General features: G+C 51.7%; 56 protein-coding genes, 3 tRNA genes, 2 rRNA genes and 1 pseudogene (1 of these 62 cut by a window edge). 29 read left to right on the top strand and 33 right to left on the bottom strand.

Annotated features, from left to right (window positions below):
* The 3 genes in view from HMPREF2756_RS02765 to HMPREF2756_RS02755 are tightly spaced (at most 36 nt apart) and all read right to left on the bottom strand, a layout consistent with a single transcriptional unit that may run on beyond the window.
* Positions 1–712, bottom strand: partial view of a nucleotidyl transferase AbiEii/AbiGii toxin family protein gene (locus HMPREF2756_RS02765; protein WP_070618056.1) — the 5' portion only. Its footprint begins 191 nt before the window's first position; only the first 712 of its 903 coding nucleotides appear in the window; its start codon is at positions 710–712; its stop codon lies beyond the left edge, outside the window.
* Positions 709–1,710, bottom strand: a complete 1,002-nt coding sequence (locus tag HMPREF2756_RS02760) for a type IV toxin-antitoxin system AbiEi family antitoxin domain-containing protein (protein WP_070618052.1) — start codon at positions 1,708–1,710, stop codon at positions 709–711. Before HMPREF2756_RS02760 ends, HMPREF2756_RS02765 begins: the two co-directional genes overlap by 4 nt.
* A gap of 36 nt (positions 1,711–1,746) precedes the next feature.
* Positions 1,747–2,451: a type IV toxin-antitoxin system AbiEi family antitoxin domain-containing protein gene (locus tag HMPREF2756_RS02755; protein ID WP_070618049.1), complete on the bottom strand. Its 705-nt coding sequence runs from the start codon at positions 2,449–2,451 to the stop codon at positions 1,747–1,749.
* Between the two features lie 342 nt (positions 2,452–2,793).
* Here HMPREF2756_RS02755 and HMPREF2756_RS02750 point away from each other — a divergent pair.
* Positions 2,794–3,541 (top strand): annotated as a pseudogene (locus tag HMPREF2756_RS02750) (LLM class flavin-dependent oxidoreductase); the annotation flags it as partial.
* A 231-nt stretch (positions 3,542–3,772) separates the two neighbouring features.
* Here HMPREF2756_RS02750 and HMPREF2756_RS02745 read toward each other — a convergent pair.
* From HMPREF2756_RS02745 to HMPREF2756_RS02730, 4 genes are all read right to left on the bottom strand, one after another.
* Positions 3,773–4,051 (bottom strand): hypothetical protein, encoded by a 279-nt coding sequence (locus tag HMPREF2756_RS02745; protein WP_246825810.1) that lies wholly within the window; start codon positions 4,049–4,051, stop codon positions 3,773–3,775.
* Positions 4,052–4,147: 96 nt separating this feature from the next.
* Complete coding sequence (locus tag HMPREF2756_RS02740) at positions 4,148–4,579, bottom strand: hypothetical protein (RefSeq protein WP_070618044.1); 432 nt, start codon at positions 4,577–4,579, stop codon at positions 4,148–4,150.
* 172 nt (positions 4,580–4,751) lie between these two features.
* The gene (locus tag HMPREF2756_RS02735) at positions 4,752–6,494 is read right to left on the bottom strand and encodes a cation:proton antiporter (protein WP_070618041.1); all 1,743 of its coding nucleotides are present in this window, start codon (positions 6,492–6,494) and stop codon (positions 4,752–4,754) included.
* A gap of 252 nt (positions 6,495–6,746) precedes the next feature.
* Positions 6,747–7,637, bottom strand: a complete 891-nt coding sequence (locus tag HMPREF2756_RS02730; RefSeq protein WP_070618038.1) for a biotin synthase — start codon at positions 7,635–7,637, stop codon at positions 6,747–6,749.
* A 160-nt stretch (positions 7,638–7,797) separates the two neighbouring features.
* On the opposite strand from HMPREF2756_RS02730, the gene HMPREF2756_RS11575 reads away from it, so the two are divergent.
* The 5 genes from HMPREF2756_RS11575 (at position 7,798) to HMPREF2756_RS02705 (ending at position 11,548) form a co-directional block, all read left to right on the top strand.
* Positions 7,798–8,391, top strand: a complete 594-nt coding sequence (locus tag HMPREF2756_RS11575) for a TetR/AcrR family transcriptional regulator (RefSeq protein ID WP_037231446.1) — start codon at positions 7,798–7,800, stop codon at positions 8,389–8,391.
* Between the two features lie 125 nt (positions 8,392–8,516).
* A complete protein-coding gene (locus HMPREF2756_RS02720) occupies positions 8,517–9,908 on the top strand; it encodes a galactokinase (protein WP_070618035.1) in 1,392 nt (463 codons plus the stop codon).
* 101 nt (positions 9,909–10,009) lie between these two features.
* Positions 10,010–10,174: a ribosome recycling factor gene (locus tag HMPREF2756_RS02715; RefSeq protein WP_070618032.1), complete on the top strand. Its 165-nt coding sequence runs from the start codon at positions 10,010–10,012 to the stop codon at positions 10,172–10,174.
* A gap of 230 nt (positions 10,175–10,404) precedes the next feature.
* Complete coding sequence (locus tag HMPREF2756_RS02710) at positions 10,405–10,710, top strand: glutaredoxin domain-containing protein (protein WP_070618029.1); 306 nt, start codon at positions 10,405–10,407, stop codon at positions 10,708–10,710.
* 19 nt (positions 10,711–10,729) lie between these two features.
* Positions 10,730–11,548, top strand: a complete 819-nt coding sequence (locus tag HMPREF2756_RS02705; RefSeq protein ID WP_070618026.1) for a shikimate 5-dehydrogenase — start codon at positions 10,730–10,732, stop codon at positions 11,546–11,548.
* Between the two features lie 363 nt (positions 11,549–11,911).
* Here HMPREF2756_RS02705 and HMPREF2756_RS02700 read toward each other — a convergent pair whose 3' ends face one another.
* Both HMPREF2756_RS02700 and HMPREF2756_RS02695 read right to left on the bottom strand, forming a co-directional pair.
* The gene (locus HMPREF2756_RS02700; protein WP_239668179.1) at positions 11,912–12,553 is read right to left on the bottom strand and encodes a rhomboid family intramembrane serine protease; all 642 of its coding nucleotides are present in this window, start codon (positions 12,551–12,553) and stop codon (positions 11,912–11,914) included.
* A 272-nt stretch (positions 12,554–12,825) separates the two neighbouring features.
* Positions 12,826–13,353, bottom strand: coding sequence for a peptidylprolyl isomerase (locus HMPREF2756_RS02695; protein WP_004005916.1), 528 nt, complete (start codon positions 13,351–13,353; stop codon positions 12,826–12,828).
* A 218-nt stretch (positions 13,354–13,571) separates the two neighbouring features.
* Between HMPREF2756_RS02695 and HMPREF2756_RS02690 the strand changes: the two genes are divergently transcribed.
* Entirely contained in the window at positions 13,572–13,913 is a 342-nt protein-coding gene (locus tag HMPREF2756_RS02690) for a hypothetical protein (RefSeq protein ID WP_070618020.1), read from the top strand.
* 143 nt (positions 13,914–14,056) lie between these two features.
* On the opposite strand, the gene HMPREF2756_RS02685 is transcribed toward HMPREF2756_RS02690, so the two are convergent.
* From HMPREF2756_RS02685 to dnaA, 18 genes are all read right to left on the bottom strand, one after another.
* Positions 14,057–14,446, bottom strand: coding sequence for a hypothetical protein (locus tag HMPREF2756_RS02685; RefSeq protein WP_070618017.1), 390 nt, complete (start codon positions 14,444–14,446; stop codon positions 14,057–14,059).
* Positions 14,447–14,766: 320 nt separating this feature from the next.
* Positions 14,767–14,883, bottom strand: a 5S ribosomal RNA gene (gene rrf / locus HMPREF2756_RS02680).
* A gap of 3 nt (positions 14,884–14,886) precedes the next feature.
* Positions 14,887–14,959 (bottom strand) — tRNA-Ala (locus tag HMPREF2756_RS02675).
* 83 nt (positions 14,960–15,042) lie between these two features.
* Complete coding sequence (locus tag HMPREF2756_RS02670; RefSeq protein ID WP_070618013.1) at positions 15,043–16,086, bottom strand: Tat (twin-arginine translocation) pathway signal sequence; 1,044 nt, start codon at positions 16,084–16,086, stop codon at positions 15,043–15,045.
* A gap of 217 nt (positions 16,087–16,303) precedes the next feature.
* On the bottom strand, positions 16,304–16,789 hold the full coding sequence (locus HMPREF2756_RS02665; RefSeq protein ID WP_004005920.1) for a DUF3349 domain-containing protein: 486 nt from the start codon (positions 16,787–16,789) through the stop codon (positions 16,304–16,306).
* Positions 16,790–16,836: 47 nt separating this feature from the next.
* Complete coding sequence (locus HMPREF2756_RS02660) at positions 16,837–17,139, bottom strand: hypothetical protein (RefSeq protein WP_004005921.1); 303 nt, start codon at positions 17,137–17,139, stop codon at positions 16,837–16,839.
* Positions 17,139–18,407, bottom strand: coding sequence for an inorganic phosphate transporter (locus HMPREF2756_RS02655; protein ID WP_070618012.1), 1,269 nt, complete (start codon positions 18,405–18,407; stop codon positions 17,139–17,141). The genes HMPREF2756_RS02660 and HMPREF2756_RS02655 overlap by 1 nt, the downstream gene beginning before the upstream one ends.
* 412 nt (positions 18,408–18,819) lie before the next feature.
* Positions 18,820–18,936 (bottom strand): 5S ribosomal RNA (gene rrf / locus HMPREF2756_RS02650).
* A gap of 3 nt (positions 18,937–18,939) precedes the next feature.
* Positions 18,940–19,012, bottom strand: a tRNA-Ala gene (locus HMPREF2756_RS02645).
* A gap of 27 nt (positions 19,013–19,039) precedes the next feature.
* Positions 19,040–19,153 (bottom strand): DUF2648 domain-containing protein, encoded by a 114-nt coding sequence (locus HMPREF2756_RS11125; RefSeq protein WP_115333524.1) that lies wholly within the window; start codon positions 19,151–19,153, stop codon positions 19,040–19,042.
* A gap of 22 nt (positions 19,154–19,175) precedes the next feature.
* Positions 19,176–19,249 (bottom strand) — tRNA-Ile (locus HMPREF2756_RS02640).
* A 195-nt stretch (positions 19,250–19,444) separates the two neighbouring features.
* Positions 19,445–20,026 carry a DUF3566 domain-containing protein gene (locus tag HMPREF2756_RS02635; protein ID WP_070618009.1) on the bottom strand — a complete coding sequence of 194 codons (582 nt, stop codon included), beginning with the start codon at positions 20,024–20,026 and terminating at the stop codon, positions 19,445–19,447.
* Entirely contained in the window at positions 20,026–22,665 is a 2,640-nt protein-coding gene (gene gyrA / locus HMPREF2756_RS02630; RefSeq protein WP_070618005.1) for a DNA gyrase subunit A, read from the bottom strand. Before gyrA ends, HMPREF2756_RS02635 begins: the two co-directional genes overlap by 1 nt.
* Positions 22,666–22,744: 79 nt before the next feature.
* Positions 22,745–24,805, bottom strand: a complete 2,061-nt coding sequence (gyrB, locus tag HMPREF2756_RS02625) for a DNA topoisomerase (ATP-hydrolyzing) subunit B (protein ID WP_210393506.1) — start codon at positions 24,803–24,805, stop codon at positions 22,745–22,747.
* Between the two features lie 247 nt (positions 24,806–25,052).
* The gene (locus tag HMPREF2756_RS02620) at positions 25,053–25,718 is read right to left on the bottom strand and encodes a DciA family protein (protein WP_048778917.1); all 666 of its coding nucleotides are present in this window, start codon (positions 25,716–25,718) and stop codon (positions 25,053–25,055) included.
* Positions 25,715–26,926 (bottom strand): DNA replication/repair protein RecF, encoded by a 1,212-nt coding sequence (gene recF / locus HMPREF2756_RS02615; RefSeq protein ID WP_048778919.1) that lies wholly within the window; start codon positions 26,924–26,926, stop codon positions 25,715–25,717. The genes HMPREF2756_RS02620 and recF overlap by 4 nt, the downstream gene beginning before the upstream one ends.
* A gap of 65 nt (positions 26,927–26,991) precedes the next feature.
* Positions 26,992–28,119 carry a DNA polymerase III subunit beta gene (gene dnaN / locus HMPREF2756_RS02610; RefSeq protein WP_070617998.1) on the bottom strand — a complete coding sequence of 376 codons (1,128 nt, stop codon included), beginning with the start codon at positions 28,117–28,119 and terminating at the stop codon, positions 26,992–26,994.
* 615 nt (positions 28,120–28,734) lie between these two features.
* Entirely contained in the window at positions 28,735–30,396 is a 1,662-nt protein-coding gene (gene dnaA / locus HMPREF2756_RS02605) for a chromosomal replication initiator protein DnaA (protein ID WP_070617995.1), read from the bottom strand.
* Between the two features lie 445 nt (positions 30,397–30,841).
* Between dnaA and rpmH the strand changes: the two genes are divergently transcribed.
* The 8 genes from rpmH to HMPREF2756_RS02565 all read left to right on the top strand — a co-directional run bounded on the left by rpmH (position 30,842) and on the right by HMPREF2756_RS02565 (position 37,198).
* Positions 30,842–30,979 carry a 50S ribosomal protein L34 gene (gene rpmH, locus HMPREF2756_RS02600; protein WP_004005930.1) on the top strand — a complete coding sequence of 46 codons (138 nt, stop codon included), beginning with the start codon at positions 30,842–30,844 and terminating at the stop codon, positions 30,977–30,979.
* 64 nt (positions 30,980–31,043) lie between these two features.
* Positions 31,044–31,448, top strand: a complete 405-nt coding sequence (rnpA, locus tag HMPREF2756_RS02595) for a ribonuclease P protein component (protein WP_083301653.1) — start codon at positions 31,044–31,046, stop codon at positions 31,446–31,448.
* The gene (gene yidD / locus HMPREF2756_RS02590) at positions 31,429–31,875 is read left to right on the top strand and encodes a membrane protein insertion efficiency factor YidD (protein ID WP_048778925.1); all 447 of its coding nucleotides are present in this window, start codon (positions 31,429–31,431) and stop codon (positions 31,873–31,875) included. The genes rnpA and yidD overlap by 20 nt, the downstream gene beginning before the upstream one ends.
* Positions 31,876–31,929: 54 nt before the next feature.
* A complete protein-coding gene (yidC, locus tag HMPREF2756_RS02585; protein ID WP_070617986.1) occupies positions 31,930–32,958 on the top strand; it encodes a membrane protein insertase YidC in 1,029 nt (342 codons plus the stop codon).
* Between the two features lie 29 nt (positions 32,959–32,987).
* A complete protein-coding gene (locus tag HMPREF2756_RS02580; protein WP_070617984.1) occupies positions 32,988–33,542 on the top strand; it encodes a Jag family protein in 555 nt (184 codons plus the stop codon).
* The gene (gene rsmG, locus HMPREF2756_RS02575) at positions 33,543–34,175 is read left to right on the top strand and encodes a 16S rRNA (guanine(527)-N(7))-methyltransferase RsmG (RefSeq protein ID WP_004005935.1); all 633 of its coding nucleotides are present in this window, start codon (positions 33,543–33,545) and stop codon (positions 34,173–34,175) included.
* A gap of 503 nt (positions 34,176–34,678) precedes the next feature.
* Positions 34,679–35,515 carry a ParA family protein gene (locus tag HMPREF2756_RS02570; RefSeq protein ID WP_004005936.1) on the top strand — a complete coding sequence of 279 codons (837 nt, stop codon included), beginning with the start codon at positions 34,679–34,681 and terminating at the stop codon, positions 35,513–35,515.
* A 210-nt stretch (positions 35,516–35,725) separates the two neighbouring features.
* Positions 35,726–37,198: a ParB/RepB/Spo0J family partition protein gene (locus HMPREF2756_RS02565; protein ID WP_083301652.1), complete on the top strand. Its 1,473-nt coding sequence runs from the start codon at positions 35,726–35,728 to the stop codon at positions 37,196–37,198.
* A 588-nt stretch (positions 37,199–37,786) separates the two neighbouring features.
* On the opposite strand, the gene trxA is transcribed toward HMPREF2756_RS02565, so the two are convergent.
* The 5 genes from trxA to HMPREF2756_RS02540 form a co-directional block, all read right to left on the bottom strand.
* Complete coding sequence (trxA, locus tag HMPREF2756_RS02560) at positions 37,787–38,113, bottom strand: thioredoxin (RefSeq protein WP_070617981.1); 327 nt, start codon at positions 38,111–38,113, stop codon at positions 37,787–37,789.
* A 15-nt stretch (positions 38,114–38,128) separates the two neighbouring features.
* The gene (gene trxB, locus HMPREF2756_RS02555) at positions 38,129–39,172 is read right to left on the bottom strand and encodes a thioredoxin-disulfide reductase (RefSeq protein ID WP_070617979.1); all 1,044 of its coding nucleotides are present in this window, start codon (positions 39,170–39,172) and stop codon (positions 38,129–38,131) included.
* Between the two features lie 258 nt (positions 39,173–39,430).
* Positions 39,431–40,666 (bottom strand): serine/threonine protein kinase, encoded by a 1,236-nt coding sequence (locus tag HMPREF2756_RS02550; protein WP_070617976.1) that lies wholly within the window; start codon positions 40,664–40,666, stop codon positions 39,431–39,433.
* 90 nt (positions 40,667–40,756) lie between these two features.
* On the bottom strand, positions 40,757–42,442 hold the full coding sequence (gene murJ / locus HMPREF2756_RS02545) for a murein biosynthesis integral membrane protein MurJ (RefSeq protein WP_004005941.1): 1,686 nt from the start codon (positions 42,440–42,442) through the stop codon (positions 40,757–40,759).
* A gap of 21 nt (positions 42,443–42,463) precedes the next feature.
* Positions 42,464–42,964: an NUDIX hydrolase gene (locus HMPREF2756_RS02540; protein ID WP_048755438.1), complete on the bottom strand. Its 501-nt coding sequence runs from the start codon at positions 42,962–42,964 to the stop codon at positions 42,464–42,466.
* A gap of 102 nt (positions 42,965–43,066) precedes the next feature.
* Here HMPREF2756_RS02540 and HMPREF2756_RS02535 point away from each other — a divergent pair, with 102 nt between their 5' ends.
* From HMPREF2756_RS02535 to rplI, 7 genes are all read left to right on the top strand, one after another.
* Positions 43,067–44,491, top strand: coding sequence for a CCA tRNA nucleotidyltransferase (locus HMPREF2756_RS02535; RefSeq protein WP_070617973.1), 1,425 nt, complete (start codon positions 43,067–43,069; stop codon positions 44,489–44,491).
* 160 nt (positions 44,492–44,651) lie between these two features.
* Positions 44,652–45,020: a TM2 domain-containing protein gene (locus HMPREF2756_RS02530; RefSeq protein ID WP_246825809.1), complete on the top strand. Its 369-nt coding sequence runs from the start codon at positions 44,652–44,654 to the stop codon at positions 45,018–45,020.
* 222 nt (positions 45,021–45,242) lie between these two features.
* Positions 45,243–45,605: a TM2 domain-containing protein gene (locus tag HMPREF2756_RS02525; protein WP_070617970.1), complete on the top strand. Its 363-nt coding sequence runs from the start codon at positions 45,243–45,245 to the stop codon at positions 45,603–45,605.
* A gap of 225 nt (positions 45,606–45,830) precedes the next feature.
* Entirely contained in the window at positions 45,831–46,133 is a 303-nt protein-coding gene (gene rpsF, locus HMPREF2756_RS02520; protein ID WP_004005946.1) for a 30S ribosomal protein S6, read from the top strand.
* A gap of 85 nt (positions 46,134–46,218) precedes the next feature.
* Positions 46,219–46,869 (top strand): single-stranded DNA-binding protein, encoded by a 651-nt coding sequence (locus HMPREF2756_RS02515; protein ID WP_070617967.1) that lies wholly within the window; start codon positions 46,219–46,221, stop codon positions 46,867–46,869.
* An 88-nt stretch (positions 46,870–46,957) separates the two neighbouring features.
* Positions 46,958–47,194: a 30S ribosomal protein S18 gene (rpsR, locus tag HMPREF2756_RS02510; RefSeq protein ID WP_004005948.1), complete on the top strand. Its 237-nt coding sequence runs from the start codon at positions 46,958–46,960 to the stop codon at positions 47,192–47,194.
* Positions 47,195–47,217: 23 nt separating this feature from the next.
* Positions 47,218–47,670 (top strand): 50S ribosomal protein L9, encoded by a 453-nt coding sequence (rplI, locus tag HMPREF2756_RS02505; protein ID WP_004005949.1) that lies wholly within the window; start codon positions 47,218–47,220, stop codon positions 47,668–47,670.
* A 139-nt stretch (positions 47,671–47,809) separates the two neighbouring features.
* Here the strand turns inward: rplI and HMPREF2756_RS02500 are convergent, their stop codons facing one another.
* Entirely contained in the window at positions 47,810–48,652 is an 843-nt protein-coding gene (locus HMPREF2756_RS02500) for an alpha/beta fold hydrolase (protein WP_246825808.1), read from the bottom strand.
* A 478-nt stretch (positions 48,653–49,130) separates the two neighbouring features.
* Between HMPREF2756_RS02500 and HMPREF2756_RS02495 the strand changes: the two genes are divergently transcribed.
* The 7 genes from HMPREF2756_RS02495 (at position 49,131) to dnaB (ending at position 56,292) form a co-directional block, all read left to right on the top strand.
* The gene (locus HMPREF2756_RS02495) at positions 49,131–50,171 is read left to right on the top strand and encodes an ABC transporter ATP-binding protein (protein ID WP_070617961.1); all 1,041 of its coding nucleotides are present in this window, start codon (positions 49,131–49,133) and stop codon (positions 50,169–50,171) included.
* Entirely contained in the window at positions 50,172–51,059 is an 888-nt protein-coding gene (locus tag HMPREF2756_RS02490) for an ABC transporter permease subunit (protein WP_070617958.1), read from the top strand. It abuts the gene before it with no gap.
* Positions 51,060–51,178: 119 nt separating this feature from the next.
* A complete protein-coding gene (locus HMPREF2756_RS02485) occupies positions 51,179–51,496 on the top strand; it encodes a hypothetical protein (protein ID WP_004005956.1) in 318 nt (105 codons plus the stop codon).
* 742 nt (positions 51,497–52,238) lie between these two features.
* Complete coding sequence (locus HMPREF2756_RS02480; RefSeq protein WP_048778938.1) at positions 52,239–53,039, top strand: class I SAM-dependent methyltransferase; 801 nt, start codon at positions 52,239–52,241, stop codon at positions 53,037–53,039.
* 175 nt (positions 53,040–53,214) lie between these two features.
* On the top strand, positions 53,215–54,384 hold the full coding sequence (locus HMPREF2756_RS02475) for a nucleotide disphospho-sugar-binding domain-containing protein (RefSeq protein WP_246825807.1): 1,170 nt from the start codon (positions 53,215–53,217) through the stop codon (positions 54,382–54,384).
* Between the two features lie 42 nt (positions 54,385–54,426).
* Positions 54,427–54,822 (top strand): Rossmann-fold NAD(P)-binding domain-containing protein, encoded by a 396-nt coding sequence (locus HMPREF2756_RS02470; RefSeq protein WP_070617952.1) that lies wholly within the window; start codon positions 54,427–54,429, stop codon positions 54,820–54,822.
* 111 nt (positions 54,823–54,933) lie between these two features.
* Complete coding sequence (dnaB, locus tag HMPREF2756_RS02465) at positions 54,934–56,292, top strand: replicative DNA helicase (protein ID WP_013398176.1); 1,359 nt, start codon at positions 54,934–54,936, stop codon at positions 56,290–56,292.
* Positions 56,293–56,764: the final 472 nt, after the last annotated feature.

The raw sequence follows: 56,764 nt of genomic DNA, 5'->3' as shown, positions 1-56,764 counted from the left end.
TATTACGCTGCTGTCGTTCAGATTCTATCGCTTTCAGCAAATCACCAAAGGGTATATTATTATCAATTCCTTGCCTAGATAGAATAATAATATCCACAAGGTCTTTCACCCTAGAGCTTACCCGATTATTGGAGTATGATTGCATGGTCGCAGAAACTTTATCTGCAATATGATCAACGACTGGATATATATTAACCTTAGGAAGACTATTAACATCAACTTCGAGCGCATCAGCTAACGATTTATTTTCTTTTACTTCATGACTACCTGTAACACAGCATCCGACTACTAAATCAATATTTACATTCACCCGACCTCCACCATACAGAGGTTTAATTACCACCCGCAAAGATTGCGCTTCACGATTATTTTCCTGATGAGGCTCTCTGAGGGTTTCTACTTTCATTTGAACATCGAGTGGTGGTATAGACTTTGGGTTATTCTCCACAAATTCTATAAATTCTTTTATAGCTTGTTGAATATTTTGAGAATCGCGATAGTATAAATCAAGATCTTTAGTTGCACGAGCTGTTGAGTCACGCCAAATTAAGGCGTTGCCACCTTTGAGAAACCAGGATTCACTCGCACCACTAATAGCCCGCGCCATCACAATATCTCGATGGTATTGATCAACACGATACATCTTAGGGACACCAATATAAGCCTTGCTGTTTCCAGCAGACTGTTTACCAGACTCATAACCACGACTCATTTTTCAACATCCTTACTTGGTGAATTAGCATTAATAGAACTAGAAGTATATGATGCATTATTTTTAAGAGCCTCTCGTATAAGTTCTGATGCATTATATATATTCTTCTGATTTTTCATGAATATTTCTTTAAATGGAATCTGACGTGTAAGATTCTTAGAAATACCATCAATTAATTTTTGTGATTTGGTAATAGCGGATACATCCACATTAACTTTAGGTATCTGCATTTGAAGAATTGGTTTTATGGACTCGCTAAGAGACCTATTAATCTCCTGCATCTGTCGACTCCAGTATTCTGTAATATATTTATTCACTTCCGCAGGAAGGTATCGTTCATTCTTGGGATCAGTGGATTTTATCGCAGAAGAAATCTCAAGAGCGGGGGTGAATAGTTGCTCAAATATTTCTTCTGCCGAAATACCGTATCCATCTGATACTTTCTGTGCAGTCTCTTCTACACGATTCCAATTAATTTTTCGTTGAGCATCCACTAGGTCTCGCACCAGAGTCGTAATGTCATTGAGGTCGTAATACTCTGTGAGGAAATCACACACAAGAACAGTTGGAGACACCACCAGTATCCCATCAACCATTTCTATATCCTCATCCTCCAGATGACGGAGCCTCACGCGAATCAACTCATCACGGCTCTGTTTTCGTGTTGAGGAATAGAAATCGTAGCGATCAGTATAAAAAACCCCTGCCCCATAAACCTCAGCCGCAGCAGTATCACAAAGAATCGGACCTTCATGATTCTTGATACGCTCAACAGCCGTTTGTGCAGGTTCAAGAGACAGCCATGCAGCACGTATTTCTTGATAAGGATCACTGGGTGCGGAGGCTAGAGCATACACTCCATGCCTTAGTTGCTCTATGGCTCCCTGCTGTTTTTTACGGGTTATCATGGCACGATTCACTCCACGGGCGACCGCTTGAGCTGATGTAAAAAGCCCATGCTGTTCACCTGCAAGTTTCTCAACATCAATCCATGCCATGCTTCATATATTACATATATGTAATAAATGAAGCAACTACTGCGAGGTTTTCGGTATAAGTTTTTCGCCAGATTCCAGGTAGGAGTCCCATGCTGGGTGAGCAGAAGTCTGCGTTTGAATCCGGGTTTTAAGAAGCTCGCCTATCACCCAGGATGCGGGTGCCGAGTAGATCCTGGAAGAGTACGTGCGAACCGCATCCGCAATATCGGTCCAGTAAATCTCATAGCCCTTCTGAAGCAGCTCTTGAAGAGCGAGCGAAACCTTTTCTAAGTCACGGCCTTCCCGCAAAAAATCACAGATAAGCCGAGTTGGAGGAACCACAGGGAGGCCTTCAACAATAGTAGCTTCATGAGGCATATCTTGGCGGCGTGATAGACGGATATCCTCAAACGATATTTGTTTACGCTCCCGCGTATAAAACTCATAATGCTGCGCGTAAAAATCTCCGACCCCATAAACCTCAGCAGCAGAAGCAGAAGCGACCATAAAGTGGGGAGAACCCCACAACCTCTCCCCCGCCTTCTTCTGAGGTTCCAACGAAAGCCACGCCGCGCGAAGGTCACGGTGAATGTCCCAGCGTGCAGACGCCAAAACATAAACGCCACGACGCACCTGCTGCACAAACCCTTGGCGTACCCTACGGTGAAGGGTTGCGCGGCTAACCCCGTGGGCATCAACTTGTGCCGAGGTGAACAGCCCATACTGCTCACCCGCAAGAACCTCTACATCTAGCCATTCCATACTGAAATTATTTCATATTTGAAACAAAAACAGTATTTTATGAAGGTTTTTCCTTATCTAGAAATCACTATCTACGTCTTCAAGAAGCGCACTCGTGCACACACCCAGCAGATCAAGCACTCGATGACCGGTGCATGTTAAACCCGCTGCCCGACACCCCTCACTCCGCAAACCCCGAACAACACCCCGTAGCAACACACTCAACACACCCTAAAAATGGCCTTGACTAGGTCAAACACTCCGAGAAGACACACCGTGTCACAAATGTTTTATTTGTAAACTATTCAAGAGTAGACTGGTTGCCATACACGATGAAAACAACGTCTAGAAAGGACAAATATCATGCAGTTCGGTATCTTTAGCGTCGGCGATATCACCACCAACCCGGTCACGGGCAAGACCGTCAACGAGTACGAGCGCCAGAAGAATATCATCGAAATTGGCAAGAAGGCAGAAGAGATCGGTCTGGATGTGTTCGCCGTCGGACAGCATCACAACCCGCCGTTCATTGCCTCCTCCCCCACGACCACCCTGGCGTATCTTGCCGCGCAGACGAAGAACATCATTCTCTCCACCTCAACCACGCTCATCACCACGACCGACCCGGTGCGCATCGCCGAAGATTACGGAACCCTGCAGCACCTTGCCGACGGTCGCACAGACCTGATGCTCGGGCGCGGCAATACCGGACCGGTCTACCCCTGGTTCGGCAAGGATATTCGTGAGGGCGTGAGTGAACCTGGCGATCGAGAATTACGCCCTGCTGCACAAGCTCTGGCGCGAAGAGCGTGTGAACTGGTCGGGGCGCTTCCGCACGCCGCTCAACGGATTTACCTCAACCCCGCGCCCGCTCAACGGTGTTGCCCCGTTCGTATGGCACGGCAGCATCCGTACTACCGAAACTGCGGAGCAGGCGGCATACTACGGCGACGGCTTCTTCCACAACAACATCTTCTGGCCTAAGGAACAAACGCAGCGCATGATTGAGCTGTACCGGGAACGCTACGAATATTACGGTCACGGCAGTGCCGATCAGGCTATCGTAGGTCTGGGTGGGCAGATCTTTATGCGCAAGAATTCGCAGGATGCTCAAACGGGTAACGATTATCTCGCGTGCGGTGAGATATAGGGGTGGGCGGACTATCAAGATGCACTCACCCTTATATTCTTATTTCGGAATATATGCATGCTGACCTGGCAATATTCCATCATTGATATAAGAAAATGTAGGGGAGATTCAGTACAACAGTGCACCGAATCTCCCCTTGCTATCAGGTTTTCCGTGAGGGCGAATATACGCCACGCTTATTTTCTGAAGGTCTTATGTTCTTTTCACAGAAGCAGTATCTTTTGCCCCATTCTCCACAACCTCTGAACCATCAGGAAGATCCTCCGGCAGAGGTTCCGCGTTCATATCAGCCGACTCGGCAACTTCTTCATCAAGACGCTGCACCACCGGTTCGCCGATCTCTAGTTCTGATTCATCGGGACGTTTGAGCTGAGCGCCAAAATGAGTCAGTTGATCGCGGTTAACCAAGACAACTAATACCAAAGCGTTCAAAAAAAGACCGACGATAAAGAAAATCCAGCCGATCAGCATAAACCTTCCTCCACTGAGCACAGCACCTACTATCAGCAGTGCCGCCGAGCATAGATATGCGGGTGAGAGAAGGAATTTTGTGTTCATAACAGACCTTTAGCGAATGTTTGAGCGTGGGTAAGAGCCTCGTGAACCGTTGGGTTTTGAGGGAAGAACTCCAAGTTTACCGGCGTCAGACTCGCGGGTCGAAGACTGCGCGGCTTCATCCGATGCGGAGTTTTCTTCTTCACCATCATAAGCCCCGTCATCACCCTCAGGACTGTCATGACGCTCCGCATTTTTATCGCGCATAGCGCCCACAAGGTTATTTTCCATCTCACTTAAGCTTGTCACTAAAGCGGGCGTAGGCTCTCCTTGAGCCTTGGAAATAGTGACCATGTGTGCAAGAACATTCAATCCCAGGGCGGCAAGAACTAGAATCCATCCGAGCCACAGCAGCCATGTCTGTGAGAGGCTAATCAGCAAAGCACCGACCACGATAAGAAGTAGGGAGGTGAGATAGGCGGGCGAAAGTTTTTTAGAGTTCATGGGTTTTCACAGCTTTTCAATTATGAAGAAACGCATAAAATATTCGTACACATTATACGTTTGAACGGCGTAAAATTACTCTTAATCCAATTTTAGATGATATGAGGTCTCAAAGCATTTCATACCGTGAATTCCCCTAATTTTCACAGGTTCACGGTGTGAAAATCATAGCTTAACGTTGTTCATCAAATATGGCATTGGAAACATATGGCGAAGAAGGGGCATCCTTCACGATGGAAATAGTCGAAGTTCCCAGATGACTGCGGAGCATGTTATACCTTTCAAGAGCTACGTTTCCGGCGGGCAACGAAGGCAGAATAAAGTTATTATTCGTGCGCACATTCTCAGCCTGAACCAGAATATCCAACTTACGAATTACTCGGGAAACATCGTGGGAATCGTAACGATCCTGAGCTGAAATCACCGCACGCTGTGCCGCCATCAGCGCCGCATCACGCAGGCGAATGTACTCGCTTCGCTTATCCTTGAGCTTTTCAATATGGGGTTTATATTCCTCGGGTAGGCTTTCGATAATCTCATCGCGGCGAGTAATAGCGGTATACATGTCCTTCACGCGGGCGTAGGTCTCTGGATCAACCGTTGCCTTTGCTTCTTCCTGCAGGGCTTCCAAAGCCGCATTCTGAGCCAGTTTGAGCAGTTCGGGAACGGCGGTATCTTCCTCATGGTTCACCTGAACCTTCAGGATCCTCACCACGAACGGCAGGGTCAGTCCGGGCACCACAAGGGTAAAGAACAGAACCGAAATCATCATCACGATAGCGTCTTCGCGAGCCTGTTCCATACCGTCGATCATGGGAATAGAGAGCGCAAGAATCAGGGTCACTAGGCCGCGCATCCCCGACCAGGTCATCACGATAACCTCGGCGAAGGATTCGGGAGCACCTTCATGCACCGGGCGGGCAGCCTTACCAATCAGCCAGATGACTGTGAACCACACAAGACGAATTATCATCGCGACCACAGCAATAACGGCACCATCGACGAAGAGACCGGCAATACGCTCTGAGTTGGCTTTATAGATAATTTCGCTCGCCTGTAGACCGATCAGCCCAAAAGCAATACCGGTCATGAGCAATTCAATAATCTGCCAGAAAGATGAGGTCGTCAGACGATCCTCAGCTTCTAAGGCCACCAAATACTTAGTGCTGGTGAATTGAATTGCGGCGATCACCACGGCAATAACGCCGGATGCGTGAATATTTTCTGCCACCAGGTAGGAAGCGAAGGGAATCACAAGAGTTACGGCATTTCTCGTCACCACATCGTGGGCTCGTATACGCACATAACCGCCGATCCAGCCAAACGCAAAACCAATAATAACCGCCAGAACCGATCCTAAGGCGAAGTCTCTCATAACTTCGAGTGGTTCAATGGCGTGGTGTTCCTCCATCGAATGAATAGCAGCATGAAAGAGCACAATCGATATAGCATCGTTGAAACTACCCTCAGTCTGAAGCGTTCCAATCAAACGTCGTGGAATGCCGACAGGTTCGGCAACGGCTTCAACAGCAACGGGATCCGGAGGCGAAACTGCGGCACCGAGCGCTAGAGCGACAGCGACCGCCATTCCGGGAACCCACCACAGGGCAACACCGGCAACGGCAAGCGCAGATACCGTGGTGAGCAGTACCGAATAGAGGAGGACGGATTTCCAGCGTCGCCGGAGCGTACCCCAGGAAAATTTTACGCCGATAGCCCACAACAGCGGCGGCAGGAAAATCGGCAGAATAATATCGCTATCGATTTCAATATGGGGTCGATCGGGAGGTAACAGCAGCGCGCCAACGCCCAGGACGGTCATCATCACGGGCCAGGGAAGATTAAGGCGATCGCCAACGCTTACCATAATGACTGTTGCAAGTAGAATCAGAACTATAACGGATAAGTAGAGCATTGTCTCTCGTATCAACCCCTTGTATTTTTAGATACACTCACACTCAACTTTACCGGAGAGTCACAGGTAACAGCCCTTCTCGCAGGAGAGTTCGGGTAATGTTCACCTACAAGACGAATAACCGTAAGGTAATACTATTCCAATTTTGGAATATATCGCTTTTACCCTGCAAAGACAGGGAACCCCTTCACCAAAATCAGCCTCTGCGAACTTGGTGAAGGGGCAATTATATTCCGTGAGGGAAGCTAGATACTATGCCGACCCACAGCCGCCGGAACCGCATCCGCACCCACCAGAAGCGGCGGGTTTCGGAGTCTCAACTGGCTGAGCGGACTCGTGCCCGCCGCAGCATCCACCTTCGGAATGCGCGTGTTGTTCTGTCGAGACGGAATCGGATTCGCACCCGCCCGACCCACAGCCGCATCCGCCCGAGGATGCGGCAGGCTCGCTTTCGTGTCCGCCACAGCATCCGCCGCCATCAACGGAACCGCAGGCTGAGCCGCGTGCCTCACGGTGACCCATCAAATCAACGCCGAGCTCCGAAAGATACGCCAGGTACCCGGCGAGCGCATCGCGACTGCCCGAACCGGCGATCACAATCCCGCCGTGACGCAGTGCTTTGAGGGTTTCATTCACGAGCGGCCAACGCTCAATATCATCGGTAATGGTAATAGCACTCACAATATGCATAGCCAGAGATGCCAGCGAACGCAGCGACTCTTCGTAGCCTTCGGGAAGATGAATAACCTTATCGGGGGCGGCAAGCCGCAAGACGGAGAGGATGCGCATCAGCGTCATCGGAACCGCCTGCTGAGGTAGTTTTACGGTAATGCCGGTAGATTTCCCAGCTCCTAAAGCCACCATCCGGTCAGCGAGTTCATGAGAATCAATATCTTGGCTTATATCTAAAATTTCATAAGAATCAATAGAAATTGAACGTGTACCTAATGCTTCAGCTAATTCCTCATCTTCAGTATGAATTGCTATTACATTGCGAAATTCTTGGCGGCGAAGTGCAGATGCTGCTTCAATAAGCGCAAAATCTTGACCGTCTTCAGTGCTCAGAAGCGACTGCGCTTCATCGCGGGTCAATCCCTCTCCCCCGCTAATGCGTGCCACAAGTTCGGAATATGCGTTACTCATACCATTTATTAAACACCTACGTAAGCCTCAATTTTTACAGTTATGCCACTAGCAATTTCTATAGTTTTCTACATAAATACAATTACTTCTTCATACTCTTTACGAGAATTTATAGGTGTTTTTCATGACAGCAGAGAGATTTCACCCGTAAAATAGACGTGTGGTACTTTCTCAAGCAAAAATTTTAGACACAGCATTTGATCTTCTGGTAACCAATGGTTTAGCGGATTTGTCGATGCGCCGTTTGGCAGCTGAACTTCAAGTTGCTCCCGGCGCCCTCTATTACCATGTCAAGAATAAACAGCACCTTTTGGTGCTTCTTGCGAACTATATCTTGGATAAGAAAGCTCCAAAGGAGCTTCTTATGCCCGCGGATTCTAAGGATCCAGAGGCAGTGAAAGAGTCCTTGATCGTGCGCGGACAGGTTCTTTTCGAGACTATTTATTCTATTCCAGAATTTCCTGAAGTTATTCGCCTGGCATTGGCAACTAATCCTGAGCGGCTCAAGCCCGTGGCGGCCATTGCCTATGACGCTCAAAATATGGGGTTTGAGCCTGGGGAGGCGCTGCGCCGCGCCCGCATGCTCATTCACCTTGCCTTGAGCCTGGTGGAAGAGGCACAGGCTATTCCTGTATTGACTTCGCTGACTGCGGAAGCCGAAGAGAATCCCCTGCAGGAAATTCCTAAGCCGGTGTGTGAAGCATATACGGCTGATATTTCCACCGCGATCGATGGACTCATGCTCTCCAAATAATTCCCGCATACAGATGCATATGCATCAGCCGGGGCGCTGCCGTTGTGCAGTCGTGCCCCGGTGCGCAGCCGTGCAGATGGTATGTTGAAGAGTACCGTTTTATCGCATTGCCTGAATGGAGTTCTATGACGACCACCGCAATCCCGCAGTGGGCTTCTCTGCCCGAACATCAGGATGAAATTCAGCGGGTACGCCAAGCGTTTCGACAGACCTATGGTAAAGAGCCCGATGGGGTATGGTCCGCCCCCGGTCGTTTGAACCTCTTGGGCGAATACATCGACTTTCTGGGTGGTTCGTGCATGCCCATGCCGCTACCCTACCGTACCTACATTGCGGGGTCGCTGCGCCGAGACGGGGTGCTGCGCGCATCCTCTCTGCAGATGCCCGGAGATGAACGCACAATTGTGATTCGGGATATTCAACCCGGGCATATTAAGGGCTGGTTCACCTATGTTGCCGGTGTTGCGTGGGCGATGAATCATGAGGGTGGTCGCGATATTATGCTTCCCGGTCAGTTCGGGGCTGATTTGCTCATTAACTCGCGGGTTCCCGTGGGAGGGGGGCTTTCTTCGTCCGCCGCTTTAGAATGCTCCACAGCACTGGCACTTCTTGACCTTTCCTGCCCGCTGCGCCCCGGTTGCCCGGATACAGATGCGGTTCCTTCCGACCGCTCCCCCGATAACGATGCACTCCGGGCTCGCTTAGCGCAGGTATGCATCACTGCAGAGAATAAAGTTGCGGGTGCACATACCGGCGGACTAGATCAGACGGCATCGCTGCGGTCGAAGTCAGGTCAGGCCTTGGTCGTCGATTTCCGTGATTTTTCGATAGACCCTATTCATCTGAACCTACAGAAGCACGGTCTAAGTTTTCTTGTTGTTGATACGAATACCCCGCACGCGCTGGCGCACAATTGTTTTGCCACCCGGCGTGCCGCCTCTGAATCGTGTGCGCATGCTCTTGGTCTCACCTATCTACGTGATGCTCTCCCCGAAGATCTTTCGTGTGCACATCACGATGAGCGTGAGGCTAAAGAGTGGCGTTTGGAACTGGTAGATTCTTCGGTTAATCGTTCTCTGACAGCATTAGAGGAACGTGAGGGTCCGGCAACTTTCCCGCGCGGCTGGGTTCGCCATGCGTTTCACGATATGACACTGGTGGGGCGCGCCAGCTACCTGCTCAAACATGCGGATGAGCTGGGATATCGGGCTTTTGAAGAGACCGGGCGCATCTTTACCGAGTCCTTTATTTCGATGCGCGACGAGCTTCGCGTCTCCCGCCCAGAGATCGACACCGCAGTTGAAGCCTGCCTGACGCATGGAGCCTTAGGGGCGCGCATCGTTGGAGGCGGTTTCGGCGGCGCCGTGATGGCTCTTGTTAAAACATCCCGACTTGAGGAAACAGCTCAGGCAATAGCCCAAGCATACGCCGAACACGGGTACGCCGAGCCTCGTTTTCTACCGATGGTTGCCGGTTTTCCTGCGGATTGTGATTGGCTCTCGGAGAACTTTAGATAGATTCAACATAAATCATGTCATGATATCCTGAGGGTTGTCCTATAATCTGTACAACCTCTACACTGTGTTGTAAACAGTCACCCAAAATAAAGGAGATTCTTATGGGTTTCGATCCGAAGAACATCGTCGAGCAGGGAATCGACAAGGCAAAGGACCTCGTCAACGGCAAGGCAGGTAAGGACGTCGTCAACGACGAGCACACCTCGAAGGCCGAAGAGGTCGTCAACGAGAACGTCCAGAAGATTACCGATAAGTTCGGTAAGTAAGACTCTAGTCTTCAAAAATTCCCCGCATCATGAGAATGAATGCGGGGAATTTTTCTGTATTCAAAGGCCTTTACCAGCAGATTCGTTATTCTTTCGCCTATGCTGGAATTATTGTCGCAAACGCTCTGTTTTTGTAGTGTAAGACAGCCCGCATGCAGTCTGTTGCTTTACCCGATGGGTCACAGTAGCGGCGGCGGGCTCCCTATTGTGTTATACCTTTGGAGATCAAAATGCTCAAACGTCAGCAAGCAACCCAAGAAGACGCACGCAAAGTTCAGGAAGACGGCGGAGTCGTCATCTATTGGCGCCCTGGATGCCCCTTCTGCGAGCGCCTCGATTCGTCGTTAGGCGATCTGGGTAATCATGCAACCTGGGTCAATATTTGGGAGGATCCTCAGGCGGAGGCCCATGTGAAGAGCCTCAACGACGGCAACGCGGTTGTTCCCACGATCGATACCGGCGATATGCATTTCGTGGTGGCTGACCGACAAGCCCGCGAAAAAGCCGCAAATCTCATTCGCAACACTCTTTCCTAAACCGCCGAAGGACTCCCCTATGCCGCGTCCACCGCTGAACCGCGATACGACCCTTTGCATTTCCCTGTCTGGACGACCGTCAAACCACGGTATCAAGTTCCACAATTATCTGTACGAGAAACACGGCCTTGATTACCTGTATAAGGCGATGACAACCACGGATATTGAGGGTGCTATCGCGGGTGTGCGCGCCCTGGGTATTCGCGGATGTTCCGTTTCTATGCCCTTCAAACAAGCGGTTATTCCGCTCATGGACGAGGTCGATCATTCGGCGCAGGTCATTGGGGCGGTCAATACTATCGTCAATACGGATGGGTACCTGCACGCCTACAATACCGACGTGATTGCAGTAGCTTCCTTGCTGAAATCGCATGCCGTTGATCCTAAGCTGCCGTTTCTTCTGCGCGGTTCAGGAGGCATGGCGGCGGCCGTTGCGGGTGCCTTCTACGATGCTGGATTCCGGGCAGGCACTATTATCGCTCGCAATGAGGATGCAGGCACGGTGCTCGCACACCGGTACGGGTATGCGTGGGCGCCTGAACCCGGCGATCTTACTGCCCCAGTGATTGTGAATGTTACCCCGATCGGTATGTCTGGCGGTGCCGAGAGCGAGCAGCTGGCGTACCCGCAGCCCACGATTGAGGCGGCGGCGGTGGTATTCGATGTTGTGGCGATGCCTGTGGAAACCCCGCTGATTCGTGCCGCTCGCGCTGCCGGTCGTGAGGTTATCACGGGCGGCGAGGTGATTGCTTTGCAGGCGGCAGAACAGTTCCGTTTGTATACGGGTGTTACGCTTAGTCCCGATGACATTGCTCAGGCTGAGGCGCAGGCGAACTAGTCTGTACAAGCGTTCCTCTGGGTGCAGTTCGTTGATCGAGCTGCACCCGTTTTTTTGTAATTACACATCCTGGGTTTTAAGTTTTCCACAGGTGGGGATAGACATGGGGAAAACCTTACATACCTGTAATTTCGAGATGATAAAGCCTTCTATCCACAGGTAAAAACGGAGTACTAACAAATGTGAAATTACATCACTGTAGTTATTCACAGTGTGGAAAACTCATGTGGATAATCAAAAAATACAGGTGTTTTTCTGTGTTTTAAAGCAACCGGTGAGCCGCAGTATCCCGCCTTGTTCCCACAGGGAAACTTGGGATGCTGCGGCCCACCAAAAATTAGTTATCCACAGATTTTTTGAGTATTACCTTTGGATACTTCGTGTGCGCTGAATAATCTGAGGCGCTAAAAGCACCCCCGTGGCAAGAGCACCGACCGCAAAACCGCCCGCGTGAGCCTGCCAGGAAATCCCGGGAACGAGGAATCCAAAGGCAACGTTCACGGCGATCATAATCATAAGGGCCCGTATATTATCCCGTTCACGCAGAACCACCATAATCACCAGGTAGGCACCGATCAGCCCGAAGATACCGCCGGATGCGCCCACAACCTCCGCCGTTGGATCGTCCAGAAGAAGCACGCCGAAAGAACCGCCTACGATGGAGAGCAGGTATACGAGCAGATACCGCCACCATCCCATCATCTGTTCAAGGGCAATACCAAAGATGTAGAGGGAGAGCATATTCATCACAATATGCGAGTAATCGTTCTGTGAGTGCAAGAAACCACTGGTCAGCACGCGATAGTACTCCCCCGTGAATTCGGTGTAGTCCCATTTCAGGGCAAACATGGAATACACCCAGTACTGCGGGATGATGAGCTGAAGCAGATATACCACCACGTTAATCCCGATCAGAGTGTACGTTACGTAGGGAACGAACCTGCGCGGTGTGCGCGCCTGATATTGGCGTCCATATAGCTCTCGGTAGCAGTCAGGACAAATCATCCCAACGTCCAGATTAATTTGGCATTCCCCGCAGGCGGGACGCATGCACCGTTTACACCGTGCATAGCTCACACGGTCGGAATGCCGCAGGCAGGTGGGCTCCGTCTGAGAGCTATTTTGCTGTGGATTAGATGGGTAGTCCACGTTTTTCCTTTCATACGCTCTTACTCAATCCCTCGGTTCCCGTGGTTTGGCTCATGGATACGAGAAGAACGCAGATACGGTGAAGGACCCGTCCCGGTTGCCCAGGCGGGTCCTTTCCCAGCACGAAATTAGAGTTTCTTGATGTCGATTGAAGAAATGACGACATCCTTCACCGGACGATCCTGTGCACCGGTTTCAACGCTTTCAATAGCGTCTACAACCTTCTTTGAGGCTTCATCAGCGACCTCACCGAAGATGGTGTGGCGACCGTTCAGCCAAGGAGTCTCTGCCGTGGTAATAAAGAACTGCGAGCCGTTGGTGCCGGGGCCTGCGTTCGCCATTGCGAGCAGGTAGGGCTTAGAGAAAGAAAGCTCGGGGTGAATCTCGTCCTTGAACTGGTAGCCGGGGCCGCCAATACCCATGCCGAGAGGGTCACCGCCTTGGATCATGAAGTCCTTGATAATACGGTGGAACACCACATCTTTGTAGAGCGGAGTGTTCATGACCTCGCCGCTGCGGGGGTGCTTCCACTCTTTAGAACCGTCTGCCAGACCGATAAAGTTCTCAACGGTCAGCGGTGCATGGTTACCAAAGAGATCAACGACAATATCACCGTAGTTGGTGTGAATAGTTGCTTGAGCTGTTGCATTAGTCATAGGTCTATTTTGTCACGTTGTCTCTATGGTGCGCTAGAATCCTCGCTATCACAGCATCACGTTAAATTTAGCTTACTGAGAAAATACATGCGGTTTATCAGTAGTTTTAGGTGAGGTAAGAATTTTAACAAGCATTTTTCAGGGTAATTCCTTATGCTGAGAGGTGAACGCTTACCCGCGTACATGAGGTACTGCGGTATGACTAATGGAGGTTCACGATGTTCTTTAAGAAGCGCAAGGCTCGTAAAGCTGAGAAGAATTCGGCTGTCGTCGCCGCTATGGCCATGGCAGAGAAGGTCAATGACCTGAATATCCCCGAACATGCAGATATGTTGGCTGAGAAACTCACCGGCAAGAAAAAAGCCATGAAGAAGGCTCGCAAGGCCACCTCGAAAACCGCACGCAAAGCTCAAAAAGAATTGGAACGCATCAAGCGCAACGGCGGTAAGCGTCCCCGTAAGGGTCTAGCTCTGGTAGGTCTGGTTCTGGCTCTGGGTATTGGAGGCTTTGCCGCCTACAAGGCAGCTCGTCCGGTTAAAGACCCCTGGAAGAGCGCCTAGTTACCCTCTCCCCCATATCCGAAAAGCCATTTTCTTGATTCCCTTGTTCTCACGGCGGATCGCAGAAGATGGCTTTTCTGTTTTAAGGTTCCTCTACTGAAGTCATATAAGTCTGATGCCAAACCAACGTGCGGACACCTAATTCACTGTGTACGTCCAGTGGGTTCTAGAAGCTTTAAGATGGCAATCGAGGCGAAGAGAGCAGATACCAGCCAGAGGAGATCTCCCCAGCCGAAAGGTCGAAAGAATGCGACGCCAAAGCCCGTGATCATCGCGGATGCTGCCGCCAAGATTACCGAAGTAATCAGCGGAACACGGCGCGGCAGAAAGAAGTGGGCAGTCCATAATAGGGCCATCAGGAAGAAAATGGCAGATAGTCCTCGCCACCACGGTTCCAACTTGGCGATCCCGGTATCGTCCGAGGTGGCAACTGCGGCTACCCAGCCGATGATAACCAGTGCCACAACGGCCACGGCCATAAGACCTGAAGCCACGCGGGAAATGTCGTTATCCTTTTTCTTCATATCGGTCATCAAGGTGCTCCTATCGCCCGGGCAGGAATTCTATCCTACTGTTTACACCTGTCATGACTAGAGTCCATAGGGTGGCAACTGAACGTAGCACTGACGGATATTGGGCTGAATATTCAGCGCCGCAGCAGATATAGCCTGCTGAATTATCTGGTGAAGAAGACTATTTCGACAAGGATAAGTCATATACACAGCAGAAGGCTAGTAGGTTCGGTATCGTGCAGATATGCATTCTGACCATTAGCCCGTTTATATATGCAGCAAGCAGGTAGATATAACAAAGAGGCCTCAGACATAACGTCTGAGGCCTCTTCGGAAAACTAGTCCGGCGACAACCTACTCTCCCACACCCATCAAAGTGCAGTACCATCAGCGCAAAGAGGCTTAGCTACTGGGTTCGGAATGGAACCAGGCGTTTCCCTCTCACTATAATCACCGAAACGTGGAGGCGAGGGGACTCGAACCCCTAACCCTCTGCTTGCAAAGCAGATGCGCTACCAATTGCGCCACGCCCCCGCGGTGCTCTACTACTATAAACTACTTTTTATAACGTAAGCAAATCCAGCAGAGCGTTTCTTATGAGAAGTACATCACAAGATTTACAAGCCCCTAAAAATTGTTTCCTTCACACGAATGTGCATTTCTTTGAGCCCCTCCAGCGTAACCCTCTGTTCACGCATATACGTTTGAGCCACATCGACGAGGTCTTCGGGATTTCCATCAATAACAATAATCAGACTGTCCTTCTCCCCCGACTTACGGCTGCTGCTTTTTCCTGAGGTATCGTCCATCCAGCGTGCCGTGAAGCTCTTCAAATTATTGAATTCCTGGGTCTCCATAGCATCCTGAAGCGCCATAGTTATCAGATTCAAACGCTCGGCACCCAAAACCTGAATTGAAATATCCGCGGTAGCACCCGAAGGAACCTGAAGTTTATTGCGCTGCACGATATATTGCACTCGCATTCCCTGCGAGAACTGCGCGTTTTGCAGGGTTCGCAGATTTTCCTTGATCTTGTTCCATGCGCCCTTCGTGAGGCTTGCATCGACGTCAAGGGTATTCGAATCGTTGTCTTTTTGAATGCTCAACGTATCAACGGCATAGCGAGGTACTGAAACCCCAAGAATTGTTCCCCACTCAGCTTCGGATATTCCTTGTGGGGAAGGAATGGTCATAGCTGCTTCATTATCCGAGGGTTCAAGAGTAATGGACTCGGGGTGTCCATATTCCCACAAGGCCGAAAGAGCACGTGCGGTACCGGCAGAATCTTGTCGCCCACGACTCGTTATCGAGATACGACCAACAAGTTCAAGATCATCCTCGGAGTTATCGTCCTTGTTCCGACCCTGAATCGTAAATTCTTCGACCTTGAGATAGGTTCCGTCAATATTCTCTCGAATATCATGCTCCCATTTTTCAAGCTGTTTCCTCCGCGAAACAGTCGCCGCCGCCTCATCGCCTAATATTCCAGCACGGGCAAATTGGGGCATCATCGCAACAACGTCGGCAGCCACGATGCATCCCGCCGTCAGCAAAAGCGAGCGCCTGCTCAGAGAATTCACACGCTGAGGAACATATTTCTTCCATCCGCTAGACTGAGCATCTTTGTGTGCAACATCGTTATTTTCCGCGTTCTGCGACATTACGATATTCCTTTCACCGGTGAGTGAGATTCTACGTTTTTATCTCTACTCCCAGAATACCCAATACCGTCGCAGAAGAACTCATCAGGACTGTCTCATCCGCTTCACATCACATGAGATTACGTTAAGGCAGATTAGTATGCGCACCATAAACATTTAAAGCTGTGGGGCAAGAATTACTGCAATTCTTGCCCCACAGCTTTGTCTTCGGATTATCCTAGGCAGATTCAGCTTTTTGAGTTTCTTCTTCATGCTGCCCGGCGTTGTTTTGTTCAAGTGCCTCGTTCTGGAGTGTCACATCGGCTGCCGCAAGTTCGGCAATACGGATTTCCCCGGTAGTGGGGTCATCATAGGTGACATATTCAGGATGCCCCTCGATCTCAGTACCGTCATTTACGTGAGTCTCCGATATTAAGAAACCGTGTGCACCTAAAATTTTGGCGACTCGGTCAATATCTTGAGGGGTTGGTGTATGGTCTACCACACGACGAATGTATTCGTTAATGCGTTGGTCACTTACATACGCCTCGCCGCGAGCGGCACGCGACTGCATAAGACGACGCACAACTTCTTGAAGCTGTTCGTCAGTCAAACGCATTTTCAAAATTGCCATAACCGCTGCACGGTCTTGAACAGGAACGTCCTTCGGGTAACCGACACTGAGCCAGTCAACAACACGCGAGATGATGTTTTTATCCGGCATCGGATACCTCCTCTATACGTTCATCATATCTATCTTCAAGCATGTATTTAGTGACCTCCACCGGTCACACCAAATATATTCCACCCAAAAGTATGGAAGATGAAATCTTTGGCGACCCACAGAATGCCAATAAACACAATTCCTATGATGATAGCAAATACAACGCTCGCGGCAATCTTTGAACCGCGACTAGGAGGCTGAATCTCGATAAGTTTACCGTCTGCCGTGTACTCGGTATCCCCCGCCAGCAAGCGCATTCCAAAGGCGTAGAGTGCTGGCAAACCGGCACCTAAGAAAAGCCCGGCAAGAACAACAGGGACGATCTTTTCAAACAATTCGAAAAGAGACATTACGCACCCGCCTTTTCACGTGCCGGAGAGGGTAATTCAGGAATATCTTGATCATCGCTTTGGCGGCTCTCAAGAGTTTCGTCCTGAGTCTCCTCTGCCTTGCTGTCATTCTTGCTGTCGTTCCAATCGGCGGTCACGTTCGATGCGTCCACAGCATCCTTCTGGGAATGGCTCCACATCCAGATGCTAAAGGCCAGCAGGATCAAGAAGACAACCAACTCACCCACGTAATGAGTGTTCGTCAGGTTGTTTAGTCCCGTACCAATCAGCCACGTAATAGCACCTATAGCGGATGCGGCGGGAAGGGTAATCACCCAAGCAATTACCATACGCCCGGCAACACCCCAGCGTACTTCTGCGCCTTTACGACCCAAACCGGTACCCAGAATTGATCCGGTAGCAACATGGGTGGTCGAAAGTGCCATACCAAAGTGCGAGGAGGTCAGAATAATTGCTGCGGATGCTCCGTCGGCGGCTACGCCCTGCGGGGTATCAACTTCCACAATGCCCTTACCCAGAGTGCGGATAATACGCCAGCCACCCAGGTAGGTACCCAAGGCAATGGCTATGGCACAAGATGCTTTGACCCAGAACGGGATAGCATCGTCGTTTTTTACGGTACCGGAAGCAACTAGGGCTAGGAAGATCACGCCCATAGTTTTCTGTGCATCGTTGGTGCCGTGTGCCAAGGACATAAGGGATGCGGTGCCCACCTGACCCCAACGGAATCCGTTGGTCTTCTTATCATCAGATACCGGCGAGGCGACGCGGTATACCAGCCATGTACCCACCGTAGATACAAGAGCCGCTACAACCGGGGACATCACGGCGGGAATTACGATCTTGGAAACAACGCCTTCCCACTGCACACCATTGAGCCCCATAGCGGCAAGCGCGGAACCGATCAAACCACCGAAAAGAGCGTGGGAAGAACTGGAGGGAAGCCCAAAAAGCCAGGTCAGCACATTCCAGAGAATACCGCCTACAAGGCCAGTAAAGACGATCAACATAAGATCGGAACCGTTGGTACTGATATCAATCCTGTCAAGGTTTACCAGCCCTTTACCAACGGTTTTAGCAACCTCAACGGATAGAAAGGCACCCACTAGGTTCAGCGATGCTGACAACGCCACCGCTGTCTTAGGCTTAAGCGCACCGGTAGCGATGGAGGTCGCCATCGCGTTTCCGGTATCGTGAAAGCCGTTTGTGAAGTCAAAGGCCAGTGCCGTCAACACCACAATCACGAGGATGATAAGTTCAGTAGTCACATTTTGATTATGGAATGTCTCGCGTAAAATCTAAAGTATTCTTCCCCAAAACGAAATAACACTTAAAACAACATAAACCAACACAATGCCTGTGGGCTACAATACCTCATCTTGACCTAAAAACCCGATAAATAAAGGATATACGGATAATAAATCCACCATATATCACGAGCCTTTTCCATGGTTTTCTGTGGTTTATAGCGTTTCCTAAGATTCTCCCCAACAGCAGGTCTCCTCATGTATAACACGTGTTCATCTACTGTTCATGTAGATGTGAGGATTTTGACGCAGCGCGATTATAAGGTTTGTAGTTCCATCTAGGAAAACTAAATATTTGAGAGAATTTAGCGGAATTTTGGTAATGAAACAAAGGACCCCGAGTTCTATACTCGGGGTCCTTTTTCTAAAACTAGTCCGGCGACAACCTACTCTCCCACACCCATCAAAGTGCAGTACCATCAGCGCAAAGAGGCTTAGCTACTGGGTTCGGAATGGAACCAGGCGTTTCCCTCTCACTATAATCACCGAAACGTGGAGGCGAGGGGACTCGAACCCCTAACCCTCTGCTTGCAAAGCAGATGCGCTACCAATTGCGCCACGCCCCCGCATTAGCGGAAAATCGCTATGAAATTCTAAATGGAATCTGTAGATTCCTGCCAGGCCTGACGGACCTGCTGCGACTGAACCTTTTTGAATCCCAGAAATGCCACGATCGAGACAGCCGCAAGAACAAATAGCTTTTTCATAGCAACCTTTCATCATGGAGAGTGGGCGTACCAAGACTTGAACTTGGGACCTCTTCGTTATCAGCGAAGCGCTCTAACCGCCTGAGCTATACGCCCTCCCATTCCGGCGGAATTCTCCGCAAGAACGAAATATAACTATACAGATGTTTTACCCTGTTGCCAAATCTCTTAGATGTGCATTACAACACAGGGAGAAACCCCATAAAACCAGAAAACCGGGGGAGTATCACTCCGATACTCACCCCGGTCGATAACGCACAAAGACGGCGGTTTTAGATACTCAGGACTATCTTATGATTCGTCGCTGAGGGTCAGCGTAATACCACCCACGAGCTTAGCGGCCAAGTTATACAAAATTGCGCCGATCATACTCAAAAGCGTGAAGATAACGGTGTTAATGACCGACAGAATAGTCGTTGCCAAAGCCACCTGACCGATATTGACCATCTGGGTAATATCAATATTGGTGTTACCGGTACCCATGGAGGTTAAGATCTGGTTCACGCCAGTAAAAGCACCCGAGGCCTGCAAGAAAAGCCAGAGGATTACCGAAGCCACAATGGTCACAATGCCCAGAGCCATAGAGAGCAGGAAGACCACCTTCGCAACCGACCAGGTATCAATTCGCTGAACCACCAGACGAGCGCGGCGAATACGCGAGCGCGGAACCGGGCGGATAGACTGGCGTCGTTGTCCCTTATTCTTAGGACGCGCGCCGTTGGCGGGACGCCTCGCAGGACGCTGTTGTGATGAACCGCCAGGCTTAGATGCGTTATTTTGCCGGTTAGAAGCACTCGTACCGCCCGCAGGGGATCCCTGTGCTGCGGGTGCCGTTTGTTTTCCTGGAGCCGACCCCTGTGGGTTTGCGCTCATTAGTTACCTCCGTCTACATCGGTGGATGCGGTGGTTGGCGTATTTTCTTGCGTATCCACCACCTCGGAATTTATCACAGATTCTTCTGTGGCTTCCACCTCAGCGTCGTCTTCTTTCTGTTCATCTAGCTGGCGATCTTGGTTACGAGCAATACCAATAATGCTATCGCCCTTACCCGGCTTCGCAAAGATAACGCCCATAGTGTCGCGTCCCTTGGCAGGAACTTCGCTCACATTGGTGCGAACAACCTTACCGCTCTGCATCACCACGAGCACCTCATCGTTCTCAGATACGATCAGGCCACCCACAAGAGCGCCACGGCCTTCCACAAGCTTAGCAACCTTAATACCGAAACCGTTACGACCCTGAACGCGATATCCCTCAACATGAGTACGCTTGGCGTATCCGCCCTCGGTCACGACAAACACGAAGGACTCAGGGATAACAACCTGTGCCGAGATCAGTTCATCACCGTCACGGAACTTCATACCGGTCACGCCCGAAGTCGAACGTCCCATAGGACGCAGAGACTCATTGTTAGCGTGGAAGCGCAACGACATACCATTGCGCGAAATCAGCAGAATATCATCTTCGGGGGAGACAAGGAACGCAGAGACCACTTCGTCATCATCACGCAGGTTAATCGCAATTAGACCGGCGGTACGGTTCGTATCGTAGTCGCTCAGGCGAGATTTCTTGACCAATCCGCCCTTCGTGGCAAGAACCAGGTACTCGGCATCCTCATAGGTCTTCAGGTCCATGACCTGGGCAATATGCTCATCCGGCTGGAATTCCAAAAGGTTCGCTAAATGCTGTCCCTTGGCATCACGCCCAGCCTCTTGCAGTTCATAGCCCTTGGTGCGGTATACGCGCCCCAAGTTGGTGAAGAACAGAATCCAGCTGTGCGTGGTGGTCACGAAGAAGTGCTCCACAACATCGTCGCCGCGCAGCTGAGCGCCTCGAATTCCCTTACCGCCGCGATGCTGGCTGCGGTACTGGTCGCTGCGGGTACGTTTGATGTATCCGCCGCGGGTAATCGTTACGACGACTTCTTCCTCAGGAATAAGGTCTTCCATCGACATATCGCCGTTGAAACCGCGCAGAATCTCGGTGCGGCGGTCATCGCCGTAGCGATTCACAATCTCGCCCAGTTCCTCGGAAATAATCTCGCGCTGGCGGTCTTCAGAAGCAATAATCGCGTTGTATTCCGCAATGAGGCGCTGCAGTTCGTCGTGGCGATCCTGAATCTTCTGGCGTTCCAGAGCCGCCAGACGACGAAGCTGCATATTCAGAATTGCCTGAGCCTGCGCTTCATCAATATCCAGGAAGTCCATCAAGGCCGAACGAGCTTCATCGGCTGTGGGGGAGCGGCGGATAAGTGCAATAACCTCATCCAGAGCGTCCAGGGCCTTGAGCAGACCACGCAGAATATGTGCTTCTTCCTCAGCCTGACGCAGACGGTACCGAGTACGACGTACAATCACGTCCATCTGGTGGTTTACCCAGTGGCGAATGAAGGCATCAAGTGAGAGAGTGCGCGGAACGCCATCCACAATCGCCAGCATATTGGCGGAGAAGTTCTCCTGCAGCTGGGTGTGCTTATACAGGTTGTTGAGTACAACCTTGGGCACGGCATCGCGTTTAAGCACGATCACGAGGCGCTGGCCGGTACGGCCGGAGGTTTCATCACGCAGATCGGAAATTCCGGTGACTTTACCTTCCTTAATCAGGTCGGCAATCTTAATCGCCAGGTTATCGGGGTTTGCCTGGTACGGCAGCTCGGTCACCACAAGGCAAGTGCGCCCGTGGATCTCTTCGACATTGACAACCGCGCGCATCGTAATGGAACCACGGCCGGTGCGGTAAGCATCCTCAATACCCTTAGTACCCAAAATGGTGGCACCGGTGGGGAAGTCCGGTCCCTTAATACGCTCCATAAGAGCGCTCAGAAGCTCTTCATTCGTGGCGTTCGGGTTCTTGAGGAACCATTCCACACCTGCGGCGACTTCACGCAGGTTATGTGGGGGAATATTGGTTGCCATACCCACGGCGATACCTGAGGAACCGTTCACCAGAAGGTTCGGGATGCGCGCCGGCAGTACCGTAGGCTCAAGCGATTTACCGTCATAGTTAGGCTGAAAATCGACGGTATCTTCATTAATGTCACGCACCATTTCCAGGGCGATAGGTGCCATCTTCGTCTCGGTATAACGCGGAGCCGCAGCGCCGTCATTACCGGGGGACCCGAAGTTACCCTGACCGAGCGCCAGAGGATAGCGCATAATCCAGCTCTGGATCAGGCGTACAAGGGTATCGTAAATGGCTCTGTCGCCGTGGGGGTGGAATTGACCCATCACATCGCCCACCACGCGAGCGCACTTATTGAAGGCACGATCGGGTCGATACCCGCCGTCATACATCGCGTAGATTACACGACGATGCACAGGCTTGAGTCCATCACGCACATCAGGCAGGGCGCGACCGATAATAACCGCCATTGCATAGTCCAAGTAGGAACGCTGCATCTCGGTCTGCAGATCTACCTGTTCAATATGACCGTGGGGATCGTCAAGCACAATCTCACCACTATTTGTGGTGACCTCGATATCTGGGTTTTCGCTTTGGTTTTCTTCACTCATGAGTTTTTCCGTTCCTCTGTGACTCTCTCGCTTATATTCCGTTTGGGAAATATAGCCAACTGGCTATATGCCAAACTCTTTAGATATCGAGGAATCGAATGTCCTTGGCGTTCTGCTGAATAAAGTCGCGGCGGGCTTCTACATCCTCACCCATCAGAACCGAGAAGATCTGATCGGCTGCAGCCGCATCCTCCATCTTCACCTGAAGCAGGGTACGGCGTTGAGGATCCATTGTGGTTTCCCACAGCTCGGTATAATCCATCTCGCCAAGACCCTTGTAACGCTGAATGCCGTTGTCTTTGGGTAGACGCTGATTCTTTGCCTGACCGCGTGCCAAAGCCTCATCTCGCTCGGCATCAGAGAACACATAATCGTGCGGGGCATTTGACCACTTGATGCGATACAGCGGAGGCTGTGCCAAATACACATATCCGGCTTCGATAAGCGGACGCATAAAGCGGAAGAGCAGGGTTAGCAATAGGGTGGTGATGTGCTGGCCATCCACATCGGCATCTGCCATGAGAACGATCTTGTGGTAGCGTGCTTTCTCCAGGTCGAAATCGTCGCCAATACCGGTACCGAAAGCCGTAATCATAGCCTGAATCTCAGCATTGGAAAGCGCTCGATCGAGGCGGGCACGCTCCACGTTGAGGATCTTACCGCGCAGCGGCAAAATGGCTTGGCTATTTGGATCGCGCCCCTGCACTGCCGAACCGCCTGCGGAGTCACCCTCCACCAGATAAATTTCGGAGATCGACGGATCCTTTGAGGCACAGTCCTTGAGTTTACCGGGCATGGAGCTGGTCTCCAGCAGACCCTTGCGCCGAGTCGTTTCTCGCGCTTTACGTGCCGCCATACGTGCCTGTGCCGCCGTAATAGCGCGGCGCACCACATCTTTGGCAACAGCAGGATTACGATCGAACCAATCGGCCATATGATCGTTAATCTCGCGCTGGGTAAAGGATTTTGCTTCGGAGTTACCGAGCTTCGTCTTCGTCTGCCCTTCGAACTGCGGCTCGGAAATCTTAATCGAAATAACCGCGGTCAGACCCTCACGCACGTCTTCACCGGTGAGGTTATCGTCTTTATCGCGCAGCAGTTTATTTTCGCGAGCATAACGATTCACCAGAGACGTCAGCGCAGCACGGAAACCCTCTTCGTGAGTACCGCCTTCGTGGGTGTTGATCGTATTCGCATAGGAGTGCACCGACTCTTTATACGACCCGGTCCATTGCATAGCCACCTCAAGCGCCATACGACGCACGGTGTCCTCAGCCTCAAAGTAGATAATATCTTCGTTAATAACGGTTTTTGAACCCGCGTTGAGAAAGTGCACGTAGTCGAAAAGACCATTATCGTAACGATAGGTGACCGTGCGGTGCCCTTCGGAGTTTGCGCCTACACGGTTGAGGGGAAGAACTTTATCCTTTTCATCCTCTTCTTCGGCAACCTCATCGCCCCCCTCAAACTGGTCACGCTCATCGGTGAGAGAAATTGTCAGTCCCTTGTTCAGGAACGCCATCTGCTGGAACCTAGCACGCAGAGTCTCAAACTCAAACTCAACGGTCTCAAAAATCTCGGGATCAGGGTAGAACGTCTGAATAGTACCGGTCTTCTGAGAGGCTTTACCGCGGCGCAGGGGACCATCGGGAATACCACCGTTAGCAAAAGAAATGTGCCAGGAATAACCCTGACGGTGGACTTCGGTTACAACCTTTTTTGAGAGCGCATTAACGACAGAAATACCCACGCCGTGCAAACCACCGGAAACGGCATATCCGCCGCCGCCGAATTTACCGCCAGCGTGAAGAACAGTCATAACGACCTCGACCGTGGATTTATGCTCAGTTGGATGCTCATCCACGGGAATACCGCGGCCATCATCTTGAACGCGCACGCCACCATCGGCCTGAATTGTAACTTCAATATGACTTGCGTAACCTGCGAGCGCCTCATCTACGGAGTTATCGACCACCTCGTAAACCAGATGGTGTAGACCGCGTTCGGTTGTCGAGCCGATATACATACCGGGACGTTTACGAACCGCTTCCAGACCCTCCAAAACGGTAATGTCAGATGCGCCGTATTCATGGGGTTGTTCAGATGTCACGAGTGCGTAACTCCTTGGGGTAGATCTCATGCCCGGTGATGTATCACCGCTGCACCTAGATGAGCGCAGCATCAGCATATTCTCTAATATTCTACCGAATTTCACGACTTTACGCCCATATTTTGAAGGGCGTGGAACGGCTTATTTCGAATATACAGCCTTCTAAGGCTTTTCTGAGCATACTCACCCCGGTATGCGGTGGGGGATATATACCGTACCGTTATTTTCGTTTCCGGCGATTTAGGCCCTTATGACGCAAAGGTGTCAAATAAGCGGGTTATCCGTAGGTGTCTCGTACCCCTCGGCCTCCCGGTGCTCGTTTAGGACCGCGCGATGCCCAGCGCCCGTTATTCGGCCCGTAAATACGGATGTTCGCCACCACGCCTTCACCAAGCTCACGCGCGAACATCTGCACAATTTGATTACGCATGAGCCTAAGCTGCGTTGCCCAAGCGGTCGAATCACACTGCACATCGACCACGGCATTCTCAAAGCGCGTTGGTTTAGCGTGCGTGGCAAGTTCGGGCCCAACGAGTTCACTCCATCGCGCCATGACGCTGGAGACCGCCACGGGTTCTTTCCACCCGCGAGAACGAATTAGGTACGAGATCACGCCGTCAAGCGGTTTCGGATCGCGAGAATCTTCTCCAGAGGCGGTATAGCCGCCCAACGCACGCATATCGACCCGCTGGGCGCGAGTTTTCCGCTGTCCCGGTTCGGCGCTCATGGCAGAGCCAAATTCACGAAGAATCTTTTTTGCAGAGAATGCGTTGAGTCGCCCCTCGCCGCGGGCTGCTGCGGCGGCACGCATCCGTTCTACTATGGCGGCGGGGGCATCGACCTCATCACGATAGTATTCTTGCTCGGGATCAAGTGAAGATTCTTCATGATTCGACGGTTGCGTGCCTATTTCCTCACCGTCATCCCAGAGTTTCTCGCTCATGAGGACAAATCCTCAGTCTGCGGTGTGTCTGTCGTTTCGGGCGCATATTCGGCGTGAGCGGCACTCACCCGCACTAAGCGGTACGTCCCCAGTTCTTCGGGAATATCGCTCAGCACGGCGCTAGTGAGCAAAACCTGTTCTGCCTGGGCTACTAAAGCACCGAGACGGTGACGTCGTTCTGAATCTAGTTCGGCAAAAACATCGTCAAGAATAAGAATGGGGGAGGACCCGGGGGAATCGTCATCGGCACGATGCACAAACCAGGAAGCCAACCGTAAAGAAAGCGCAACCGACCAGCTTTCCCCGTGAGAGGCAAATTGTTTAACAGCTAACCCGCCCAAAAGCAGCGTTATATCGTCCCGATGCGGTCCCACCAGAGTCACCCCGCGTTCCAGTTCGGCGGCACGACGCTCGCGCAAGCGCTGCGCCATCGCATCTTTAATATCGTCGATGCTCATACGCGAAACATGTTCGAGCCCTCGCTCGGTGATCTCGGGAAAAACCGTCGAATCGTAGGTAAATGAAATGTTCTTTGACCCATCGGTAAGCCCGGCGTAGGCGCGCCTCAGGTGGGGAAGCAGAAGCCATAGAACACGAAATCGTGCTGCGAGGAGCTGTGCCCCTAGCTGAGCCAATTGTTCCGACCACACATCAAGGGTGTGCATCGCGTTTTCATCGTCTGCCGCCAAGGAACCGCGGCGCTGTAATGTTTTCAACAGCGAATTGCGCTGGCGCAAAATGCGTTCGTATTCCTGACGGTACCCGGCAACAACGGGTCGCAGCGAAACCGCTAAATCATCAATAAAACGACGTCGCCCCGCGGGTTCACCCTTGACGAGCTGCAAATCTTCGGGCGAGAACAACACGGTGCGCGTAATCCCTAGGGCTTCGCGGGCGCGCACGGGAGCGGCTCGATTGATGCGCACCCGATTGCTCGCCCCGGGTGCTATCTCGAATTCGGTGACCGTTTGTTGTGAACCGCGTACCGTGCGCACACGAATATAGGCTCGGGATGCGCCCACCCGCACGAGCGGACCATCATGGCTTACGCGGTGCGAGGAAAGGTTCGCGGTGTAGTCGATAGCCTCAATAATATTGGTTTTTCCAACACCGTTAGGCCCTAAAAAAACGGTAACTCCGGCGCTCAGCGGCAGATTGAGAAGGGGGTAGGTGCGGTAATCAAGAAGCGAAAGATGATCAAGATACACAATACCCCCTTCTATAAAAACGAATGTTTATTCTAATTTTCTATGCCCTGTACTGGAATGCACGATTAGTTAGCGGGCAGGCGAATCGGCTGAACCAGGTACCGGTAGCTAAGATCTTCTTCACTTAGCGGTTCGTCCTGGCCGGAGAGCACGGCAGGTTTAGGAGCCTCAGTAAAGGAGAAACGTACAAAGTCGGTATCAAAGGCACCCAGTCCCTCCGAAAGGTACGTGGGGTTGTATGCCACCGTAATTTCGTGACCGTCCAGTTGCGCGGGCATCGATTCGGATGCGCGAGCCTCATCGCCGCGCCCGGCATCGATCGAGACCTTTCCGTCTTCGGTGAACTGAAGGCGCAGGGGAGTGTTACGTTCCGCCACGAGGGAAATACGGCGCGCCGCCTCCGCCAAATCTGATGTACGGACCACAGCATGAACCGCGGTTTCGGTTGGGAAGAGGGCACGAAGATTCGGGTACTGACCGTCCATGAGAACACTCGTAGTTCGGCGAGAGCCTGCGGAGAAACCGATAAGATCGCCATTTTCAGGAAGTGCGATAGAAAGCTCTCCCGAGCTTGAGAGGGTACGCCCCACCTCGGTCATGGTTTTGGCCTTGAGCAGAACCGCAGCCTCAATATCAGGATTCTCAGGGTTCCAGGTAATTTCGCGCATTGCCAGGCGGTACCGGTCGGTAGCAAGAAGAGTCATGGTTGAACCGGAGATTTCCAGGCGAATACCGGTAAGCAACGGCAAAGTTTCGTCTTTGGAAACCGCGATCTGAACCTGGGAGACAGCTTTAGCGAACTCCGCGCCATCAACGGTACCGGAGATCCGCGGTAGTTCAGGAAGCTCCGGATAGTCCGCCACCGGCATACCCGCTAACTGGAACTTTGCGGAACGACAGGTCATAAAGATTGTGGAGTCATTAGCAACGAACTCAACATCTGCATTAGGCAGCGAACGGCAAATTTCGGCAAGCATCTTACCCGGTACTAAACAGGTTCCTTCCTGCTCTACCGACGCCTCAATCGTCTGCTTAGCACTGATTTCATGATCAAAGCTCGAAATAGAAACCTCACCACTTTCAGCTTTGATGAGAAGACCGTTGAGCACGGGAGAGGTGGGACGAAGAGGTAGCGAGCGTGCGGTCCAACCAACCGCCTCGGCAAGTACGTCACGTTCAACGGTAAATTTCATCAAAGAGCCTTTCGGTGATGAAGCAAACGGGTTTGAAAAACAACGATGATGAGCTCATGTATGCGTATGGAATTGAGAACCCTACATCGTGCGTGTGTAGTTTATGCAAAACTGCATAATCCATCCTACCGGATACAGGTTCGTGAAGGAGAGGGTACAGGTTAGTTCCGCTCAGAGGGTTTAGAAAATTTTGTAATTACATCTTCAGGAAGGTAGAACATGCAGGACAGCTTCAGAAGGTTATGAAAATTGTAATTACAAAAATCTGGTGCTGTTGTCTCACTACCATAGTCAAAATAGTTGGATACTGCGTTCGATTGGACCTGCATGGGTGCGCTTCATGTTATGTGAGGGTGTTTTCTTTAAAGTACAGTAATGTTAATAACCCCTGTGGATATCGTGGAAAAACCGGAGTTTCCCTGTAAAATCAAGGAAATCATCTGTGGATATTAAGTGGACAAAAATTAGCGTTTCTGAGGATGTATTGTGTATGGATATTTATACATCTACTTTCGTCCACACATCATGAATAATCATGCACTTAATATCCACTTAACGCCCCGGTTTAACACACACGTTATCCACAGGCTGTTTAAACCTTGAAATTCCGGGGAACTACCGGCTTTCACGCTGATCCTGCTTGATTTTGTTCGTCAAATCGGTGACCTGGTTAAAGGTAGTGCGTCGTTCGGCCATTTGTGCACCCACCTTCCGTACCGCGTGCATAACCGTTGTGTGGTCGCGGCCGCCTAATTCCTGCCCGATGCGCGGCAACGACATATCCGTAAGCTCACGCAGTAAGTACATGGCAATCTGACGCGCATTTGTGAGGGTTCGAGTGCGGGATTTTGACCGTAAATCCTCTAGAGTCACATCGAAATAGGAAGCCGTGGTCGCCAGCACTTGCCCCGAGGTAATTTCGGCGTCGCCCGCATCTGTAATGAGATCCTTGAGCACAACTTCGGCTAAGGCAACATCGACGGGCTGTTTATTAAGCGAGGCGAATGCCGTTACACGAATGAGCGCGCCCTCCAACTCGCGGATATTCGCCGTAATATGTGATGCAATATATTCCATCACATCATCGGGAACGTTGAGCGATTCACTCTGCGCCTTCTTACGCAAAATAGCGATACGAGTCTCCAGCTCGGGAGGCTGAACATCGGTAATCAGACCCCACTCGAAGCGTGAACGCATACGCTCGGCGAACCCGGTGAGCTGTTTTGGCGGCAAATCAGAAGTAATCACAACCTGCTTTTGGTGATTATGCAGGGCATTAAAAGTATGGAAGAACTCTTCCTGTGTATGTTCTTTACCCGCCAAAAACTGGATATCGTCGATCAGAAGCATATCGACATTGCGGTAAATCTGTTTGAAGGATGATCCTTCATCGTCACGAATCGAATTGATGAAATCGTTCGTGAACTCCTCAGAATTTACGTACCGCACGCGCAAGCTCGGGAAAAGATGCTTGGCATAGTGCCCGATCGCGTGCAGGAGGTGGGTTTTACCCAGTCCCGAATCGCCATAAATAAAGAGGGGGTTATAGGCTTGGGCGGGGGATTCGGAAACAGCAAATGCTGCGGCGTGTGCAAAGCGGTTAGACTGACCAATCACAAAAGTATCGAAGGTGTAATTCGGGTTTAGACGTGCCGAAGAATCCCAACCGGAATCCGAAGGAACAGCGGTATGAGTATCCGCGGGTGGGGAAGAAATATCCTCAGTCTCTGCAGGAGAAGAAGTCGGCTGAGCGGGAACGGCAGAGTCCACATGATGTGGCGTGTGTACTTCGGAAAAATCGGTGGGGGAGGGGGAAGAACTCTGCGGGCGCTCGGCAAAAATGGCGGGATCAACCGGTGACGCTGCCGGTGCATCGGCAACGGGCACATCCGCAGTTTGAGGCGGCGGTACAGGGGTGTGGAGCTCGGCCTCAACCTCATGAAGTGGGGGCATAGGAGAATCATCTTCGATCTGCGGTATCGAAGGCGAAACTGTCTGAGATGTTTGTGCAAGCGATTCATCAATCGTAAAAGCCTCTGATACACCGGGACCAAAAACGGTGGTCAGAGCCTGTTGGAAGGGCGCCTTGAGCTGAGACTGAAAAATATTGCGGGTTAGTTCACTGGGAACGGCAATCAGAAGAACGGTTCCCACGAAAGCCTGAGGCTGCGCAAGACTCACAAAACCACGCAGACGCTGAGAGACCTCAGGATTCGCTTGCAGAATGCTTATGACCTGTTCCCAGTGTTTCTGAAGCTGCGTGTGCTCAGCGTTCATCAGTGATTCCCCTCGTAAAGATGACAAAGATATGTACAGATTCTACCGTAGGTTATACACATCATAAACAGCTTATCCACAGGAGTTATACACAATGTGGAAAAAAATGTGTCTTTCCTGAGGATAACCGGTTGAAAAATTCTTGAATTTCGTTATTTTTCCTTGATATATCAAGGAAATTAAGTGTATAACAAGGATGTGGAAAACTGTGGATATGATGTTTTGAAGGCCCGTTGAGAACATCTGTGGATAGTCTAATCCCCACAACCTGGGGATAACTCGGGGTTATGTGAGGGGCGGATTAACTTGCTTTGCAGCATAGACTCTTCTAGAGTTGTTCTGTTGTATGTGTACCGCCTACCTCGAAGTGTCGAGGTACCATCGGGCACGAAAAAGCTTAGAAATCCTAGCCAGCGGGTAGGATTTTGTGTCCAAGGAGATAAGTATGAGTAAACGTACTTTCCAGCCGAATAACCGCCGTCGTGCGAAGAAACACGGTTTCCGTCTTCGTATGCGCACTCGTGCCGGTCGTTCTATCCTGTCGAACCGTCGTTCCAAGGGTCGTTCCAAGCTTTCGGCATAAAGAACTCAGCAAAACCCGCTAATGCATTCGTGTTAGCGGGTTTTCCACTACAGGGAAGGAAAACGTGCTGCCAATCCAGCACCGGATGCGCACCAGCTCCCAATTTTCCGCGACTTTTCGTTCCGGTACCCGCTCAGGGCGCCGGAACTTAGTTGTATATACGGCTCAAAAACCCGGAAATACAACCCGGATAGGTTTCATTGTGTCAAAAGCCGTCGGAAATGCTGTGACTCGTAACCGTGTTAAACGGCGTTTGCGTGAACTCGCTGCCGCAACCGTTAGCACCTACCCGCAGGGACTATATATTGCCGTGCGGGCGCTTCCCGTATCCGCTGGAGCGAACTGGGAAGAATTACGCGCAGACTATCAAGGTGCCCTAGAATCCTCCCTGAAAAAACTTGACCGTCAAGATCAACGCTGCAATGTTGAAAATCGTGGGGGAGGTAACTATGAACCATCGTCGATGTGATGAGCGTTTTCACCCTCATCACAGCAGCACACATCATCCCCACACACATCAGCTTGATCCCGATGAACGCCTCGCACAAGCGCCCCATGAGTTTGTGCATCCGGTATCTTTTTTACATGCGGTCTACACCTTGCCGCAGAACATTCTGATTGGGCTTATTAAGGCTTACCGTAAAGTCGTATCCCCACTCTATGGGGATGTGTGCCGATATTATCCGACCTGCTCCGCCTACGGGTTGGAAGCGGTCACCACTCATGGAGCTCTCGGCGGTCTCAGCCTGACTGTGCGGCGCATCCTGCGGTGTAATCCCTGGGCAACCGGCGGAGTTGACCCTGTCCCGCCCGGAAAACGGGCCTTTACCCCCGGTCAGGAACCTAAAATTATTCTCCTGAACCATCCCCTAGAAACTCACTCGAACAACCACTAACGGTTGTCGAGATTCCTACAAAGACTTAGCCGAGTCATAAGGAGAAAAACTCCCGTGAACATTTTTGACATGATCCTTTGGCCTTTTAAATTGGCCGTGTCTGCGGTGCTGTGGTTCTTCCACACGATCTTTACCAGTATTGGTATGGATCCGTCTTCGGGCTTTACTTGGGTGCTGTGCATTATCTGTCTGACTCTCGTGATGCGTGCCGTAACTATTCCCCTATTTATGCGCCAAATTAAGTCGATGCGCGGTATGAACGCCATGCAGGGCGATATTGCAAAGCTGCAGGCCAAATACAAGGGTAAAAAAGATCAGCTTTCCCGCCAGGCTATGGCGCAGGAGCAGATGGCACTATTCAAGAAGCACGGCACCAGCCCTTTCTCATCCTGTTTACCGATTATCGCGCAGATGCCGATCTTTTTCGGTCTTTACCAGGTGCTCATGGGTGTTTCCGGAGCAGCTGCTAAAAATGAAGGCATTCTGCTGCTTCCCGCGGAACTGGTTAAACAGTTCAACGAAGCCTATATCTTTGGGGCACCCATTTTCTCGACCATGATGAACCCCGGCAACGGCAACCATGCTGCCACCATTGCTCAGGCCATCATCATGATTCTGCTCATGAGTGGTACCCAATTCTTCATCCAGAAACAGCTCAGCGCCAAGAATATTTCCGAGGCAGCCAAAAGCTCCCCAATGTTCCGTCAGCAGCAGATGATGATGTACGTTTTTCCCCTTATCTTCGCGGTGACGGGCATTAACTTCCCTCTTGGTGTGATGTACTACTGGACCGTCTCAAACTTCTGGGCTCTCGGGCAGCAGTGGTGGGTTATCCGCAATAATCCTACTCCCGGTTCCCAGGCTGAGAAGGAGCTCAACGAACGCCGTGCCGCTAAAGGTTTGCCCCCCGTTGGAAAAACCAAAGAACAGCACGAAAAAGAGCTTGAGGAGGCGCGTGAGCGTGCCGCCGCGGGCCAGCGTCAGCAACCCATGAGTAAGAAACGCCAGAAACAGCAGCAGCGTAAAGGCGGCGGGCAGAACAATTCGGGCAATAAAAACTCGAATAAGCCGAAACTCAACTAAACACAGCATCGATAAATTCAAGGAAAACCATGACTGAAATATTTGAAGAAACCGCAGAATCGCCAAGCACCGCATCGGAAGCTGAGGCTGTCGAAGAAATCGACGAAATCAGCATGATTGAGGAAGAAGGGGATATAGCCGCTGACTACCTCGAAGAACTTCTCGATATTGTTGATCTTGACGGAGATATTGATATTGAGGTGCGCAACCAGCGCATCTATCTCTCTGTAGTGAATGATGACGATGGGAACGAAGATCTGCGCCACCTTGTTGGTCGCCGCGGTGAGGTCTTAGACGCTCTGCAGGAACTCGTGCGTCTGTCGGTTCTGGCCGCCAGCGGCAACCGTTCGCGTCTTATTCTCGATATTGCGGGTTACCGTGCACAACGTCGAGAACAGCTCACCGAAATAGCCCTCGACGCCGTCGAGAAGGTGCGTGCCTCCGGCGAAGATTTCCACCTGAAACCACTGGGCGCCTATGAACGCAAGGTTGTACACGATGTGGTTGCTGAACAGGGGCTCTACAGCGAATCCGAAGGCGAAGGCACACATCGCCATGTGGTGATTTCCCTTCCGGAGGCGTAAATGACGGTTCCTTGTGAAGGTCAAGACCTTGTAGCCGCCACCGCAATTTTTGGTGATCGTCTTCCTCTGGCACAGCGCTATGTGGAACATTTGGCGACGACGGGGATTGAGCGCGGGCTCATTGGTCCGCGCGAAGTACCGCGCCTGTGGGCTCGTCACGTACTCAATTGTGCCGCCGTGCAGGAATATATCGCCGAAGGCGCATCCGTGGCGGATGTAGGCTCTGGAGCGGGTCTGCCGGGGCTTTGTCTGGCTATTGCCCGCCCCGATCTATCAATCACGCTCATAGAGCCTCTGGAACGCCGTGTGATATGGCTTCATGAAGTGGTTGAGGATCTAGGCCTTGAGAACGTAAAAATTCTGCGTTCCCGGGCCGAGCAGGCTGTCGGGCAGGTTGAAGCCGATGTGGTGACTGCTCGCGCCGTATCTGCGCTGGTGGGTCTTGTGGATATTACCCTGCCGATTTTACGTGGTACCGGTGAGCTTCTGGCTCTCAAAGGGCGTTCTGCACGGGAGGAAATCAAGAAGGCTAAGAAAAAACTCAACCGTTTCGGGGCTCGCGAGACTGAAATCCTGACGGCGGGGGAGGGGCTGCTGGATGAGCCCACAACCGTTGTGCGAGTTACACTCTAGTCTCGATAAACTCTGAAGCTGCGAGCTTCATAGGGGTTGAAGATACATTCTCAGATGTATCTTCAACCCTTTTCTTATGCTCGTTGCCTGATAGCGGAGAAAGAGTTTGTGGTACACAAGAGATGAAAGGGAACTTTCGGCGGGGCACCGTAGTTTTTCTTGAATGTGGAATACTAAAAATAAGTAATAGAACTTGTATAAATTTTCCTGGCTGAGAGGTTGATAATCGGTTCATGATGCTGTGCTGAGAGTGAATTACTTGGGGATGAAATCATAAATTTTCGTGAAAAAATACGAATCCTAGACAACTTGTCGAGGGTGTACGTGGTATATCGCTGTTTTGACAGGTAATCTTAAAGAGGAACGCAGACCGGAGACAGTATCGGTGTTTCACGTGAAACATCCTTGATACTCCTTTATTCAATGTTTCACGTGAAACATAGTGTGCGTATCTCTATCTGGCGAAAGACACATCAACCATCAGCATCAGGCGCGGAGGATATATGACGATCACCCCCGGTGGCTCGACGCCGCCTTTACTGCCCAAGCCCCCACATACACGCGTCTTTACCATCTCGAATCAGAAGGGTGGAGTCGGTAAAACGAGTACCGCCGTGAACATTGCGGCCGCCCTTGCAGAAGCGGGAATGAACGTTTTGGTCATTGATAATGACCCCCAGGGAAACGCTTCGACGGCTCTCGGTATTGAGCATGGCGTGGAGCTTCCCAGCACTTATAACACTCTGATTGACGATACTCCGCTTTCTGATATTGTGCAGGAGTGCCCCGACCTCGACAATCTATGGTGTGCACCCGCGAATATAGACCTTGCCGGGGCAGAGATTGAACTTGTTTCGGTCGTGGCGCGTGAGAAACGCCTCAAAAACGCTCTGGAGGACTATACTGAGTGGCGTGCCCAGCAGGGGATGGGACGGCTCGACTACGTATTTATCGATTGTCCGCCAAGTTTGGGACTGCTGACCGTTAATGCTTTTGTGGCGGCAGAGGAAATCCTGATTCCTATTCAGTGTGAATACTATGCCCTGGAAGGTTTGAGCCAGCTGCTCAAGAACATTCAGATGATTCAGAAACATCTGAATTCCAATCTAGAGATTAGTACGATTCTGCTGACTATGTACGACGGACGTACCAATCTTGCATATCAGGTAGCGGAAGAGGTACGGGAACATTTCCCAAAGGAAACTCTCCAGACCAAGATTCCACGTTCTGTACGCATTTCGGAGGCTCCGAGCTACCAACAGACCGTTATTAGCTATGATCCAACGTCTACCGGTGCTCAGGCCTATCGTGAAGCGGCGCAGGAAATTGCGCGCCGCTAAGAGGAATACGGAGCATATAGATGCTCTGAAATATCGGCATATCAGGATTGGTAATTACTCCGATATTATCCATAAATAAACTTTTTGAGATTTATATCTAGGGAAATACCGAATTTTCTGAGCGCAGATTTTACGGTGCTGCAAGGTTCATATGAAGTGTAATCGGCATGTATGAGAGCGGTAGAAAATTTGGTGTGAGGAAGGAAAAATATGGCAGAGAAGCGACGGGGTCTCGGAAGGGGACTGGGTGCTCTCATTCCCAATAATACGACGCCTGTTGTGACTGCTTCCGATGTTGCCGAGAAAGAGGCGGAAAAAAAGGTAGCGGCGACTCGCAAACCTCAGCAGGAGGAACAAGCCGCCGCATCCTCGGCAAAACGCCCGAAGACTCGCAACGTAAAGCCGGAGCCGCAGAAAAAATCTGCCCCGAAAAAGGAATCGTCTGCGACGACGAAACGGACAGAACAGCAAGAGAACCGCATCTCTTCGTCGCAAAAGGCTACGGATCCGAAGCCTCAGGAATCTTCTGCTGAGACTCGGAAACCTTCTGGTTTATCGAAGCCGCAAAAGGTTTCTGCGATTAAGATGCCTAGTCTTAAAGCCCCTGCCGTGAAAGCGGGGGAGAAAAAAGAAGAGAACGTACACGTCTCATCTGTTTCTTTGTCCGCATCGCAGCCTGTGCAGAAATCAGATGTTTCACGTGAAACATTGTCTCAGCCTCGCGAAGTTCAGAAGAAGAAACCTCGTATGGATATGGGTGCGGCACTTCGCAATACGACGTTAACACGCCGCCCGGTAGATTTCTTCTTTGGTGAAGAAACGAAGGAAGCTGAGGAAGAAGGTAACAGCAACCTCGTACCCGTTCCTGGAGCTCAGTTCGCAGAAATCAAAGTTTCTGATATCCACCCAAACCGCAAACAGCCTCGCGTTGATTTTGATGAGCAAGACATGGCTGAGCTCATCCATTCGGTTCGCGAGATTGGTGTTCTGCAGCCTATTGTGGTGCGCCCTTCACGCGAGAAAAATGCCGAAAAATATGAGTTAGTGATGGGCGAGCGGCGCTGGCGCGCAACCCAGGCTGCGGGTCTAGAAACTATCCCTGCCATTATCCGTGACACGCAAGATATTGATCTGCTTCGAGATGCCCTGCTGGAAAACCTGCATCGTAGCCAGCTGAATCCCATTGAAGAGGCGGCTGCATATCAGCAGCTTATGGAAGAGTTCAGTACCACCCAGGAGCAGCTTGCAAAGCGTATTGGGCGCTCTCGCCCACAGATCTCAAACACGATTCGTTTGCTTAGGTTGCCTCCTCTCGTACAGCGCAGGGTAGCGGCAGGCGTTATCGCTGCCGGGCATGCGCGTGCCCTGCTGACTTTAACCGATCAGGCAAAGATAGAGACCATTGCTCAGAAGATCGTGAATGAAGGGCTTTCTGTGCGTGCCGTTGAGGAGCTTGTTGCCCATGCGAGCGAAGCTCCGGCAGATAAAGAGCGGAAAACCCCACAGCCACAGAAGCATCACGAGCGATTGGACTATATCGCGGATGCGTTCGCCGATAAACTAGATACATCGGTTAAGATTTCGCTCGGTGCTCGTAAGGGTAAGATGACTATTGAATTTGCTAATGTAGAGGATCTCAACCGCATTATTCGGGTTCTGGATTCTGATTTCAAAGGTTCTTAGTCCATGCGATAGCTTAGAATCCTTCCTCGCATAATCTACTGGGGGTGGTGATGTTTCACGTGAAACATCACCACCCCCAGCCTTGTATAAAGTGTGTATATCTGGTGTAGTGAGCTTCGTGGGCGTTTTTACCTGCTGTCTGACATTGTCTCCGGATAAGAAGAGCTCACAGAGGTCTGGAGTATGTGTGAAAACGATAGGTATACGAGTCTTTGCGGACCCTACAACGGTGTATATAGCAGAGCAGGGGAGTGGGATGAGACTAACACGAACTCCGAGCTGAAGGTAATTGTAAGCCTGCGCTTCCTTTTTGGATATTGAGGATTACAAGGGTATTTATCGAGACAGGCTAAAATCCTACGTTTTCGACACTATGAAATGGTTACAGGAAGAACTATGCCGAAGTCATACAGAAATTCACGGATAGTATCTTCATAAGATATTCTTATCTAAAATACAACCTCAAAAAGTATATAAAGTGTTTGTAGCCCTGTAAACGAAGCAGGTATAAAGATAGAAGGTGTGGATGTTTCACGTGAAACATCCACACCTTCTATGGGTTTTTGAGGATGAAGGCTTGAAGAAAACCTACTTGATGTATTCCTCAAAATCAGCAATGAGCGCCTGTTTGGGACGAGCGCCTACGCTCTTCTTTACAACCTGCCCATCTTTGAAAAGGTAGATCGCGGGGATAGAAGTAATGCCGTATTCCATAGCGGTGTCGCCGCTCTCTTCGACATTGACCTTCACGACATCGACCTTATCGCCATATTCTGCGGCAATTTCATCAAGAACCGGGGCGACCATGCGGCAGGGACCGCACCATTCGGCCCAGAAATCAACGATTACTGGCTTGGAATTTTCCAGAACCTCAGCCTTAAAGGTGGCATCGGTTACTGCTTTTGCATTGCTCATATCTGTTTCTCCTGACTAAAGGTTTTCGAGGTAGTGCTGTGCGTCGAGTGCTGCTATTGCACCCGAACCGGCGGCGATAATCGCCTGACGGTAGGTTGGATCAATGACGTCGCCCGCGGCGAAAACGCCGGGCAGAGAGGTTTTTGACGAGCGTCCCTGAACCGCAATCGTGTTCTGATCGGTAATCTCCAGCTGATCCTTAACCATCTCGATACGCGGATCAGATCCGATAGCAATGAACAGTCCGTCGAGCCTCATATCGCGGGTAGCGCCAGTAACGGTATCGGTCAGAACAATCTCTTCCAGCTTGGAATCGCCGTGAATCTCGCTCACCACGGAATTCCAGAGAACTTCAATCTTGGGGTTGTCGAAAACGCGCTGCTGCATAATATCGGATGCGCGCAAAGAGTCACGGCGGTGGATCAGGTAGACCTTGGATGCGTAGGTGGTGAGGAAGAGTGCTTCTTCCAAGGCAGAATCGCCGCCGCCTACCACCGCGATTTCTTTATCTTTGAAGAAGAATCCATCGCAGGTTGCACACCACGAGACGCCATAGCCAGAGAGCGTGTCCTCACCTTCAACACCCAGCTTGCGGTACTGCGAACCGGTCGAGAGAATAACGGTTTTTGCAAGGTGTACGGAACCGTCGGAGAGAATAACCTTCTTAATATCGCCGTCGAGTTCCAACTTTTCGACATCCTGGTAGCGAATATCCGTGCCGAAGCGCTCCGCCTGGGCACCGAAATTGGTCATGAGTTCGGGTCCCTGAATGCCCTGCACAAAACCGGGGAAATTTTCGACCTCGGTTGTGGTCATGAGAGCACCACCGGGGGAGAGGGAACTCGCGAAGAGTACCGGCTCAAGGTTGGCACGCGCCGCGTAGACGGCGGCAGTGTACCCGGCAGGGCCGGAACCCACAATAATAACGTTGTGGACCTTCTGATCGCCCTCAGAGGCCGTTTCTTGGGCTTTTTCCTGGGGGGCAGAGGATGCAGCAAGGTTCAGACCGCCGAGAGCGGCGCCTCCGAACAGATTACCCAATGTATTTTCAGTGCTCATTCTTCTCTTCCTCGAATTTCTTCTGATAGTCGCTCAACGCAACAATATCCCCAATTATTCCATTCTGGAAGCGGCTAAGCCATATTGACTGGGGTCGAAGCGAACATGCCGGGTACCGAAGAAAAAATATGACGTTTTATGTTCAGGGTTGCACCCGACGGAGAATACTGGGCGGAAGCCTTGAGAGAGAGCGAGATCGAGGCAAAATAAATGGCGCATCCCCATGTATGAGGATGCGCCGCTCGTTGAGGCTATACGCTACTCGGCCTTAATCTCGCCAATGCGCAGACCGTAGCTGTACCCTGCGATAGGCTGCGAGAGCTTGGGTGCTTCATCGAAGACGATGATGATGTAGCCGCCCTTATCGGCAGACTGCTTGTCCTTATCCAGCTCAACCGTGACGTCCTGCCCAGAGAAGCTTCCCTTGCCAACTTCGGTGGCACCGCTCATCGAGGCTTGGTTATTGGTGTATACGGTGAAGGAACCGCCGGAACCGCCCGTCTGCTGAATAGTTAGTTTAGAGACAACCGTGGGAGACTCTAGTTTAGCAGCAAGCCCGAATTCCTTGACGACACCACCGAAGGCGGGGCTACCAAAACCATAGCTGGACCAGGTGCTTGAGGGGTTACCATCGGTCAGTGCGGGAAGACCGGAATCCATATCCGCCATAAAGTTAGGGTTGCTCGGTACCAGACGCGATACGGAGGTAACCTTTACTGGCGCATTGGAGGCGCTGGGTGATGCCGACGGGGAGGCTTCCTCAGATTCCGTAGACCCTGCCGTAGCGCTTGCGCTTGCCGAGGCGTTCTTGCCTTTAACCGGATTCGATGCGTGATTCGACCCCAGACCGGTCAGCGTGGTGAGTACACCACCGGCAACAATGACCAATAGAAGCACGGCAGCGAAGGCAATAGCCCAGGTTCCGCGGTTTGTACCTTCGTCTTCGTCGTCTTCATAGACGCCGTCATCGTTCGGTCCGGAGACCATAGGTGCAACGTTCATTGAGGGGATTTGTGAGACCTCCCAGGCCTTTACGGCGCTGATAGCGGAGGTTTCGGAACCCACCATTGGAATGTTCTCGTAGGTTTGCGGCGCGGCACCGGTAAGGCTGTCACCGAAGATTTCGGCACCGAGTGCCTCATCAGGGTTGCCGTCGGGAGAGACCGAGGGGTTGTCGGTCAGTAGGGTGTCAAGCAAAACATCCGGGCGGCTGTATGAGGTCACCAGGTATTTATTGCCTTCGGGGGCGATTCCCATATCGAGAATCTGAATATTGTAGCGGCTATTGACCGCCAGCGCCCGCGAATTCTTCTCCAAAAGGTGGCTGCGCACGGGAGAAGCCACCACCACCGAAACCTTACGGTTCAGAATCTGATCCTTACCTTCGAGGATCATATCTGATTCGGCGGTGATGATAATCTGTGCGGTGATTTCGTAACGGCCACCCAAAACGGTTCCGACCGGAATCTGCTGCGACAAGTTCTCTCCCGTCATGTATTTTCTCGCCTATAGTTTAGTAGGCTCTTCCAAAGATTTTACCCGGATTACGCCGGATACGGTGTTTTTAGCGGTTTGCGGGCTGGTTTAAGATTCGTTTGAGGCCCCTCGCCGTGCGAGCGCTTTTACCTTGCCTGCAATGGGCGCGAAGAGAGCATCTGCCTCACGCACGCGGAAAATCTTGAGCATCACCACATAGCTGAAGAGCATGGTGAGACCACAGATTATAAGGGTTATAACCGCTGAAATTTTTGATGCCCAGGCGAAGCCATCAAGATTGTATCCGCCCAATACCCACAATACGGCGGCGGCAATAACTCCCGCAAAACATGCCGCGAGGGTAGTACGAGCGTACATGTTGATAATACGCTTCTGCCCATAATACCCAAGTCTGCGGCGAATTTCGTAGTGGCTGATGGCGACCACGAAGAGGTTCTGTACCGGGAAAATCAGGGATAGCGCATACACGGTGTAACGCGGGTCAAGCAGGGAGGCAACCCCGCTCATAACGACCATAACAATCGCGGCGTAGAACTGAATGAGGAAGGGAGTGCGCGCGTTTTCCCGGGCGTAGAGAACACGCCCGTAGAGGAAGGATATGGTCAGTGCAGGGGTTCCCAATGCGGTAATAGCAATGAGGCGCCCAATAACGGTTGCCGCAACCGGGTCGCCGCCGCTAAAGAGCACCGCCACGGGACCGGCGAGGACGATAAGTGCGAGCGCACAGAAAACGGTGGCAATACCGGCGGTACGCATGCCGTGCGAAAGGGCGTGAATGACGCTGTCGCTATCGTCCGCGATGGCGGAGGAACTCATGCGGTTAAAGAGGACGGTAGCGATGGAAATGCCAATCACGCCGTGGGGGAGCGAGTAGAGCATTGAGGCGTAGTTCATTGCCTGCAGACCGGGAATCTGAATACCCATATCGGCATACTGGGCGCGGGCGCTCACCACGGATGCGGCAACCCGCGTCATATACATATACGACAGGTTAGAGACGGCACCGGCGGCAAGGGTCCAAATCGCCAGACGAGATGCTTCCCGCAGTCCGATACCGCGCCAGCCGAAGTCCGGCTTGAGCCGCAGCCCCAGCTTCCTGAGCGGGATAAAGAGAACGATAGCCTGCAGCGCCACGCCCAGAGTTGCCGATCCGGCGAGGAAGATCGTCTGCATCGACGTCCAGCTTTCGACCGAGTGGCGTGGCGGATTGATGGTTGTATCCTGCGCCCCGAAGGTGAAAATAAAGATAAAGAGCGCAGCGATAGCAACGACGTTATTGAGCACGGGCGCCCACATGAAAGCCCCGAAGGCCTCTTTCGCGTTGAGTACCTGCCCAATGACCGTATAAAGCCCGTAGAAGAAGATTTGCGGCAAACACCAGAACGAGAATATATACCCGAGTTCTTTCTGCTCTGGCGTCCATGTAGAGCCCATAACGTTGATAATAGGGATGGCGCACGCCAGCGTAATCGCTGTAATCAGACCGATGGCCGTCACCGTAATTGTTACGAGCTTGGAAATATACCGTTCGCCGCCGTCTTGGGCTTTAGCGGCTTTGATAATCTGCGGCACGAGCACGGCGTTGAACACACCACCGGCAACCAACACGTAGATGAGGTTGGGGAGCGTATTTGCGGTCTCGAAGACGTCACCTACGGTCGAGAGGGCACCCAGTGCCACCGTGAGAAGGATTGCCTTAAGGAACCCTAGAACACGGGATACGAGCGTTCCCGCCGCCATAATGGCGCTTGAGCGTGCATCGGTACGTGCCAACTTCTTCTCCTGGTTGTGACGTTAGAGCTGGGTATTAATATACTCTCGTGCAATATCTGCGATGCGCCGTTCATTAGCGAAAGAGAGTTTCTGGCTAAGCTCCGCCAGGGGTACCCACGCAACATCGACTGCTTCATGATCGGGGTCATGCTCAATGGTTAGGCGGCCGCCGGTAGCACAAAAAAGGTAGTGATGTACCGTTTTATGGATGCGCTGCCCACTAGACGTAAACCAGTAGTCGATATACCCGAGGGTAGCAACAATGTAACCGGTAATTCCGGTTTCTTCGGCTATTTCTCGCTGAGCTGTTTCTATCAGACTTTCATGACCTTCAACATGTCCCTTAGGTAGACACCATTCGAGCTGTCTGTTGCGGTTATAGCGCGCAATGATTGCCACCGGCAGGTCGGGACTATCAAAATTAATCATGAGCCCTCCCGAAGAGACCTCTTCAAGCGCAGGCACCGGAAGCTGGGGCGCGAAGGGGCGCATTTTGGGTGCGCGCGGTACGGGAAAACTCATAGTTCTACCTTATCCGATGCGGCGCTATTTTGGGCTATGGTGCGGCTGATAGGAGCCCGCTAATATGCTCTTGTCGCTAATATCTGGCAGGATTAAGAGACTATGTCGCAAAAACTTGATGTGCTCTCAAAATATCCGGATGCTGTTGAACTCGGCGAACTCTACCGCCAGGCGGGTTTTGATCTCTATCTAGTCGGTGGTTTGGTGCGTGATGAACTACGCAATACCCCCGGCGAGTTTACCGATTTTGATATGACTACGAACGCCACCCCCGCCCAGAGCGAGCGGATTTTGAGCGCCTGGGGAGAGCATACCTGGGATATCGGCAAAGAATACGGCACTATCAGCGCCCGCAAAAACGGCGCTGTTTACGAGGTAACGACCTACCGCGCCGAAGTGTACGTCGCTGATTCCCGCAAACCCACGGTGGAATTCGGCACCGACCTGAAGGCTGACTTGATACGGCGCGACTTCACTATCAACGCTATGGCTGCTGCGCTGCCTTCGGGGGAGATCGTGGATCTTTTCCACGGCACTCAAGATTTAACAGAGGGCGTTTTGCGCACCCCGCGCTCGCCTCAAGAATCCTTTTCCGAAGACCCTCTTCGTATGATGCGCGCGGCACGGTTCGCTGCTCGGTTCAACCTCACTGTAGCGCCGGAAGTATTCGAAGCGATGCGGCAGATGGCATCGCGCATCGAGATTATTTCGGCGGAACGGGTGCGCGACGAACTCATCAAACTCATCTGTGCAGATTACCCGCGCGTGGGCCTGAACTTGCTCGTAGAAACCGGGCTTGCGGACTATGTGCTCCCGGAGCTGCCCGCCCTGCGCATGGAAATGGACCCTTCACACCACCATAAAGACGTTTATGAGCACTCGCTCAAAGTCATGGAACAGGCGATCGAGAAGGAAACCGACGCTGACGGTTCCTGCCCCGCGCCCGATTTTGTGCTGCGTTTCGCATCGCTTCTGCACGACATCGGCAAACCCAAAACCCGCAGATTCGAGAAAGACGGCTCGGTATCTTTTCTGCAGCACGATGTGGTTGGCGCACGCATGGTCAAAAAACGGATGCGCGCCCTACGCTTCGATAACGACACCATCAAGGCGGTGGCGCGCCTCGTGGAGCTTCATATGCGTTTCTACGGCTACCGTGAGGCCGGGTGGACCGACTCGGCGGTACGTCGATACGTGCGGGACGCAGGGGAGCAACTGCAGCGTCTCCACAGGCTTTCTCGGTCGGATGTCACCACGCGCAATAAGCGCATGGCGCGCTCGCTGGCGCAGGCATACGATGATTTGGAGCGGCGTATTGATGAGCTTGCCGCTCAAGAAGAGCTGGATGCGATGCGCCCTGAACTGGATGGCGAGCAGATTATGGTGGTGCTGGGCATCGGTCCTGGGCCTCTTGTGGGGCAGGCGTATAAATTCCTGCTGAACCTGCGTTTGGATGAGGGTGAACTTGGTGAAGAAGAAGCGACCCGCCGTCTGCTTGTGTGGTGGCAGGAGCACGGAGAGTCCTAAATCTCCATAATGCGGCGGAATACTGCGGAAAAGAGTATGACGGAGACTACGGCGCATAAGGTTAACTAAATGCCTCTGTGAAGCTAAATTGACGTGTAGGATGGTACTCAGCGGCAGCGTTCGCCGCGCACGAATACACATTCACCGAAAGGGCATTACTATGTCTGATAACTCTGCCTTTAATCCGGCTTCTAAACCTGCATTCAACGGTTCCCAACCTCACGGACAGCCCGTACAACCTATCGCCGTAGCACCGGTCATGATGGTGCAGCAACCCAAATCCATGGCGGTGGCATATCTGCTGTGGTTTTTCCTAGGTTCCCCTGGTATTCACAAGTTTTATCTGAACCAAACGGGTCAAGGGATTCTATACCTGTGTTTATTCCTTACTGGCTGGGCAACTATTTGGTTTCTTATCGGGATAATTCCTCTTGTAATTTTGGGCATCTTGCTCATCATTGATATTTTCCTGATACCTGGCCGGGTGAACCAACTCAACGGTGTAACCCCCGTTGTCGTGAAGCAGTAACAGCCCATTATCACAACCCCACCGCGCATTGGAGAATCCCGCATCCTCACAGTCGAGGATGCGGGATTTTTTGTCTAAACGAAGGTTGGTGCGGTGGGGGAGGGGAGGGCAGACTCCCACCGAATACACACCCCGTTCCCAGGGTTTGCGCATGTGAACTGTCTAAACTTGCAGTGAGCGCGTTATATACAGCGCGCTGAAACACTCACGAAGGAAGGAAATATGTCGCAACAGGTTTATGAACCTAAACTTTTCGCCCATGGAACCGTTCCGGGCAGCCGTACTTATGTGAACTCCGAACATGAACAGTCAACCGTCGTCGTGATTCGCCCCAAATCCGTACTTCTCACCTATGTGCTGTGGTTTTTCCTCGGATGGTTAGGCATCCACAAGTTTTATCTGCGTCAGCCAATTCAGGGGCTGCTTTACCTTGCGCTCACCGGTATAACCAGCCTGCTGACGCCTATAGGTTTAGGTTGGATAACCGGTATTCCGCTAGGTCTTCTGCTCTTCAAAGACCTCTTCACGAATATCCTTCGAGTCGCCATCCTCAACCTTCGGGACTCTTCGGTTCGTTACTACTAAAACCAGAATTTTTAGCGTTCAAGACTCTAGCTTCAGGATGCTCCCGTTACACCCATGCGGTGTGGTGGGCGCATCCTTCTCTTTGCTGGATTCTACCGCGTATTCTCGTGTAGTATAGAAGAATCTGTGTGTGCATCCTGAACAAGAGGATGCTGCACCGGGTGCCACATGAATCTCCTGCTATGGAAATCCCATAGCCGTTTAGCCCAAAGGAGGGGTTTAATCATGCGTGCATACGAACTGATGGTTATCCTCAACCCCGAGGTTGAGGACCGAGCGGTAGAGCCGTCTCTGTCGAAGTTCCTGGAAATCGTCACCAACGCTGGCGGTACCATCGACAACCTTGACATCTGGGGTCGCCGCCGTCTGGCATACGAGATCCAGAAGAAGTCCGAAGGTATCTATGCGGTTGTTAACTTCACCGCGAGCCCTGAGACCGCCGCTGAGCTCGACCGTGTTCTAAACCTGAACGAGTCCGTTATGCGTACCAAGATCATCCGTCCGGAGGATCAGAAGGTCAACAAGTAAGACTCTAAAACCGCGACCTGATTAAAATGTCAGGTTCCTATGGTTACCTAGAGTTATATACTTGAATCCATTCGAGGAGGCATCAATGGCAGGCGAAACCATTATCACTGTGGTCGGGAATCTCACCAGCGACCCTGAGCTGCGCTACACTCCCGCAGGTGCAGCGGTTGCAAACTTTACGATTGCATCTACCCCGCGTACCTACAACCGTCAAACCGGTCAGTGGGAAGACGGTGAGGCACTGTTCCTGCGTGCGTCTATCTGGCGCGACTACGCAGAGAACGTCGCAGAGACCCTGAAAAAGGGAACCCGTGTGATCGCCCAGGGCCGTTTGAAGTCTCGCTCGTATGAAACGAAGGAAGGCGAACGTCGTACCTCAATGGAGATCGAGCTCGATGAGATCGGTCCCGCTCTGCGGTACACTACCGCCCAGGTAACCCGTTCACAGCGCACCTCTGGAGGTAACTTCGGCGGTCAGCAGGGCGGCAACTTTGGCGGTAATAACTTCGGTAATAACCCCCAGCAGGGTGGTTTTAACAATTCCGCGCCGCAGCAGGGCTTCGCTCAGCAGCAGGGCGGAAACGGTTACTCCAGTAATGCCGGATTCGGTGGGGGAGCCCAGCAGGCGCCCGCACAACCGGCACAGCAGCAGGCACCTGCGGCTGATCCGTGGACCTCACAGTCCGGCGGAAACTACGATTGGGGTACCGGCGCCGATGACGAACCTCCGTTCTAAAGAAACGTTCCGTCTTCCTCAAACCAAACCATATATCAATCCATCCCGCGGTTAACGCCGCGGGCTCCCAACCTAAAGGAGCACCACGATGGCTAAGGCTGAAATCCGTAAGCCCAAACCTAAGCAGAACCCCCTGAAAGCTGCTGACGTCACCGTTATCGATTACAAAGACGTCGCCTTGCTACGCAAGTTCATCTCCGATCGCGGCAAGATCCGCGCTCGCCGCGTAACTGGCGTGACCGTTCAGGAACAGCGCAAGATCGCTCAGGCAATTAAGAATGCCCGTGAGGTTGCACTGCTTCCCTACTCCGGCGCTGGCCGCTAACGAGAAGGAGAGTAACAAGTACTATGGCTAAGATTATTCTGACTCAGGAAGTAACCGGTCTGGGTGCCGCTGGTGACATCGTCACCGTTAAGAACGGCTATGCACGTAACTACCTTCTTCCTCGCGGCTTTGCCGTTTCATGGACCGTTGGCGGCGAGAAGCAGGTTGAATCTATCCGTGCGGCCCGTGCGGCGCGTGCGAAGGCCTCCCTGGAAGAAGCCCAGGAGACCGCAGCTAAGCTCTCTGCTCGCCCAATTGTAGTGGCACACAAGGCTGGTGCTGATGGTCGTCTCTTCGGCTCCGTTAAGGCAGATGCTATTGCTGACGCTATTGAAGAGGCAGGTCTCGGCACTATCGACAAGCGCACCATTCACCTCGGTTCCGCTATCAAGCGCACTGGTGAATACCAGGTGACCGCTCGTCTGCACGAGGATGTTGTTGCCAACGTTACTCTGGACGTTGTAGCAGCCGCATAAGCAGGGCGTATTTAGACGCTGTGAGGGCGTCGCATTCCGACTGGGATGCGACGCCCTTTTCATATGTGGAGCCAATCATCCGTTTTACTCGAGAAGTGCGGGGTAGGGGAGGGGTATGTTTCACGTGAAACATTGTGTGTTACAGAATACCGTCAATAAAATCTATGACCGCTTGGGTTACCTCTTCCGAATGCCCCTCGATCATATGACCCCCCGTTTCGAAGATACATGTGGTGAGATTCGGGTATCGGTACATAGAACTCTGCACATGCCCTCGCGGCTGGGCAAAAGGCACCACTCGGTCATCTTGTGCGTGGATCAGAAAAACGGGCGGTTCCAAGCTCTCAATGGGGTATTCCTCAAGATGGACCGCCATATCCGGGTTCGTGATAGTTGTGTCGATCTTGGCTCCCATACGTCGCTCCTGTAGGGGGAGCATCCCATATATGGTATTTGAGGGAAGCCCAAATAGAGGTTTGAAAAACGGAGACAGCAGCCACATGACGTAGTTATGGTTCAGGGTGGCAGGAGGCCCCATACGCGTGGGCAGCTTTCGTGGTTTTTCCTCCTGGGGCGGGGCAGAGCTGAGGAGAATAAGACCTGCTGTTCGTTCCGGATAATCCAGAGCGAAACGAAGAGCGGGGGTTCCTCCTGCAGAGGCGCCTATCACATAGACCGTCTCGATATTGAGGATATCAAGGAGGGCCATCAGAGCCGCTGCCTGTTCTTTGGGAGTTCCTTCACCTGCGACCGCGCTTCCGGGGTACCCAAAACGCGATGGAGCAATAATCCTGTAGTGTTTCGAGAGCTTCCTAACGTTCTCAAAGGCTTGGTCGTAGCCGCCATAGATACCGTGCAGAGACAGAATAACGGGAGGGTTGCTATATACTGAGGACGACCCGGTGGGCATAATATCGAGATATGCTATCTCTCCATAGCTGAGATGCACCGTTTTGACCGGATACGACGCGAGTTCGTCCACAGCATCGTGGAGTGCCCGGCGGCATCGTATACCTTGAACACCCATGTAAGTTGTGGCAGCAAGCGCTGTACTACCAAGGAGGCACCTGCCCCACCGGACGTATCCTGCACGGTTTTTCTGTGGTTCCGGTGTACTGCTAGTCCTACGCATAGTTCCCTACCCCTTCGTATACGGTCTATTTTTAACTACAGTAATTTCACAGACGTGGGCGCACAACCCTAGGGGACGGGCATTAGGACTATTCTTGGAGATACTTCGATATAGTAGTATTTCTATCTCTATACGTTGGATAACTATATTTCTATAGGAATTTTCTTATAGACAGCATCAATGTTTCACGTGAAACGGTGTATGTAAAAAGATTGAGAAATAATAAAAAATTCCGAAGGAACCTCAAAAATCCTATATTCTCCGAAGTGAGAACCGTAGACTGGACGTGATAGAGCAACCTTAAACTTCTTCAGAAGGGTAGATGTAGATGTTACAGGTTCAGAATCTTACCAAGAGGTATGGTGATAAAACCGCCGTTAACGATATGTCTTTTATCGTTCCCGATGGTAAAGTCACCGGTTTCTTGGGTCCCAATGGGGCAGGTAAATCGACCACGATGCGCATGCTGGTCGGACTCCATAAGCCCACCTCGGGCGAAGCCCTTGTAGACGGCAAAAATTATCAGTCCCTTAAATCTCCGCTCCATACGGTGGGAGCCCTCCTTGACGGGAAATCGGTACATCCGGGGCGCAGCGCACGCACCCACCTCATGTCTATTGCGCTTACCCACGGTATTTCGGCGAAACGTGTGGACGAAGTTATCGGCATGACCGGTCTTAGCCAGGTGGCTAAACGGAAGGTCGGCGGTTTTTCCCTCGGTATGAACCAGCGTTTAGGTATCGCCTCAGCTATCTTGGGCGATCCCCATAACGTTATTCTGGATGAGCCGGTTAATGGTCTTGATCCCGAAGGCGTGGTGTGGGTTCGTCAGTTGGCGAAGTATTTGGCGTCCGAAGGCCGGGCGGTGCTGATTTCTTCGCACCTTATGAGTGAGATGGCGCAGACCGCTGACGACCTCATTATTATTGGGCGCGGTCGCCTGCTGGAACACACGTCTATTGATGAACTTATCTCGCGCATCGGCGGTCATAAAGTTCTGGTTCGTACCGATGAACGTGACCTTTTTGCTTCGCTCCTTGCGGAACGGTCGCTTCCTTTCGAGGCGGTCGATACCGATGGTTTGTTGGTTTCGGCTGATGCTCGCGACCTGGGTGAGCTCGCTTTGCGTGAGCAAATTTTGCTCTATGAACTGGCGCCTCATGAAGCAACTCTTGAGGATGTTTACCTTGAAATTACACGTTCAGAGGTTGAATATGTCTCTGATAGTCTTCCAGGTGCTGGTGCCGCAGATGCGGGTTCTTCGGTACCAAATGCACCGGCAGTCGATCCTCAACTGCAACCGGTGGCTAGTTCTCCAGAGCACAGCTTTATTGACGAAACCCAGCAGGGGAATGGGAGGAACATATAAATGAGTACTCAAACCTACGCTACTAAAAATGCGCCTGCACCGGTTGCTCATAACCTATCATTCCTGGGTGTGCTCCGCTCAGAATGGTTAAAGATGCGCTCCCTACGTTCTCAGCAGGTTCTCTTCATCATTACGGTAGTGCTGATTTTAGGACTCGCAATGCTGCTGGCTCCTGTTTTTAACGAACAATTGGCACAGTATGAGAAAGATGTGAGTACATCGCAGATTGTGAATGGGCAATCAGTCAACGGTTCCGAGATCATTGACCAGATGAAGAGCGCATCATACTCTATCGGAGTTGTAGGCGCTTCATTGGGAGGCATTATTCTTTCTTCCATGGCGACGGTATTTATTGCATCCGAATATGCCACGGGTGCCATGCAAACAAGTCAGCTAGCAGTACCGCGTCGTTCTCTTTTATATTCTGCTAAAGCCCTTGTGGTGACGGTGGTAGCTTTTGTCGTAGGAACCTTGAGCGGTATCTTGGCATTCTTCTTAGGTCAGATGATACTCACGGAAAAGCTACGAGTCTCTTTCGATGGTGAAGTACTTCGAATCACTCTTCTTCTTGGACTGTATCTTGTGGTACTTGCTTGGATGGGATTCGGGTTTGGTGCTCTCCTCCGTAATAGTGCCGGAGCTATTGTTCTTACAGTCGTTCTGCTTTTTGTGGTGACAATAGTTCTTAGTTTCTTCAGGTCTGCTGAGTGGGCAAGCGATGTTTCCAAGTATCTACCTGTCCATCTGGGCGAAAATATGTTGGTCTACGATACTGATAAGTTTAAAGATCCCAGCTACGAAGTCCGCTGTATCCTCTTCACCCTGTGGGGTTTTGTACCCTTGGTACTTGGCTGGATTCGCTTCAAATTCAACGATATGAAGTCTTAGACTTACGGCTCATCAGGTAAGAGGAAGTGCCGCCTCCTGAACATATACTGGCTGGGAGGCGGCACTTGCTGTTACATCAAGGATCATTGTTGTGGGCTACTCTCGGTTAGGCTAGATATATGGCGAAAAAATCTTTCAATCACCTTCCCCCCAGCACTCAGCTTTTGCGGGTCGGCATCATCTTCGAGGCAGTAAGTGTTGTACTTGTGATACTTGCCTTTATTCCTTTTCCCTCGCTCACGGTGAATGCCATCCTGTTTTATATCACGATAATCGTGGGTAGTTTTACCTCTGTGATCGCCTTTATCTGTGCCATAGTGGGGCTTATTCGGTTTGTGCGCCATCGCATTGCAAATATTGTATTGGCGGCGGTATCGGTGCTGATAAACCCGGTGACCGTGGTTTTGGCTGATGCTCTTCTGAACTCTAACGGCTAAATTACTGTCGCGCGGGGATTGTGCTCTGCATGCTGAGGTATCGGACTGACGCTCTTCCCAGTATTTCTTGCGGGGACTTTCAGGTGTTTTTCAGCCAAACCCCAAGGTTTCTCAAGGTAACTACGGTTAACTGGAGGTGTTGGTTCGAGAGGACTGCGATGTGAATGTGTGTGTTTCAGAGAGCGGATATGCTCTCGTGGAACTGAAAAGCGAGGCTACCGTGTAGCCTCGCTTTTCAGTTTTAAAAATTTCGCCTTCTTCCGGGCGGCTATCACAATCTCATGCACGGTACCGAATACAGCGTGTAATTCTCTGCGATATATGCCCTGTAAGGAAGCTCTGACCCCTGGCCTTGTGTCTACAGCACACATGACCCCTCGTATTCACAGATATTCCCAAGGTTTAACTCACGAGGAATAAAGGTTGACGGGTCATAGTTATGTCAGGTAGTTCGAGAGGACTATCTGAAAGTTGGACTTTCCTTAGCGGAAGTGGCTCTGATTTTCGTATGTATGTGTGTGTGATTGAGGCTGAGATCGAATCTTCGGGTTCGGTCTCAGTTTCGTTTACCCCTTAGTCTGCGTTCCGCACATAAAGCCACAGAAAACAATGGCGTAGTATCGGCGTGACAGGAGGTTTGCAAGATACAGCATACGAAGAATGCGGCTACCTCATGACGGAGTGTAGAATTAGAGCATAAAAATCTTGCATATTAAATACGAATTATCACAGGAGATTTATCGTGCCTAAAACCCCGAACGTTCCCGGTACTGATCGTCCCGCCGAAAAAGCCGCCGGACACTGGCTGCTCGCCCAACTCGGCAAAAAAGTCCTCCGCCCCGGTGGGCGCGAAACTACAAACTGGCTGCTCAGCCGTGCACTCGGCGGACAGATTGACGTAGTCGAATTTGCCCCCGGGCTGGGTATCACGGCTCTCGAAATCGTCAAACGCAGCCCCAAGACTTACACCGGTGTAGATCTTGATCCAAAGGCGGCTGAAATCGTGCGCGGGCGCATCGGAGACAACCCCAACTACACAGTCGTGAACGCCGGGGCGCAGGAAACCGGGCTGCCCGATTCCAGCTATGACGTGGTGGTGGGCGAGGCTATGCTGACCATGCAGACCGACAAGCACAAGCTGGAAATTATGCGCGAAGCGGCGCGCATCCTACGGCCGGGCGGGTACTACGCCATTCACGAGCTGTCGCTGACCCCCGACTACCTGCGTACCGAAGTTCAAGAAGAAATTCAGAAGGACCTGGCACGAAGCATTCGCGTGAACGCACGCCCGCTTACGGTTGCCGAATGGACCCGCCTTGCCGAAGAAGCCGGGTTTGAGGTGTTAGACGTATATCAAACCGAGATGGCTCTTTTAGAACCCAAACGCATGATTGCCGATGAAGGGGTGGGCGGACTCGCCAAGATCATGTTCAACCTTGCACGCAAACCGCAGATTCGTGAGCGCGTGCTGGGTATGCGCAGTGTTTTCCGCCGTCACGCCGACCATATAGGCGCTATCGGTCTGGTTCTACGGAAGAAATAACTACGATTTGCGCGGTCAGAAAACGGAGCCTGAGTTTTCCCGATACAGTGGGCGGATTACTGAGGCTCCGTTTTACACTAGATATATATGAGGCGTAGATCCCGCTCAAGCATGTGTACGCCCCCCGCTGGAGAAGACAATGAGCCGTATTCTTTTCTCTCCCGAAAGCTTTAATATGGGTGAAACCACGCGCGGCATCGAAATAGCGCGTGTTGCCCAAGACCGAGGGCACAAAGTCCTCTTCCATATATACTCGCCCAAATACCGTGGGTTGCTGGAAAGCGCGCGGCTTCCCGTGCATCTTCGTGAACCCATCATGACTGATGCCGAAGCGAAACAACTCATGGCGCTTGACCAAGGCAGGGGAGTGCGGCATCCCTTCACCACCGAGAAAGTACGCCAGAGGGTTACCGTAGAACTTGCGGCCATTCGTGACTTTAACGCAGATGCCGTGGTGATCGGCTCTAACCCAACTATGCTGATCTCCGCGCGCATCGCCGGTGTACCTATTTTCTATGCGCGCCCTTACGCATATTCAACGACCTATTTTTCTGCGAAACCTGCCGGTGAAGCCCCCGCAGCACCGGGATGGTTACGCGCACTGGCTCGGACAATATCTTATAAACCAGCCTCGTTCACTCGTGTAGCCCGCGAACATGGAATCAAACTCCCGCGCCGTACCGTCGATATGTTCAGCGCTGACGTAAACCTTATCTGTTCTCTTTTTACCGAGCTGCGCGGCGATCCGTTAACGGCGCCGGATGTCAGTGTGGGTCCTATCTACTACCGTGCTCCCGGTGAACTTCCGCAGGTTGTTCAGGAACCTAAAAAGCGACCACTTATCTACGTGGGGATGGGCTCGTCCGGGTCTTCGCATATCTTGGCGGCGGTGCTGCGGCAACTTTCAACGGTACCGGTAGATGTGCTGGTCGGTGATGGGGTGCTGTTAGCGGATGCTGATGCGCGCTCGCTGGGCGACAATATTCACCATGCGGGAACTGTTCCGGCTCATCTGCTTGCCGGGCACATTGATGCCTCAATTACGCACGGTGGTGAAGGAACCGTGCAGACAGCGTGTCTGGCGGGGGTACCGTTTGCGGGTATCGCCATGCAGGCTGAGCAACGCTGGAATATTGAGGAATGTGTGCGGTACGGCAACGCCCTGCGCTTCGCGAAACATGATGTGCACCGAGGTCAGATGCACGGCATTCTGGATCGTTTACTTTCAGATGAGACCATGCGTGCCAAGGCCCGGCAGCTCAGCAAGGCAATGCGTGGCATGGACGGTCCAACCCGCGCCGTCGATGTGATTGAGGGCTATCTCAAAGACTGTAATCCTGCCTAACTGGTGCATCAGGTGGTGAGCCCGAGTGGATACTTCTCGGATATGAGCGCTATAGCGCAGATGGCACGCCGCGGCCGGGTGTATCTTCTGCGACCGCAAGGGCGGCTTAACCCCATTCACGGGGCGGATGTTGCCGCATACTGTCTTGATAAGGTGGAATCTGCTCAAGAAGGATCCTACGATATTGGTGGTCCCGAGGTTCTCTCGTGGCGCGAGGTAGCACAGTACGCTTTTGAGGCGGTGGGACGCCCCGCGAAGATCACGGTTATCCCGCCCCGGTTAGCAGACGGTGTGGTGAAGGTGATCGGCCTTATCAAACCGCGCGTGGCCGATACTTTATCGTTTATGCTGTGGGGCTTAACGCATGATTGTGTGGGGGAGCCGACGGGAACGAATAGTCTTCGAGAGTTCTACCGGGAACAGACACAGAATTTATAAGGCGGTGTACATTTCAACAAGCGTTCATGAGAAACTAGCATAGAAGTTCTGCAGAAATTGCTTCTGGAACGCCATAAACATCGGATAAAAACGCGATTTTGAGGAAAAAGCATGTCTGAAACTGCTATCGATTATGGTTCTCGCACCCTGCCGCACGATGATGTCGCGGAGCAGTCGGTGCTGGGCGGCATGATGCTCTCTAAAGACGCTATTGCCGATGTGGTAGAGACTCTGCATGCGGGAGATTTCTATAAGCCGCAGCATGAACTGATCTATGAGGCAATTATTTCTCTGTACGGTCACGGCAACCCCGCCGATGCGATTACGGTAGCGGATGAGCTCAAGGGCCGCGGTGAACTCACACGAGTCGGTGGGGCAACATATCTGCATACGCTTATCGCTTCGGTTCCAACCGCTGCGAATGCCCAGTATTATGCTGAGATCGTCAAGGAACACGCGGTTATGCGCCGTCTGGTAGAGGCTGGCACTAAGATCGCCCAGCTCGGTTACACGAGCGAGGGAGAGGTAGACTCGCTGGTTGATCAGGCACAATCTGAGATTTACGCAATTTCAGATGGCAACGCGAAAGAGGATTACGTTACCTTCTCAGATGCCTTAGAAGCCACGATGAACGAGATCGATGCGAACTCGAACCGCCCGGATGGCGTTTATGGCGTGCCCACGAGCTTTATTGAGTTTGATGAGCTCACCGGTGGTTTGCATCCGGGGCAGATGATTGTGGTTGCCGCGCGCCCCGGCGTGGGTAAATCGACTTTGGCACTGGACATCGCCCGTTCTGCCGCGATTCACCATGATATGACGACGGTCTTTTTCTCTTTGGAAATGGGTCGCACCGAGCTTGCAATGCGTGTGCTTTCGGCGGAGGGCCGTATTTCGATGGGCCGCCTCAAGAAGGGAGATCTTGACCAGGAGGGATGGACCAACCTGGCGACCCTGCAGGGGAAAATAACTGGTGCACCGCTTTTTATTGATGATTCGCCGAACATGACGCTCATGGAGATTCGTGCGAAATGCCGTCGTCTTAAGCAGCGCAATCAATTGCAGCTTGTGGTGCTGGACTACCTGCAGCTAATGAGCTCGGGTAAGAAAGTTGAGTCTCGTCAGCAAGAGGTTTCGGAGTTTTCCCGTAGTCTCAAACTTTTGGCGAAGGAACTTGAAGTTCCGGTCATTGCGCTCTCGCAGCTGAACCGTGGTTCGGAGCAGCGCACCGATAAGCGCCCGATGATCTCTGATCTGCGTGAGTCCGGTTCGATTGAGCAGGATGCGGATATGGTGATTCTGCTGCATCGTGAGGATATGTACAACCCCGATAGCGATCGTGTGGGCGAAGCAGACATGATTATTGCGAAGCATCGTGGCGGCCCAACGAAGACTATTCCCTTGGCATTTAGCGGTAAGTACTCGCGGTTTAATAACATGGCTTCTGAAACTCCACCGCAGCAGTATTAGCGGATTCTAGCGCATTTGAGCGTAAGAAAGGCGTTGCTTGACCGGTATTTTACCGGGAGGGCAGCGCCTTGAGTCTTTAAGAATTTTCGGAGTATAAAGGAGTTTTCGTGAATGAGGTTTTCATGGAAGTAAACACCCAAAATATTATGTGATGTACTGCATATTATTCTGGTTTGCAAAGCACGGAAAGCCTCTGTATAGTTGTATGAGTCGCCGCGGCGAGGGGAGGTAAAAACCCCGAGATCTTGCGGCAAAACCAACTATACAGTGCATAATTTGAAATTCATGTTTACGTTCGCACGGTAATTTTATAACCATGAGAAATTGAATGAATTTTGAATATTTGTGATGTGAGGCATAAAGTTTTTAACTTGTGTTTCTTGATGAAAGCGAGTATAGTTACATAGGTTGTCACTCAAAATGGAGTGGCAGTATCACTGACCGGCTGATGATGGTCTCTGCATGCGTGTTT

Source organism: Rothia sp. HMSC067H10 (assembly GCF_001810635.1).
GTDB classification, from domain to species: domain Bacteria; phylum Actinomycetota; class Actinomycetes; order Actinomycetales; family Micrococcaceae; genus Rothia; species Rothia dentocariosa.
This window is presented reverse-complemented; position numbering and strand designations above follow the sequence as displayed.

What these genes read in the sequence shown, in the direction of transcription:
- HMPREF2756_RS02760 (WP_070618052.1), bottom strand. Translation starts at nt 1,710, where the DNA reads ATGGCATGGATTGATGTTGAGAAACTTGCAGGTGAACAGCATGGGCTT.
- HMPREF2756_RS02755 (WP_070618049.1), bottom strand. Translation starts at nt 2,451, where the DNA reads ATGGAATGGCTAGATGTAGAGGTTCTTGCGGGTGAGCAGTATGGGCTG.
- HMPREF2756_RS02745 (WP_246825810.1), bottom strand. Translation starts at nt 4,051, where the DNA reads ATGCTGATCGGCTGGATTTTCTTTATCGTCGGTCTTTTTTTGAACGCT.
- HMPREF2756_RS02740 (WP_070618044.1), bottom strand. Translation starts at nt 4,579, where the DNA reads ATGAACTCTAAAAAACTTTCGCCCGCCTATCTCACCTCCCTACTTCTT.
- HMPREF2756_RS02735 (WP_070618041.1), bottom strand. Translation starts at nt 6,494, where the DNA reads ATGCTCTACTTATCCGTTATAGTTCTGATTCTACTTGCAACAGTCATT.
- HMPREF2756_RS02730 (WP_070618038.1), bottom strand. Translation starts at nt 7,637, where the DNA reads ATGAGTAACGCATATTCCGAACTTGTGGCACGCATTAGCGGGGGAGAG.
- HMPREF2756_RS02720 (WP_070618035.1), top strand. Translation starts at nt 8,517, where the DNA reads ATGACGACCACCGCAATCCCGCAGTGGGCTTCTCTGCCCGAACATCAG.
- HMPREF2756_RS02715 (WP_070618032.1), top strand. Translation starts at nt 10,010, where the DNA reads ATGGGTTTCGATCCGAAGAACATCGTCGAGCAGGGAATCGACAAGGCA.
- HMPREF2756_RS02710 (WP_070618029.1), top strand. Translation starts at nt 10,405, where the DNA reads ATGCTCAAACGTCAGCAAGCAACCCAAGAAGACGCACGCAAAGTTCAG.
- HMPREF2756_RS02705 (WP_070618026.1), top strand. Translation starts at nt 10,730, where the DNA reads ATGCCGCGTCCACCGCTGAACCGCGATACGACCCTTTGCATTTCCCTG.
- HMPREF2756_RS02700 (WP_239668179.1), bottom strand. Translation starts at nt 12,553, where the DNA reads ATGATTTGTCCTGACTGCTACCGAGAGCTATATGGACGCCAATATCAG.
- HMPREF2756_RS02695 (WP_004005916.1), bottom strand. Translation starts at nt 13,353, where the DNA reads ATGACTAATGCAACAGCTCAAGCAACTATTCACACCAACTACGGTGAT.
- HMPREF2756_RS02690 (WP_070618020.1), top strand. Translation starts at nt 13,572, where the DNA reads ATGTTCTTTAAGAAGCGCAAGGCTCGTAAAGCTGAGAAGAATTCGGCT.
- HMPREF2756_RS02685 (WP_070618017.1), bottom strand. Translation starts at nt 14,446, where the DNA reads ATGACCGATATGAAGAAAAAGGATAACGACATTTCCCGCGTGGCTTCA.
- HMPREF2756_RS02670 (WP_070618013.1), bottom strand. Translation starts at nt 16,086, where the DNA reads ATGTCGCAGAACGCGGAAAATAACGATGTTGCACACAAAGATGCTCAG.
- HMPREF2756_RS02665 (WP_004005920.1), bottom strand. Translation starts at nt 16,789, where the DNA reads ATGCCGGATAAAAACATCATCTCGCGTGTTGTTGACTGGCTCAGTGTC.
- HMPREF2756_RS02660 (WP_004005921.1), bottom strand. Translation starts at nt 17,139, where the DNA reads ATGTCTCTTTTCGAATTGTTTGAAAAGATCGTCCCTGTTGTTCTTGCC.
- HMPREF2756_RS11125 (WP_115333524.1), bottom strand. Translation starts at nt 19,153, where the DNA reads ATGAAAAAGCTATTTGTTCTTGCGGCTGTCTCGATCGTGGCATTTCTG.
- HMPREF2756_RS02635 (WP_070618009.1), bottom strand. Translation starts at nt 20,026, where the DNA reads ATGAGCGCAAACCCACAGGGGTCGGCTCCAGGAAAACAAACGGCACCC.
- gyrA (WP_070618005.1), bottom strand. Translation starts at nt 22,665, where the DNA reads ATGAGTGAAGAAAACCAAAGCGAAAACCCAGATATCGAGGTCACCACA.
- gyrB (WP_210393506.1), bottom strand. Translation starts at nt 24,805, where the DNA reads ATGAGATCTACCCCAAGGAGTTACGCACTCGTGACATCTGAACAACCC.
- HMPREF2756_RS02620 (WP_048778917.1), bottom strand. Translation starts at nt 25,718, where the DNA reads ATGAGCGAGAAACTCTGGGATGACGGTGAGGAAATAGGCACGCAACCG.
- dnaN (WP_070617998.1), bottom strand. Translation starts at nt 28,119, where the DNA reads ATGAAATTTACCGTTGAACGTGACGTACTTGCCGAGGCGGTTGGTTGG.
- dnaA (WP_070617995.1), bottom strand. Translation starts at nt 30,396, where the DNA reads ATGAACGCTGAGCACACGCAGCTTCAGAAACACTGGGAACAGGTCATA.
- rpmH (WP_004005930.1), top strand. Translation starts at nt 30,842, where the DNA reads ATGAGTAAACGTACTTTCCAGCCGAATAACCGCCGTCGTGCGAAGAAA.
- yidD (WP_048778925.1), top strand. Translation starts at nt 31,429, where the DNA reads ATGAACCATCGTCGATGTGATGAGCGTTTTCACCCTCATCACAGCAGC.
- HMPREF2756_RS02580 (WP_070617984.1), top strand. Translation starts at nt 32,988, where the DNA reads ATGACTGAAATATTTGAAGAAACCGCAGAATCGCCAAGCACCGCATCG.
- rsmG (WP_004005935.1), top strand. Translation starts at nt 33,543, where the DNA reads ATGACGGTTCCTTGTGAAGGTCAAGACCTTGTAGCCGCCACCGCAATT.
- HMPREF2756_RS02570 (WP_004005936.1), top strand. Translation starts at nt 34,679, where the DNA reads ATGACGATCACCCCCGGTGGCTCGACGCCGCCTTTACTGCCCAAGCCC.
- HMPREF2756_RS02565 (WP_083301652.1), top strand. Translation starts at nt 35,726, where the DNA reads ATGGCAGAGAAGCGACGGGGTCTCGGAAGGGGACTGGGTGCTCTCATT.
- trxA (WP_070617981.1), bottom strand. Translation starts at nt 38,113, where the DNA reads ATGAGCAATGCAAAAGCAGTAACCGATGCCACCTTTAAGGCTGAGGTT.
- trxB (WP_070617979.1), bottom strand. Translation starts at nt 39,172, where the DNA reads ATGAGCACTGAAAATACATTGGGTAATCTGTTCGGAGGCGCCGCTCTC.
- HMPREF2756_RS02550 (WP_070617976.1), bottom strand. Translation starts at nt 40,666, where the DNA reads ATGACGGGAGAGAACTTGTCGCAGCAGATTCCGGTCGGAACCGTTTTG.
- HMPREF2756_RS02540 (WP_048755438.1), bottom strand. Translation starts at nt 42,964, where the DNA reads ATGAGTTTTCCCGTACCGCGCGCACCCAAAATGCGCCCCTTCGCGCCC.
- HMPREF2756_RS02535 (WP_070617973.1), top strand. Translation starts at nt 43,067, where the DNA reads ATGTCGCAAAAACTTGATGTGCTCTCAAAATATCCGGATGCTGTTGAA.
- HMPREF2756_RS02530 (WP_246825809.1), top strand. Translation starts at nt 44,652, where the DNA reads ATGTCTGATAACTCTGCCTTTAATCCGGCTTCTAAACCTGCATTCAAC.
- HMPREF2756_RS02525 (WP_070617970.1), top strand. Translation starts at nt 45,243, where the DNA reads ATGTCGCAACAGGTTTATGAACCTAAACTTTTCGCCCATGGAACCGTT.
- rpsF (WP_004005946.1), top strand. Translation starts at nt 45,831, where the DNA reads ATGCGTGCATACGAACTGATGGTTATCCTCAACCCCGAGGTTGAGGAC.
- HMPREF2756_RS02515 (WP_070617967.1), top strand. Translation starts at nt 46,219, where the DNA reads ATGGCAGGCGAAACCATTATCACTGTGGTCGGGAATCTCACCAGCGAC.
- rpsR (WP_004005948.1), top strand. Translation starts at nt 46,958, where the DNA reads ATGGCTAAGGCTGAAATCCGTAAGCCCAAACCTAAGCAGAACCCCCTG.
- rplI (WP_004005949.1), top strand. Translation starts at nt 47,218, where the DNA reads ATGGCTAAGATTATTCTGACTCAGGAAGTAACCGGTCTGGGTGCCGCT.
- HMPREF2756_RS02495 (WP_070617961.1), top strand. Translation starts at nt 49,131, where the DNA reads ATGTTACAGGTTCAGAATCTTACCAAGAGGTATGGTGATAAAACCGCC.
- HMPREF2756_RS02490 (WP_070617958.1), top strand. Translation starts at nt 50,172, where the DNA reads ATGAGTACTCAAACCTACGCTACTAAAAATGCGCCTGCACCGGTTGCT.
- HMPREF2756_RS02485 (WP_004005956.1), top strand. Translation starts at nt 51,179, where the DNA reads ATGGCGAAAAAATCTTTCAATCACCTTCCCCCCAGCACTCAGCTTTTG.
- HMPREF2756_RS02475 (WP_246825807.1), top strand. Translation starts at nt 53,215, where the DNA reads ATGGGTGAAACCACGCGCGGCATCGAAATAGCGCGTGTTGCCCAAGAC.
- HMPREF2756_RS02470 (WP_070617952.1), top strand. Translation starts at nt 54,427, where the DNA reads ATGAGCGCTATAGCGCAGATGGCACGCCGCGGCCGGGTGTATCTTCTG.
- dnaB (WP_013398176.1), top strand. Translation starts at nt 54,934, where the DNA reads ATGTCTGAAACTGCTATCGATTATGGTTCTCGCACCCTGCCGCACGAT.